The sequence below is a fragment of the Mesorhizobium sp. M1A.F.Ca.ET.072.01.1.1 genome, from assembly GCF_004023325.1.
Classification (GTDB): Bacteria; Pseudomonadota; Alphaproteobacteria; order Rhizobiales; family Rhizobiaceae; genus Mesorhizobium.
This window is the reverse complement of the sequence record NZ_RZSF01000002.1, coordinates 1-56,541: the sequence shown is the minus strand read 5'-3', so window position 1 is coordinate 56,541 and position 56,541 is coordinate 1. Positions and strand designations below refer to the sequence as shown.

Here is a 56,541-nt window from a genome sequence, read left to right as displayed (position 1 = left end):
AGCACAATGAGGCCGAGCAGCCATTTGATGAACTTCACAACAGCCCGCATCTTTCCGCCCTTGGATTTTCCGGTTCGCTTTATGTCATCGATTTGCCGCCATTGCTTCTCCAAAATCATGGTCGATGTCGAGCGCCGTCAATGGATTATCAACCATGTTCGGCGATGAACGGAGAGACTGGGCGGTCCTGTGGGGCGATCGTCCGGAGGGGCGCGCGGAAGCGACCACCATCAGTGAAGAACCCATCAGCGGCCGGCTGATCCCGGCTCGGGGGATACTATGCGCCGTCTTGCGGCCATCCTGATGCTTACGCTGTTGAGCGCCTGCTCGACCGTGGACGATCTATCGCCGCTGGCGCCGTCATCGCAGACGATCGCCCTGCGCGCGCCCCGTTTCGAAGATTCCAAGCCGCATGAATGGGACAGCGGCGCGCCGTGGAATTATGCGGTCCACGGCACCGACGTCTCAAAATACCAGACCTCTGTCGACTGGCCGACGGCCAAGGCCAGCGGCATCTCCTTCGCCTTCATCAAGGCGACCGAGGGCGGCGATCGCTTCGACGATTATTTCAACGAGCACTGGGCACGCACCAAGGCCGTCGGGATCCCGCGCGCGGCCTATCATTTCTTCTATTTCTGCACCCCGGCCGCCACCCAGGCGCGCTGGTTCATCGCCAATGTTCCGAAAGATCCGTCGGCGATGCCGCCGGTGCTCGACATGGAATGGAACCCGAAGTCCCCGACCTGCCGACTGCGCCCTGATCCCGCGACGGTGCGCAGCGAGATGACCACCTTTCTCGAGATCGTCGAGCGCCATTATGGCAAGAAGCCGATCATCTATACGTCGCTCGACTTCTTCGATGACAATAACCTGGCGACGTTCCGCGGCTATCCTTACTGGCTGCGCTCGGTCGCCGGCCATCCGCGCCAGAAGTATGGCAGCCATCCTTTCACCTTTTGGCAGTACACCGGAACCGGCATCGTGCCCGGCATGACCGGCAAGTCCGACATCAATGTTTTCAACGGCTCGGAAGCCGCCTGGAACAAGTGGCTGCGGCAGAACACCCGTTGACATCGGCCCCCTTGCCTGCTTTCGACATGGCGGGCGGTGATAGTTGCAACCGATGGCGATGCGGAGCGGCGCACCCCACCGGGGTGCCGCACGGCGCTCCTGAATTTTGAAATCTACGCATGATGCGTCCGGACCCGGCCGTGATCATGCCCCGGTCTCGTAAGGGAAGCGATGCGATTGCGCGTTGAAATCCTGGCGGCGCTGCTGGTCGGCGCTTTCGCTTGGCCTGCGGCGGCGCAGGAATGCGGCGGCGATTTCGAAGCGTGGAAACAGGGCGTGGCCGCGGAAGCCAAGGCAGCCGGCGTCGGCGCCGTTGGCCTGGAGGCGCTGGAAAATGCCGCGATCGATGAAAAGGTGCTGGCGCGCGACCGCGCTCAAGGGGTGTTCGCCCAGACCTTCACCCAATTCTCGAACCGCATGATCTCGGCCTATCGCCTGAAGCAGGGCGCGGCCAACCTCAAGAAATATGCCGACGTCTTCGCGCGCGCCGACAAGGAATTCGGCGTGCAGCCGGCCGTCATCACAGCATTCTGGGGACTGGAGACGGATTTCGGCGCCGTGCAGGGCGATTTCCACACGCTGGACGCGCTGGTCACCCTCGCGCATGACTGCCGCCGCCCTCAGTTATTCCGGCCGCAGTTGGTGCCGTTGCTGACCTTGATCGACCGCGGCGTGCTGCCGGCCGATGTCAAGGGCGCCTGGGCCGGCGAGATCGGCCAGACGCAGATTCTACCGACCGACTATCTCGCCCGCGGCGTCGACGGCGACGGCGATGGCAAGGTCGATCTCCGGAACAGCGTGGCGGACGTGATCATGACCACGGCCGACAAAATCCTGTCGCGCGGCTGGAAGCGCGACCAGCCCTGGGTCGAGGAGGTGCGTGTTCCCGACGACATGCCTTGGGACCAGACCGGCCGCACCAACAAGCTGCCGCTGTCGCAATGGGCCCAATGGGGCGTGACCAATCCGGACGGCACGCCGCTCGTCGACAACGGCCTGAAGGCCGGGCTCGCCTTGCCCATGGGTCGCAAGGGTCCAGCCTTCCTGACCTACGATAATTTCGACGTTTATCTGGAATGGAACCAGTCCTTCACTTACGCGCTCACCGCTGCGGTGCTGGCGACCCGTCTGGCCGGGGCGCCGCAATTCGACCCGCGCACGCCCGAGCCCGGCCTCAACGGTGACCAGATGAAGGCCCTGCAGACCAAGCTTGAGGCCAAGGGCTACGATGTCGGCACGGTCGACGGCATTCTTGGCACCAACACCCGCGAAGCGATCCGCAAGGAGCAGATGCGCCTGGGCATGGCCGTGGACGGTTGGCCGACGCCGGAGTTGCTGGCGAAATTGTAGCGCCCTGTCCTTCTCCCACAAGGGGAGAAGGGGGAGCTCAATCCGCCATCGTTTCCAAGCTCGCGAAACCTTGCGGCGCGTCGCCCTCGTCGAACGGCGTCGTCACCTCCACGAACGTGTCGGGATAGAACCCGTTGAATCGCGTCCTCAGCGACAGCGAGTAGGCGCCGATATGGCCGATCTCGATCCAGTCGCCGGTGTCGACCGTTTCCGGCAGCCAGAACGGCCTCGACAATATGTCGACGGAATCGCACGTTGCGCCGCAGACCTTGAACGGCACGACCGTCTTGTCGCTGCCATTGCGCGTGCGGATCGCCGGATCGGGAATGAAGCGCGCCGGCAGCGTGATCTTGCCGGTCCATGAATCCGAGAGCGACGCCCAGATGCCGTCATTGATGTAGAGCCTTTTGCCCTTGCGCAAGAGCACGCGCACGATCAGCGACAGGCAGCGCGCCACGATCACGCGGCCGGGTTCGGCGACCAGCGGCATCTCGTCGAACTGGTATTCCTTGAGGTCGCCGGCCAGCCGCGACATGAGCTGGCCGAGCGACGGCATCTCGATGTGCTTGCGGTTGGGATCGTGGCCGTACTCGGCCGGAAAGCCGCCGCCCACGTCAAGCCCGGCAATGTCGAAGGTCAGCCGGTTGCGCACCCAGTCGGCAGAGGCCAGCGCGCGCTCGTAGGTGTCGGGGTCCTCGATCTGGCCGCCGACATGGAAGCAAAGCCCGACCTTGTAGCCGGTACGGTTGAGCCGCTCGGCAAGCTCCACCGCATTGGCGGGACCGGCGCCGAATTTCTTCGACAGCTCATAGGCTGCGTGGCCCTTGGTCTGGATGCGCACGAAGACGGTGAGAGCGCCGGGATCGATGTCGAGCGCACGCACCACGCGCGTCAGCTTGGTGATCTCGTCCTCATGATCGAGCGAAATCACGCGGATGCCGTATTTCTCCAACGCCAGCTTGATGTCCGACTGCGCCTTGATCGGATGCATGTAGAGCATTTCGGCCTCGGGCGAGACCGCCCGCACAGCGGCGAACTCGCCGGGCGAGGCGACGTCGAAGGCGCTCACGCCGGCCTCGACCAGCGTCTTCAGCACGATCTGTTCGCCATTGGTCTTGACCGCATAGGCGGTCTTGCCCGGGAACATGCCCATGAACTGCAAAGCATCGGCCTTAAGCACCTGCGGGCGGAAGCAATAGACCGGATCGTCCGGACGAAGCGCCAGTGCCGCCTCGCGGGCATTTTCGAATCGCTGCATGGACGAATCCTTGATCTCGGCGCGCACAATTAATCCTAGCTAGCCGCCAAAGAAAACAGTTCTGTGTCTCGCCTTCGCCTGCGAGCGTCCGCACCCTTTTGCGCCACGCTAAACACAGGTTTCGGGTGGCCCTTGCCACCGAACCGTATATCGGTTGGAGGTGGTTCGGCGGATTGAGGGAGCGATCGGCATGGGAGGGGTGACGACATGACGATGGCGGCTGGCGCCGCGCCGACACGCGGACCGATGACGCTCAGGGATTGGGCGCAGCTCCTGCTGCTCGGCGCGATCTGGGGCGGCTCCTTCTTCTTTGCCCGCATTGCCGTGGCGGAGATCCATCCTTTGGCGCTGGTGCTGTTTCGCGTCGCCATCGCGACGGCCGCGCTTCAGCTCTATCTGGCGATCCGCGGCCCGTCCTTCCGTCTCGCCTTTCCCCACGCCGGCCTGTTCTTCCTGCTGGCGTTGGCCAACAATGTCATTCCGTTTTCGCTGATCTTCGCCGGCCAGACCGAGCTCGGCGCCGGTATTGCCTCTGTGCTCAATGCCACGACGCCATTTTGGACGCTGCTCCTCGCCAATGCGCTCACCGCGGACGAAAAACTGTCCTGGAACAAGCTGGCCGGTATCTCGCTCGGCGTTGCAGGAACAGCTGTGATGATCGGTCCTGGTTTGGCTGTCGGTCTCGGCGAGCCGGTCTGGGCCAAGCTCGCGCTGATCGGCGCCTCGGTGTCCTACGCGATTGCCCTGATGATCGCGCGCCGCTTCAAGGGGGTGCCTGCGCCGGTCATCGCCACCGGGCAACTGACCGCATCGACCATCATCATGATCCCCGTCGTGCTGATTGCCTACGGCCCGGCCGGGCTGTTTTCGGTCTCGCCGCCGGTCTGGGCCGCGGTGCTCGGGCTGGCCCTGCTCTCCACAGCCTTTGCCTACATCCTCTATTTCAACCTCGTTGCCTCGGCCGGCGCCACCAACGCCTCGCTGGTCACTTTGATCGTACCGGTGAGTGCCGTGCTGCTCGGATTCCTGTTTCTGGGCGAGCGGCTGCAGCTCTTCGAAATGGGCGGCATGGCGCTGATCGGAGTCGGTCTGATCACCATTGACGGGCGCCTGTTCGGCCGATGGTAGCGGTGCCATGCCACGGCTTCGCCATAATTTATTCACAAACCCTTGGATCGATTTTTGCCGAAGAGTTTCAATGGCTAACGGCAAATTCGAGGTCGCAAATTCCACAATCGCGTCGCAATGCAGCACATTTTCCGCTTGCCTGTGACCCAAATGACTCTAGATTCCGGCCATAGCTCTTAAGAGGAGGCTATGGCATGGGACTGACGAGGCCAATCAACGCATTGATGATTTGTGCTGCGTTTGCATTCATCGGCGCCCTTATCATGGGCGTTCTTCCCTGACCCGCCGAAGCCGGGAAGACCAGCACCGAGGATGAGTCCAACCGATTCGAAAAGGCCGGGTTCCGCCCGGCCTTTTCCGTTTCAATCATTGTTTGGGATGCATGTCGTTTCGCAAAACCGCTGCACACTTCATCAGGCCGCGGCCGAGCCGGCCGCCTCCGCCTCATGCGAGCGGATGCCGATCATGTGGCAGACGGCGAAGACCAGATCGGCACGGTTCATCGTGTAGAAATGGAAATCGCCGACGCCGCGCTCGACCAGATCATGGACCTGCTCTGCCGCGACCGCTGAGGCCACCAGTGCATGCGTTTGCGGATCGTTCTCCAGCCCTTCGAAGCGCTCGGCCAGCCAGGCCGGCACCAGCGCGCCGCAGCGGGAGGAAAAATTGGCGACCTGGGTGAAGTTGTGCACCGGCAGGATGCCCGGCACGATCGGGATGTAGATGCCGGCGCGGCGCGCGCGCTCGACATAGCGCTCGTAGAGGTCGTTGTCGAAGAAGAACTGGGTGATCGCCCGCGTCGCGCCATTGTCGACCTTGCGCTTCAGCATGTCGATGTCGGTGGCGAAGTCCGGGCTTTCCGGATGCTTTTCCGGATAGGCCGAGACCGAGATGTCGAAATCGCCGACGCTCTTCAGCGCCCCGACCAGTTCGGCGCCGTTTGCATAACCATCGGGATGCGGACGATAGGCGGTCCCCACGCCTGCGGCCGGATCGCCGCGCAAGGCGACGAAACGGGTGACGCCAAAGTCGGCGAATTCCCGGATGACGGCGTCGACCTGATGCCGCGCCGCGTCGACGCAGGTCATATGCGCCGCCGGCGTCAGCGTCGTCTCGTTGAGAATGCGCTTCACGGTGCGCGCCGTGCGCTCTCGGGTCGAGCCGCCGGCACCGTAGGTCACCGAGACGAAGCGCGGCTTGAGCGGCTCGAGCCTTGTGACGGTGTCCCAGAGCCTTGCTTCCATCTCATCCGTTTTGGGCGGGAAGAACTCGAACGAAACCCGGACCTTGTCGCCAATATCGGGGCGGCGGGAAAAGCGGAACTGGTTCATCAGGCTGTTTCCCTTGCTGGAAGTGTGTCGTTGGACGGATCGGCGATCAGCAGGCGGCGATCGCGACCCAACCAGAGCTTGACGGTGAGTCTCGCCTCGGCCTGGCCGCGCGGCTCGAACTCCTGGCTCTCTTCGAGGTCAAGTCCTGCCTCCTCGAACCAGTCGGCGATCTGCCGGTCGGAAAAGCCGAGCCGCATATGCGCGTGCTGGTCGCGCAGGAACTCCAGATTGTGAGGCGCGAAATCGACGATCACCAGCCTGCCGGACGGACGCAACAGCCTCGCCGCCTCGCCGATGGCGCGGGCCGGATCGTCGAGATAGTGCAGAACCTGGTGGATGGTGACGAGATCGAAGGCGTTGCGCTCGACGGGCGGCGAAAAGATGTCGCCCTGGCGCACCTGCGCATTGGCGACGCCGGCCTTGTCGAGATTGGCGCGCGCCACGGTCAGCATCTCGCGCGACATGTCGATGCCGACGCCGCGCCGGTAGAGCGGCGCGAAGATCTCCAGCAGCCTGCCCGTTCCGGTTCCGAGGTCGAGCATCGACTGGAACGGCCGTTTGCCGACAAGCTTGAGCAATGCCGCTTCCACCGCGCGATCCGGCACATGCAGCGAGCGGATGCGATCCCAACTGGCGGCGTTCTCCGAAAAATACTCCGCGGCCCGGTCCTGCCGCTTGCGCTTGACAGCGGCCAGCCGCTCCAGGTCGCGCACCACCTGCGGATCGGCCTCGCGCACGCCCGAGACCAGCCGCTGAACGAAATCGCGCGAGCTGTCTGTGTCCGACAGCCTGAAAAAGGCCCAGGACCCTTCCTGGTAGCGGCCGATCAGCCCGGCATCGAGCAGCAACTTCAGATGCCGTGAGACGCGCGGCTGCGACTGGCCAAGGATTTCGGTAAGGTCGGAGACCGTGAGATCCCCGCGCGACAGCAGCACCAGAATGCGCAGGCGGCTGGATTCGGCAGCCGCCTTCAATGTATCTACCATCGTGTCGAGCGTGACATGCATGAAAGGCTCTCGCTGAAAGATATAAAGATATGTTTATGTCGAATTTGAAAGCCTGGCAAGCGCTATGTCGCTCCCGGACAAGAAAATGGCGCAGCCATGGTCCGCGCATTGCAGGCCATGCGTCCGCGGATTGATTGAACGATGTTCGAGAGACGCGAGGACGAGACGCTCTTGGAAAACGACCCGGCCGATCTGCCGCCGGACGGCCATGTCGTCTTCATCGGCCGGATCGCTTCGCCTTGGACGAGCCGCGAGGATTGTCCCAAGAACATGCGCGCCGCCCGCGAGACCGGCCGGACTGCGGCCATCCTGATCGACAAGCCCTACCGCCGGGGGCTGCAGAACCTCGATCGCGCCAGCCACATCGTCATCCTGTCCTGGCTCGGTCATGCGCCACGGAATCTGATTGTGCAGAAACCGCGCCATGCGGCTGAACCGAAAGGCGTTTTCTCGCTGCGCTCCCCTGCCCGGCCGAACCCTGTCGGCCTGCACATCGCGAAGCTCGTCGCGCTCGATATCGAGGAAGGCCGGATCGAGATCGACGCCATCGACGTGCTCGACGGCACGCCGGTCGTCGACATCAAGCCCTACTATGCGTCGACCGATGCCTTCCCTGAGGCGGCCATTGCCGGAAGCGAGGAGAAATGAGCGCGCCGACCGGCCGCCGCCGCGCGATTGCCAAGGCGCTCACCGCGCTCTTGCCGCTCGCCCCCTATTCCGACATGGAAAAAATCCGCGCCGATGCCGGAGCCGTGCATATGAAGAGCTTGCCGCCGACGATCGCGGTGTGGCTGGCAACCATCGCGCATGTCCGCCACACCCATACCGACTATGACAAACTGCTGGCCGAAGGCTATGACCGCGACTCGGCACGCTTCTTTGTCATCGACGAGACCAATGAGGTGCTGACCCGCTGGCGCGCGACGCGGCTGCTGGAAGAGGATGACGAGGACGAGTAAAGCACAGGCTAGGCTAGACAGCGCCGTTGGCCTGGCTCTTACTTCATTCGAAGCGGGACGCTAGCCTGCCTTTCCACAACGACGAAGAAGGAGCGAAATGAGCCAAGCCGCCCCCGCGCCTGCCGCGCCACTACCCGTTCTGTCAGAGCGTCATCTCGATCCGCATGCCTATCCCAACGGCGTCGCTTACCTCGATGGACAATATCTGCCGATGTCGCAGGCAAAGGTGTCGGTGCTGGACTGGGGCTTTCTGCATTCCGACGCCACTTACGACACGGTCCATGTCTGGGACGGCCGCTTTTTCCGTCTCGATCTGCATCTCGACCGTTTCTTCGGCGGGCTGGAAAAGCTTCGCATGACCATCCCGTTCGACCGCGACGGCGTTGCCGAAATCCTGCACAATTGCGTCGCGCTGTCCGGCCATCGCGCCGCCTATGTCGAGATGCTGTGCACGCGCGGCGCCTCGCCGACCTTCAGCCGCGATCCGCGTCAGGCGATCAACCGGTTCATGGCTTTCGCCGTCCCCTTCGGCTCGGTCGCCGATGCCGAACAATTGCGAAGCGGCCTCCACGTCGCGATCAGCGACAAGGTCCGTATCCCACCTGCCTCGATCGATCCCTCGATCAAGAACTACCATTGGCTGGACCTGGTGCGCGGGCTCTACGACGCTTATGACCGCGGCGCCGACACCGCGCTGGTCCTCGACTTCAACGGCAACCTCGCCGAAGGTCCAGGCTTCAACGTGTTCTGTGTCAGGGCAGGCAAATTGACCACGCCCGCCGTCGGCGTGCTGCCCGGCATAACGCGCCGCACCGTGTTTGACCTGTGCGCCGAGGCGCGACTGTCCGCGGTTGCCGCGGATGTCAGCGTGGCCGCGCTCAAGTCAGCCGACGAAGTCTTCATCACCTCGACGGCCGGCGGCATCATGCCCGTCACGATGATCGACGGTGCTCCGGTTGCCGATGGCAAGGTCGGGGCGATCACTGAGCGTCTGATGCGCCTCTACTGGCAAAAGCACGAGGATCCGGCCTGGTCGAGCGCAGTGCGCTACGGATGACGACCAAAGCCACTGCAACAGTTCACTCAGAGCGAGACTTGAACCGGCGATATCCAAAGCCGAAGCCCGATCACGCGCGATAGATCCACTGCTCCGGCACCCGCACCGAAATCTCTTCGCCGGTCCTGATGATGCCGGGTTTTTCGACCCAGGCGACCAGACCGCGCAGCCTCTTCGCCGTCTTCGGAAACAGCAAGGCAGTCGCGTCGCGATCCGCCGCGTTGACATGTTCGGCGATCGATTGCCCGGCGACCCGGCAGGGCTTGTTCTGGCCGTCGATCTTGATCGTCACGCCGCCCTTGAAGAACAACAGCGACCCCGCCGGCAGCATCGAAAGATGCGGCAGGCCTTCGATCCTCAGGTTGGCGCCGATCCATTCCGCCTTGATCTCCTCGAGGCCCATGCGGTGGGCGACGATGGCGAGCTCATCCGCGGCGACGAGCGACAATTGCCGCTCGTTGCGCATTTCGGTGCCGCGCGGGTACCAGGGCTCGCGCCCGCCGGAGCGCCGCGTCGCGCCGGCATGGAAGTCACCCTCGATCCCGTCGAAGCCAAGGCGCAATTCGTCCACGGGCCTTGTCTCGAAATGATCGGACGGCGCGGCATAGAGTGCCGCTGCTAATGCTATCAGCTTGCGGCCGGCGACGATGTCGGCCGTCGGCTCCGCCGACGGAAAAAGCTCTAGGTTCGTTTCCTGCATAGCGTTGGTCTAGAGACGCTCGGCTACTCGGTCCAGTCGAAAGCGCTGATGATCCGATCACAGCGCTTGATGGCGATCACGACTTTCTTACCTGAAGATGCCGCACGCTTTCACGTTCCGCCGCATTGCCGCCGCTCCGGCGGCGTAAATGGCGGCGCGAACTTGGGAGGGTTCAGATCATGCAGGTTCAACATGCGATCGCCGCGCTCTGGTTGGCCTGGGTGGTGTCTTGGGTGCTGGCCGCCGCGTGGGCCGATCCAGCGCAAAAGCGCGCGGACTTCAAGGCTGAGGCCCGTTACCGGGTTCTCTGGCTGGCCGGCACCTTTCTGCTGTTCGCGCCGGCGCACGGCTATGTCGGCCGATTGCGGCTGTGGACGCCGACGCTTGCCGAGGCCTGGATCTGCGTCGCCCTGATCGCGATCGGCATCGCTTTCGCCTGGTGGGCGCGCTTGCATCTCGGTCGGCTGTGGTCGGGCACCGTCACCGCCAAAGCCGATCACCGCGTGGTCGACACCGGTCCCTATCGGCTGGTCCGCCACCCGATCTACACCGGCCTGCTGGTGTCGATCCTCGCTACCATGGCAGCCAAGGGCACTGTCTGGGGTGTTGCCGGCACTGCCCTGCTGCTCGTCGGCATCGTCGTCAAGGCCAGGCTGGAAGAGAGCTTCCTGCGCGGCGAGCTCGGCCCCGCCTATGACGACTATGCCAGACGCGTGCCGATGCTGGTGCCGTTCGTCCCCGCCTGAGCCGGTTTACAACATCCTCAGCAGCGCGCCGCCGATCGAATAGCCGGCGCCGAAGGCGCAGAGCAGGCCGAAATCGCCGGCCTTCATGTCCGCATGATTTTCGGACAGTGCCACGATGGCGCCGGCGCCCGCCGTGTTGCCGAGGCGTTCCAGCACCATCGGCGCGCGGTCGTGGTCGACATCGTGGCCGAAGGCGAGTTTCAGGATCATCGCATTCATGCGCGCATTGGCCTGATGCAGCCAGAAGCGGCGGATGCCTTGCGGCGTCAGACCATGCTCGGCCAGGAACTCGACGATGAATTTGTGGCCCGCGACCGTGACTTCCTTGAACACCTTGTTGCCGACCTGCTTGATCAGATTGCCCTCGAGTTTGATCTGGTAGGGATCGTCCTGGGCAGTGCGGGTGTGGTAGCCGAGATTGGTGCGGATGTTGTTCGACATTTGCGTCCAAGTGCGCGTGTCGAGCACCTCGAAGCGTCCCGGCCGCTTCTCGCCCTGGTCGAGCCCTTCGATGACCATCGCGACTGACGCGTCGCCGAAGATGAAATGCGTCTGCCGGTCGCGGAAGTTCAGATGGCCGGTGATGATTTCGGGCGTCGACACCAGGATGCGCTTGTGCGCCCCTGCCCTGACAAGGTTGACCGCGATGTGCAGCGCCGCCGCGGCGGAAGAGCAGCCGAGCCCCATGTCGAAGCCGGCGCCCTTGCTGCCCAGCGCTTGCTGCATCTCGATGGCGATCGCCGGATAAGGCCGCTGATGATGCGAGGCCGAGCAGATCACCAGATCGATATCCGAGCCTTCCACGCCGGCATGGGCGATGGCCTTTTTGGCCGAAGCGATGCCGAACTCCGCCTGCAGCGACAGCGCGTCGTCCGGCCGGGCCGGAATGCGCGGCGCCATGCGGGTCGGATCGAGGATGCCTTCGCGTTCGATCACATGGCGGGTCTGCACGCCCGAGGCATGGACGATGAAGTCGCTGTCCGACTTCTGCAGCAGCGTCTCGCCAGTGACGGCGCGGCGCGCATTCTCGGTGTCGACCCAGCTATTGAAGCTTTCGACCAGCTCTTCATTGGTGATGACAGGCTCGGGGATTTCGGCGCCGATGCCGCTGATGATGACGCGATGCATGTCCAATCCGTCCGAGGCACGGCCTTTGTGCCGGAGCGCGCTACCCTTGTCGCATTTGGCCGGTTTATGCCAGCCTAAATCGCAGTTCCGGCTATCGCGATGAGTTGACCGGAAACGGTCAGGCCCGCTTGGCAATGATGAAGATGCGCGGGAAGCGCAGCAGCACCTTGCCGTTCGCCGTATTCGGATAGGCCTTTGCGATCTTTGCGGTGTAGCTTTCGAGGAATGTCTTTCTCTCGTCCGCGCCGAGCGGATCGAGGAACGGCTTCAGGCCCGTCGCCTTGACCCATTCGACGATCGCTTCGGCATCGGCCAACGGATGATTGTAGATCGTGTGCCAGATATCCACGCGATCGGCGAGCGGCGACAGAAGATCGTAGTAGAAGGAAACCGCGGGCAGCGGCGCGCGGGCGGCGCTCCTGAGCTTGGCCGAGAACGGCATCTCGGCGGCGGTGTCGCGCATCAACCGATGCGAGGGTTCGCCAAGATTATCGGGCATCTGGATGGCCAAGGCGCCGCCCGGTGCGAGCAGCCCGATCAGTCGCTGGAACACCGCCGGATGCTCCGGCAGCCATTGAAAGACCGCGTTTGCGAAGATCACGTCGACGGGCTGTGCCGGCTGCCAGGCGGAAGCATCGGCTAGCGCGAAATTCACGTTGGGCAGCCGCGCCTTCGCCTTCGCGATCATGTCGGGTGAGGTGTCGAAACCGCTGACCTCCGCATCTGGCCATCGCTCGACCAGCAGCTCCGTCGAGTTGCCCGGACCGCAGCCAATATCGACGACGCGGCGCGGGAAGTCGACCGGGACTTGTGCTGCCAGGTCCCGCGCGGGCCGCGTGCGCTCATCCTCGAACTTCAGATATTGGGCGGCGGACCAGTCAGCCATTTCAGAACCTCATATTTGTTCGCCGCCCATGGACTTTGCTACCGCGTCAGCCGCTTGTGCGTCATGCGGTGCGGGGTTGCCGCTTCCGCGCCCAGGCGGCGCAGCTTGTCCTTCTCATATTCCTCGAAGTTGCCTTCGAACCATTCGACATGCGCGTCGCCCTCGAAGGCGAGCATGTGGGTCGCCATGCGGTCGAGGAACATGCGGTCGTGGCTGATGATCACCGCGCAACCGGCATAGGCTTCGAGCGCATCTTCCAGCGCGCCCAGCGTTTCGGTGTCGAGATCGTTGGTCGGTTCGTCGAGCAGCAGCACATTGCCGCCGCCCTTCAGCATCTTGGCCAGATGCACGCGGTTGCGCTGGCCGCCGGAAAGATTGCCGACCTTCTGCTGCTGGTCGCCGCCGCGGAAGTTGAAGGACGAGCAGTAAGCGCGGCTGTTGACCTCGTGCTTGCCGAGCTTGATGACCTCGGCGCCGCCCGAGATCTCTTCCCAAACCGTCTTGTTCGGGTCGAGCGCGTCGCGGCTCTGGTCGACATAGCCGAGCTTCACAGTCTCGCCCTTGCGGATCGAGCCGGCATCCGGTGTTTCCTGACCGGTGATCATCTTGAACAGGGTCGTCTTGCCGGCGCCGTTCGGGCCGATGACGCCGACGATGCCACCCGGCGGCAGTTTGAACGACAAATCCTCGATCAAAAGCTCGTCGGCAAAGCCCTTGTTGAGGCCCTCGACCTCGATGACGACATTGCCGAGGCGCTCGCTCGACGGGATGACGATCTGCGTGTCGGTCGGCTTGCGGTTCTGCGACTGCTCGACCAATTCCTCATAGGCCTTGATGCGCGCCTTGGACTTGGTCTGGCGCGCCTTCGGCGAGGATTGGATCCATTCGCGCTCGCGCCAGATCGCCTTCTGGCGGGCGTCGTCCTCGCGCCCTTCCTGGATCAGGCGCTTGGCCTTGGCGTCGAGATATCTGGTGTAGTTGCCCTCGTAGGGAATGCCGCGGCCGCGGTCGAGCTCGAGAATCCAGCCGGTGACGTTGTCGAGGAAGTAGCGATCGTGGGTGATGATCAGCACCGAGCCCGGATAGTCGCGCAGGTGCTTTTCCAGCCACTGCGTGGTCTCGGCGTCGAGATGGTTGGTCGGCTCGTCGAGCAGCAACAGCTCGGGCTGCTCGAGCAGCAGCCGGCAGAGCGCCACGCGGCGCCGCTCGCCGCCCGACAGGTTGGTCACTTCTGAATCGGCCGGCGGGCACTGCAGGGCGTCCATCGCCATCTCGACCTGCTGCTCGAGATCCCACAGGTTCAGCCGGTCCATCTCGTCCTGCAGCTTGGCCGACTCGTCCGCCGTCTCGTCGGAATAGTTCATCATCAGCTCGTTATAGCGCTCGATGATGGCGGTCTTCCTGGCGACGCCGTCCATGACGTTTTCACGCACGGTCTTGCTGTTGTCGAGCTGCGGCTCCTGCGCGAGGTAGCCCACGGTCGCGCCTTCGGCCAGCCAAGCCTCGCCCTGAAACTCCTTGTCGAGCCCGGCCATGATGCGCAGGATGGTCGACTTGCCCGAACCGTTGGGGCCGAGGATGCCGATCTTGGCGTCCGGATAGAAGGACAGGTGGATGTTGTCGAGCACCTTCTTGGTGCCGTAGGCCTTCGACAGGCCTGACATGTGATAGATGAACTGGCGAGCCACGCGCGCTTTCCCTGAAACTGAACTGTCGAATTGGGTGGAGTTGCGCGCTATGTAGGCGATGAAGCGCCGAACGGCAATCGCTTTCGGCACGCCGCGATCTTCACCAGCCGGCGATCATGCTCGGTTCGGCGGCCAGATCCGGTCCTGGCACGCGCCCTATTGGAACCCTATCGCGTCGACCGTGCCCTTCGGGCAGCCCGCCTTGCTCGTCGGCGCCGAGGCGATCAGCAGGCTGGCGAGCTTGCTGTCGGGGGCGATCGGACCGGAGAGACCGAGCGTCAGCTCGCCAATCAACCGCCTTCCGCTCGACGGATCGACAAGGCAGGAGACGCGCACGCGGTCGCCGGCACCCTTGCCGAAGGCCTGGTCGAAGGCATTGCGGATCTGCTCCGATGTCAGCTGCTTGCCGATGTTTTTGACAAAGAGATCGCGCACCGGCGAGGCGTTCACCGCGCGCATCAGATTGAGCGCGTCGGAAAAATACTCCTGCTGGCTCTTGCCGTAGCAGGTGCCGTGCTTGATCCATTCATGGCGCTCCAGCTTGGACGCCGTGCCCGGCATCATCTGGTCGAGCTCGGCGCGCGTGTTGGCGTCGAGTTCGACGGGCGGCAAATCCCCCCAATGCGCGGGATTGTCGTTGGCCTTGTCGCCCGCCGACACCTGGCAATAGAAATTGCCGTTCGGCTGCGGCCACAGCCCATGCAGCGTGAAGTGCGAAGCGTCGAATTCGTTGGGATTCTGCGCCTTGCATTCGGGTTTGTTGGCCTTGGTCTCACAGAATGCGGGCTGCCAGCTCATCGCGAACACATAGTCAGGCTTGCCGGAACCAGGTTGCGACGGCTTCATCGGATCGGCCGGCGACGGCGTGGCGGACGCCCTGCCGCCGGTGACATGGCCGCAGTTGATCTTCACCCAGCGTCGCTCCGGATCGGCGTCAGGAACCTGGATGAGATAATGGGTGGGCTCGTCCTTGTTGCCTGCCAGAAGCTGATAGGTCTGTCCCGCTTCGGTAGACGCGTTGCCGGAGTTCTTGCCGCTCCTGATGGCTTGCGTGGCCGGACAGGCGCTGTCGGCCACGAAGGTGCCGCTCATCTTCACATCGGCCTGAGCCGCGCCGGCGCCAACCAGGGCCATAACAACCGAACCCCATACTGCCCAAACCCGCATTCCCGCTCTCCCGGCGATCATCGAACCGTATCGGATTCTCCACATTAGAACAGGCGACGTGTCAGAATTGCGATCTTCGTCGTCGCGCGAAAATAATCCCCAGGAGAGCGATAAGCGCACTCCACAGGCTCGAAAGGATCGCGCACTCTTGACGCAGCCGAAGCCCTCGCCCATCAGTCGGCAAGGGAGCGAGACATGCCATTCGACAAGCAGACCAGGCTGGCCTCACCGGCCGGGGCCGACCTCAACCTCTATGTGAGACATGCGCAGGTATCCCCGCGCGCCGTCATCCAGATCAATCACGGATTGGCCGAGCATGCGGCGCGTTACGCCCGCTTTGCCGACTTCCTCGGCGCGCGCGGCTTCCATGTCTACGCCCATGACCATCGCGGCCATGGCGCGACAAAGGCGCCCGATGCGCCGCTCGGCCGGTTCGCCGATACCGACGGCATCGCCAAGGTGATTGCCGATGTCGGCGCGGTGCATGATCTGATCGCCGTTGAACATCCGGGATTGCCGGTCATCGCTTTTGGACATTCGCTCGGCGCCTCGATCGCGCTGAATTTCGTCCTCCGCCACTCCGGTCGTGTCCATGCCGCCGTGATCTGGAACGGCAATTTCTCGCAAGGCCTGCTCGGCCAGCTGGCCCTGGCCATCCTGGGCTGGGAAAGGATGCGGCTGGGCTCCGACGTGCCATCTCGGCTGCTGCCCAAGCTGACCTTCCAGGCCTGGGGCAAGGCCGTGCCCAATCACCGGACCTTGTTCGACTGGCTGTCGCGCGATCCGGTCGAGGTCGACAAATACATCGCCGACCCGCTCTGCGGCTGGGACGCCTCCATCTCCATGTGGCGCGATGTGGTCAACCTGGCGCTCTACGCCGGTAGGGATTCGAGCTTCGCCGGCGTGCGCCGCGACCTCTTCGTCAATCTGATCGGCGGCGGGAAGGATCCGGCATCGGACTACGGCAAAGCGGTTCACCACCTTGCCCGGCGTATGGACAGAATGGGCTTTTCGAATCTGGTTTCAAAGGTTTACGCCGACACCCGCCACGAAAGCCTGAACGAGGTCAACCGCGACATCATCATGAATGATTTCGCCGCCTGGGCGGATCATGCGCTGAAACCCTAGCCATTGGCCCATTGCATGGGTCGTGACAGGGGCGACCTCTGTTGGTAGACGCTGCGCTTCGATTACTCACGGTGATCCATGGCTGAACCCCCGCTGAAAGGCATCCGCGTCATCGAACTCGCCCGCATCCTGGCAGGCCCCTGGGCCGGGCAGCTGCTCGCCGATCTCGGCGCCGATGTCATCAAGGTCGAGAGCCCGGACGGCGGCGACGACACCCGCAAATGGGGCCCACCCTTCGTCATGAGCCATGACGGCGAGAACCTTTCGGCGGCCTATTATCATTCCTGCAATCGCGGCAAGCGCTCGATCGCCATCGATTTCTCCAAGCCCGAAGGCGCCGACACGCTCCGCCGCCTCGTCGCCACGGCCGACGTGCTGATCGAGAACTTCAAGCTCGGCGGTCTCAAGAAATACGGGCTCGACTATGAGAGCCTGAAGAGGATCAACCCGCGCCTCGTCTATTGCTCGATCACCGGCTTTGGCCAGGACGGGCCGTACGCACCCCGCGCGGGTTACGATTTCATCATCCAGGCGATGGCCGGCATGATGTCGATCACCGGCGAGGCCGGCCGCGAGCCGCAAAAGGCAGGCGTCGCCATCTCCGACCTGTTCACTGGGCTTTATTCGGTGATCGCCATCCAGGCGGCGCTCCGCCACGCAGAAAGGACCGGTGAAGGCCAGCATATCGACATGGCGCTCTTCGACAGCCAGATCTCGGCGCTCGGCAACCAGAACCTCAACTATCTGGTCTCCGGCAAGTCGCCCGCACAGATGGGCAATGCGCATATGAACATCGCGCCTTACGAGGTGCTGCCGGTCAAGGACGGCCATATCATCCTGGCGGTCGGCAATGACGGACAATTCACCAAGTTCTGCGCAGCGGTCGGCCTCACCGATCTGCCAGCCAATCCGGATTTCGCCACCAATCCGGCGCGCGTCGCCAATCGCGCAAAGCTGCGCGAACAGATCATCGAGTCGCTGAGCACGTGGGATCGCGATCCGCTGCTGGCAAAGCTCGAGGCGGCCGGCGTGCCGGCAAGCCCGATCAACACGATCGGCCAGATGTTCGCCGATCCGCAGACGATCGCGCGCGGCATGCGGCTCGACCTGGAGGACGGTCATGGCAATTTGCTGCCTTCGGTACGTGCGCCGATGGTGATGTCCGGCACGCCGCTCGTCTATGAGCGGCCCTCGCCGCGTCTCGGCGAGCACACTGAGGAAATCCTTGCCGAACTGGAGAGAGCAGCAAAATGAAAACGGGCGGACAATTGATCGTCGAGACGCTCGAAGCGAACGGCACCGACCGCATCTTCTGCGTTCCTGGCGAATCCTATCTGGCGGTGCTCGACGCGCTGCATGACTCGCCGATCCGCACCATCGTCTGCCGTCAGGAAGGCGGAGCGGCGATGATGGCCGACTGCCAGGGGCGCCTGACCGGAAAGCCCGGCATATGCTTTGTCACCCGCGGCCCCGGCGCCACCAACGCTTCGGCCGGCATTCATATCGCCATGCAGGATTCGGTGCCGCTGATCCTGTTCATCGGCCAGGTCGCCAGTCACGCCAAGGAGCGCGAGGCTTTTCAGGAGGTCGACTACAAGCGCTTCTTCGGCGACATCGCCAAATGGGTGGTTGAGATCGACGATGCCTCACGCATCCCGGAATTCGTCACCCGCGCCTTCGCGGTGGCGACGTCAGGCCGCCCTGGCCCAGTTGTCATCTCGCTGCCCGAGGACATGCTGACCAGCGAGGTCGAGGCCCCAACGGCGCTGGCTCATACGCTGGTCGAAACAAGCCCTGGTGAAGCCGAAATCGACCGGCTTGAGGCCCTGCTCAATGCCGCCAAACGGCCAATTGCCATCCTGGGCGGCACGCGCTGGGATATTCAAGCGGTTCAGGACGTCACCCGTATCGCAGAGGCCTGGTCACTGCCGGTCGGCTGCTCCTTCCGCCGCCAGATGCTGTTCGACCACTTGCATCCGAACTATGCCGGCGATGTCGGCATCGGCATCAATCCGAAGCTGGCGGCAGCGGTCAAGCAGGCAGACCTGGTGCTGCTCATCGGCGGCCGCATGGGCGAGATGCCGTCCTCGGACTACACGCTGTTGAAAAGCCCTTACCCGGACCAGATGCTGGTGCATGTCCACGCCGACGCCGGCGAGCTTGGCCGCGTCTATCGGCCGACCCTGGCGATCAACGCCTCCCCCGCCGCCTTCGTGCGAGCCTTCGCCAGACGCAAAGGTCCGGCCGCGCCCGGTTGGGCGGCGGAGACGGCAAAGCTGCATGCCGCCTATCTCGAATGGTCGACGCCGCCTCAGACCGGCCCCGGCGCCGTGCAGATGGGGCCGATCATGACCTATCTGGAAAAGGCGCTGCCGGAAGACGCCATCCTCACCAACGGCGCCGGCAACTACGCCACCTGGGTACATCGCTTCCACCGCTTCCGCCGCTTCGCCACGCAGGCGGCGCCGACTTCCGGCTCGATGGGCTACGGCACGCCGGCCGCGGTCGCGGCCAAGGCCCTGTACCCGGATCGCGCGGTCATCGCGTTTGCCGGCGACGGCTGCTTTCTGATGAACGGGCAGGAGTTCGCGACCGCCGTGCAATACGACCTGCCGATCATCGTGGTCGTCGTCAACAACGGCATTTACGGCACGATCCGCATGCATCAGGAGCGGGAATATCCGAGCCGCGTCGTGGCGACCGACCTCAAGAACCCGGATTTCGCCGCCCTCGCCCGCGCCTATGGCGGCCATGGCGAGACCGTCGAAAGGACCGAAGACTTCGCTCCGGCCTTCGAACGTGCACGCGCCAGCGGCAAACCGGCGATCGTCGAGATCAGGCTCGATCCCGAAGCCATTACGCCGACCCGCACGCTGACACAGATACGCGACAAGTCCTGATCAGGCAGAACGAGGCGGTCGCCCCCTCGTTGCTGCCTGAGGAACTCCGCTACATCGATCCGCCGGCTTTCTCGATCTGGCCGCGGATCTCGCCGTCCGGATTCGCCTTGGTGTGGACGTTGACGTAGTACTTGCCGGCCTCGAGGTCGGCCGCCTGCGCGTCGGTCAGCGTCGCCGATCCCTTGATCGGGCTTTTGAGCTTCTTGAATGGGATTACCGGAGGTGCGTTTTCACCCGACGCGGCCGGCCCGTGAATGTGAGCAGCCGTCGCAGGTCCGCTGAGGCCGGAATATTTGACGTTCCAGCTGAGCTTCTTCTTGGCGGTGTCGAAGGTGAATGTGGCGGTTCCCTTGCCTTTGGTGGTGACGGGCGGGCTCTGCTGGCTACCGTCGAGCGTCGCATTGTACTTCACAGTTTCGGCCAAGGCCGGAGACGCGAGCAGCAAAGCAGTCGAGACAGCAAAGGCCGAAAGCATCGGCCATGATTGGATGCGCATTGGAGAACCTCCTTGGCTGGCGCGCATCCGCCCCGCCGCGGCTCCCCCGGCGCGCGGATGCCCCACTGCAACGGTTGGCAGGCCGCTTGTATCCCTGCACACGGATATTTTACCACAGCCAAGCAAAAGGGGCGGTCACCCGCCCCCGTTAAGTCTCGACTGGCGAGGTCGACCTTACTTGATCGCCTTGTCGGTGATCGCGGTCGTGTAGGCGCCCGACGGCTCCTTGGCGATGATCTTCTGGTCGAGCAGCGCCTTGGCGGTGCGCTCATATGTGGCCGGATCGAGCTTGCCGTCGGCATTGTCGATCAGCTTGGCGACTTCGCCCATCATGCGCTTCTGATGGTTCTCGTCCTGGCCGCCATTATCCATGACGATCTCGGCCGCCTCATCCGAATTGTCGACCGCGTATTTCCAGCCCTTCATCGAGGCGCGCACGAAGCGCACCATCTTGTCCTCGAAGGCCGGATCCTTCAGCTTGTTCTCCAGCGCGTAGAGGCCGTCCTCAAGCAGGTCGTTGCCCATGGCCGAATAGTTGAAGACGGTGAGCTGCTCCGGCTTGTAGCCGGCGTCGATCAGCTGCCAGTACTCGTTATAGGTCATGACCGAGATGCAGTCCGCCTGCTTCTGGATCAGCGGCTGCACGTCAAAGCTTTGCTTCAGCACGGTGACGCCGTCCTTGCCGCCGTCGGTCTTGAGGCCGAGCTTGTTCATCCAGGCATAGAACGGGTACTCGTTGCCGAAGAACCAGACGCCGAGGGTGTGGCCCTTGAAGTCGGCTTCGGTCTTGATCGGGCCGTCCTTCGGGCAGACCAGCTCCATGCCGGCTTTCTTGAACGGCTGGGCAATGTTGACCAGCGGCACGCCTTTTTCACGGGCGGCCAACGCGCCGCCCATCCAGTCGACGATCACATCGGCGCCGCCGCCGGCGATCACCTGCTCGGGCGCGATATCCGGCCCGCCCGGCTTGATGTCGACGTCGAGCCCTTCGGCCTCGTAGAAGCCCTTGGCCTTGGCGACGTAGTAGCCGGCGAACTGGGCCTGCGTGACCCATTTCAGCTGCAGCGTCACCTTGTCGGCCGCCATCGCTTGGAAAGCGGCCAGCGACATCGCCCCGGCCAGAGCAGAAATTATCAGTCTTTTCATGTTTTTACCCTCTGAAGTTAGCACCCAAACCCACCGCCCCTATCCACCACGGACAGAGGGATGCCAAAACGTGACGGCTCTCTCGACAAGAGCGACCACGCCATAAAAGACCGAACCCGCCAGTGCTGCAACTGCGATTTCGGCCCAGACCATGTCGATGTTCATCCGCCCGACTTCCGTCGAAATGCGGAATCCCATGCCGACCACGGGCGTGCCGAAGAACTCCGCGACGATGGCGCCGATCAGCGCCAGCGTCGAGTTGATCTTCAGCGCATTGAAGATGAACGGCATTGCCGCCGGCAGCCGCAGCTTCAGCAAGGTCGGCCAGTAGCCCGACGCATAAGTGCGCATCAAATCGCGCTCCATGTGGCCGGAGGCGGCAAGCCCCGCGACGGTGTTCACCAGCATCGGGAAGAAGGTCATGATGATCACGACCGCCGCCTTGGACGGCCAGTCGAAGCCGAACCACATCACCATGATCGGCGCGACGCCGATGATCGGCAGCGCCGATACCATGTTGCCGATCGGCAGCAGCCCGCGCCTGAGGAACGGCACACGGTCGGCAAGGATGGCGACGACGAAGCCGGCGAGGTTGCCGACGATGTAGCCGATCAGCACCGCCTTGAAGATCGTCTGCCGCACGTCCGATCCCAGGATCGGCAGCGAGTTGGCGATGCGCGCGCCGATGGCGCTCGGCGGCGGCAAAAGGATGAAGGGAATGCCGGCGCCGCGCGTCACCGCTTCCCAGATGATCAGGATCCAGGCGCCGAAGATCGCCGGAATGATCAGCCGCAGCGCCGTTTTGGCCCCGCTGGCTGCAGGCCGTAACGAGGACAACAGGGCGACGCAGCGCCAGGCAAGCAACCAGGCGGCCGCGAGAACCAGAAAGTACGGCGCCAGTGCCGTGCCCTCGAAGCCTCCGATGCCCTTGACCAGAAGCCACGCTGCGACATGAGCGCCGATGAACAGGGCAATCGCTTCGACAAGTGGCGCGAGTCTCACCGTCGAAACCAGCGCCGCGATCAGCAGCAATCCGAGGATGAGACCTTTGGTGCCCATATACGGGTAGGCAACCGTCGCGGCAGGCTCGGCCAGCGCAGCCGCTTCCGGTGTCGACATCGTGCCGAGCGCGAAGGCGACGACGCAAAGAAGGATCGCCAGCACCGCTTGCCAGGATGGTTTCAGCCAGGTCATGCCGGCCTCCCGCCCATGGCGCGGTCGACCAGGCGGCCGGCGATGCCGACCACCATGACCAGAAGCGCGGCAACCACCGAGCCCGCAACCAGCGCCGACCAGATGTCGATCGTCTGGCTGTAATAGGCGCCCGAGAGCAGCTTGGCGCCGATGCCGGCGACAGCACCCGTCGGCAATTCGCCGACGATGGCGCCGACCAGGCTCGCCGCCACCGCCACCTTCATAGACGTGAACAGGAACGGCACCGAGGCCGGCACGCGCAGCTTCCAGAAGGTCTGCGAGGCGCTGGCATTATAGGTGTGCATCAGGTCGAGATGCATGAGCTCGGGCGAGCGCAATCCCTTCACCATGCCGACCGCAACCGGGAAGAACGACAGATAGGTCGAGATCAGCGCCTTCGGGATCAGCCCGGTGATGCCGATGGCCGCCAGCACCACTATGATCATCGGCGCCACCGCCAGGATCGGAATGGTCTGCGAGGCGATGATCCATGGCATCAGGCTGCGGTCGAGCGTCGTCACATGCACGATGCCGACGGCGATCACGATGCCGAGCGCCGTGCCGAAAGCAAAGCCGAGCAGCGTCGAGGACAGCGTCACCCAGGCATTGTAGACAAGGCTGCGGTTCGAGGTGATGCCGCGCAGGAAGGTGTTCTCGAAGAAGTTCACCGCCACCTGATGTGGCGCCGGCAGCGTCGGCTTCGGCTGCGACAATGTCTTGCCGATGAATTCGACCGTGCTGGGGGTTTCGTTGGCTCTGGCGTCGAGATCGCGCTGGAACGGCGCATTGAGGATGACGGCGAAGACATACCAGAGCACCACCACGCCGGCGAGGATTGAGGTGACCGGGATGATCTTGGAACGGAAGGAGTCCATTTAGCAGGCCTTCCCCCGGCGCAACGGCAGCACGCGGCGCTGCGCGTTTCTCGTCATGCTAGAGCAGAGCAAGGAGCGAAGCGACGCGGCGCAGACCCTAGGATCCATGCCGTTATCTCGACGCTCCGCTGTGGCGCAGAATGCGGCTCCCAGCGCTGCGCTCAGCTCGTCGGGTATTCTGAGCCGCTTACGGCCTTCGGTCGACGTCACGGCATGGATCCTAGGGTCTGCGCTCCGCTTCGCGTCGCTCCACCCTAGGATGACGAAATCACGGCGGTCGGCTCCCGCCACGCGCGCGGCTTCGCGCTTGCTCCGCCCCAGGATGTCGAAGCAGCGGGTGTCCGTCCGCTGGCAAGCACCCTCAATCATCATAGCTGTGCCCCGCCCTCAACCCGTCGCGCACGCGCGCGGCGATCGCCAGGAATTCCGGCGTCTCGCGGATGTCGAGCGGCCGCTTCCTGGGCAAGGTAGATTCGATCACGTCGGTGACGCGGCCCGGCCGCGGCGACATCACCACGATGCGGGTTGAGAGATAGACCGCCTCGGGGATCGAATGGGTGACGAAGCAGATCGTCTTGTTGGTCGAATCCCAGAGTTCAAGAAGCTGTTCGTTCAGATGGTCGCGCACGATCTCGTCGAGCGCGCCGAACGGCTCGTCCATCAAAAGCAAATCGGCGTCGAAGGCGAGCGCGCGCGCGATCGAGGCGCGCTGCTGCATGCCGCCGGACAGCTGCCAGGGATACTTCTTCTCGAAGCCGGAGAGGTTGACGAGTTCGAGGGTGCGCTTGATGCGTTCCGCCTGCTCGGCCTGGCTGAGGCCAATGATTTCCAGCGGCAGCGCCACATTGCGCTCGATCGTGCGCCAAGGAAACAGCGCCGCCGCCTGGAAGACATAGCCGTAAGCCCGCTTCTCGCGCGCCTGCTCCGGCGAAATCCCATTGACGGAGATCGTTCCCGAGGTCGGCTTCTCCAGATCGGCGATAACGCGCAGCAAGGTTGTCTTGCCGCAGCCGGAGGGGCCGATGAAGGAGACGAACTCACCCTTGCCGATGGTGAGATCGACATTGGACAGCGCCTGCACCGGACCGTCATTGGTCTGGAAGGTGAGGCCGAGCTTGCTTGCCGAAACGACGGCTGGCGACTGTCCGCTCATCGGCAGAAACCTGTCTTTCGCAGCCGCTGCCGCGCCGGCCGGAATCCGGTTGATTTTACGATTGCCTTGCTTTCCACTCGTCCAGTCCCACTTGATCGACGCCCGGAGCCTTGCCGATGTCGCCTAAACCCACATGCCATCTTATTCGCCCTGAAAGCACTTATGAAGGCAAGCAAGGCTTGAGCTATTTCGCCGGTATTGCCGCCGAAACCGTCGGCTCCTCCGGCATTTGTATGCATCTTCTCACCATGCCGCCCGGCGCCCGCGCCAAGGCGCATATGCATGAGAACCACGAGACCGCGATCTATGTGCTCTCCGGCGAGGTCCATACCTGGTATGGTGACCGGCTCGAGCATCACAAAGTCGTCCAGGCCGGCGACCTGTTCTACATTCCGGCGGGAGTTCCGCATCTGCCCGCCAATCTGAGCGGTGCGCCCTCTTCGGCGGTCATCGCCCGCACCGATCCCAACGAGCAGGAAAGCGTGGTCCTGATGCCGGAACTGGATGCGTTGGTTGCCTGAAGTCGACGGGACCGCCGTCATTTGCACCGGGAGACTTCTCCCATCGCCTTGCCGTCCTTGTCGGCGATCACCAACCTCTTGGCGTTCTTGGCGCTGCGCTTGATGATGAACTGGGCCGGCGACTGCCCCTCCTCGCCTTCCGCCTCGCACTGCGCCGTCACCACAAGGGAGCCATCCGCCTGGGGTTTCTTCTCGGTGAAGGTGCAGGCGCTGGCGACCGTGACGAACGCCTCGCTGGTCAACAGCAGCATGTCCTCGGCATAGACCTCCTGGCCGTTCTTGTTGATGCAGCCGGATTTGTTGCCCCAGGGCTTGGAGAGATCGATGCCGGCGGCGAAAGCTTGGCCGGCGGCCAGCAGCACGGCTGCCCCGACGAGAAGGTGAGTTGCGCGCACGCTCAAACTCCGGTCGCCGGAATGCCCGTGCGCTCCACCTTGCGCGGTGCGCTGATCTCCTTCCAGGTCGAAAGCGCGCGGTTGACAGCGGCGTTCGGTTCGCGCGCCACGAACTCCCCGTGCCCGACCTTGGCCTTGACGTCCGCTTCTTCGATCGACAGTTCGCCGCGCGAAAAGACGAATCGCGGCAGCCCCGTCACCTCGAAACCCTCAAAGACGTTGTAGTCGATCACCGACTGCTGGTTCTTGGCCGTGATCGTCTTGATGCGCTTCGGGTCCCAGACCACGATGTCGGCATCGGCGCCTTCGACGATCGCGCCCTTCTTCGGATACATGTTGAGGATCTTGGCGATGTTGGTCGAGGTCACCGCGACGAACTCGTTCATCGTCAGCCGACCGGTGTTGACGCCGGTCGTCCAAAGCACGGGCAAACGATCCTCGAGGCCGCCGGTGCCGTTCGGGATCTTGGTGAAGTCGCCGACGCCGTTGCGCTTCTGCTTGGTGGTGAAGGAGCAGTGGTCTGTCGCCACCACCTGCAGCGATCCGGCCTGCAGGCCCGCCCACAGCGAATCCTGGTGCCACTTGCTGCGGAAAGGCGGGCTCATTACGCGCCGCGCCGCATGGTCCCAGTCCTTGTTGAAATATTCGCTCTCGTCGAGCGTCAGGTGCTGGATCAGCGGCTCGCCATAGACGCGCATGCCCTTCTGGCGTGCCCGGCGGATGGCTTCATGGCTCTGCTCGCAGGAGACGTGCACGACATAGAGCGGCACGCCTGCCATGTCGGCGATCATGATGGCGCGGTTTGTCGCCTCGCCTTCCACTTCGGGCGGACGCGAATAGGCATGCCCCTCGGGGCCGTTATTGCCGGCGGCAAGCAGCTTCTGCGAGAGTGCCGCGACCACGTCGCCATTTTCGGCATGGACCAGCGGCAGCGCGCCGAGATCGGCGCAGCGCTGGAACGAGGAATACATCTCGTCGTCGTCGACCATCAGCGCGCCCTTATAGGCCATGAAATGCTTGAACGAGGTGATGCCCCTGTCGACGACGGTCGCCATCTCGTCGAAGACCTGCTTGCCCCACCAGGTGATCGCCATGTGGAAGGAATAGTCGCAGGCAGCCTTCGAGGTCTTGTTGTCCCACATCTGCAGCGCCTCCAGCAGCGACTGCTGCGGCGCCGGCAGGCAGAAATCGACGACCATGGTCGTGCCGCCCGAAAGCGCCGCGCGCGTGCCGGATTCGAAATCGTCGGCCGAATAGGTGCCCATGAAGGGCATTTCGAGATGGGTGTGCGGATCGATGCCGCCCGGCATGACATAGCAGCCGGTGGCGTCGAACTCGTGATCGCCATGCAGGTTCGAGCCGATGGCGATGATCTTGCCGTGCTGCATCAGCACGTCGGCTTTCCACGTGCGGTCGGCGGTGACGATGGTGCCGTTCTTGATGACTTTGGTCATATCCGTTCCCCTGATCTTTTCACGCTTCTTTGCGAGCGGCTTTTTCGAGGTGATTTCTATTCGGTCATTCGACGATTCCTGCCGTCTCGACCACCGCGTGGAACAGCACGTCGGCGCCCGCCGCCGCCCATTCCTTGGAGATGTCCTCGGCCTCGTTGTGGCTGAGCCCGCCGACACAGGGACACATGACCATGGTCGCCGGCGCGACCTTGGCCGCCCAGCAGGCGTCGTGGCCGGCGCCGGAGATGATGTTCATGTGGCTGTAGCCCAGCTTCTCGGCGGCGGTGCGGACACGGCCGACCAGCGTCGGATCGAAGGTCACCGGATCGAAATGGCCGACCGCCTCGACGGCGCATTTCACGCCGAGCGGCTCGCAGATCTTCGGCGCCTCCTTCTTGATGCGCGCGCGCATGCCGTCGAGCTTGGCCTTATCGGGCGAGCGGATATCGACAGTGAAGATCACCGTGCCCGGCAAAACGTTGCGGGAGTTGGGCGAGAACTTCACCTGGCCCACACCGCCGACGGCGCCCGGCTGGTTCTCCATCGCGACCGTCTGCACCATCTCCAGGATGCGGGCCATGGCCAACCCCGCATTGACGCGCATGTTCATCGGGGTCGAGCCGGTATGCGCCTCCCTGCCGGTCAGCGTGAATTCCAGCCACCACAGGCCCTGGCAGTGGGTCACCACGCCGATCTGCTTGTTCTCGGCCTCGAGGATGGGCCCCTGCTCGATATGGTACTCGAAATAGGCGTGCATCTTGCGCGCGCCGACCGCCTCGTCCCCGACCCAACCGATCCGCTTCAGCTCGTCGCCGAAGCTCAGGCCGTCGAGATCCTTGCGGGCATAGGCATAGTCCTGCGTGTGGACGCCTGCGAACACGCCGGAGGCGAGCATGGCCGGCGCGAAACGGGCTCCCTCCTCGTTCGTCCAGTTGGTGACGACGATCGGATGTTTGGTTTTGATGCCGAGATCGTTGAGCGAGCGCACGACCTCGAGGCCAGAGAGCACGCCGAGCACGCCGTCATATTTGCCGCCGGTGGGCTGGGTATCGAGATGGGAGCCGACATAGATCGGCAGCGCGTCCGGATCGGTGCCGGCGCGCGTCATGAACATGGTGCCCATCTGGTCCACGCCCATCGTGAGCCCGGCCTCGTCGCACCAGGACTTGAACAATTCGCGGCCTTGCTTGTCGGAATCGGTCAGCGTCTGGCGATTGTTGCCCCCGGCGATGCCGGGGCCGATCTTCGCCATCTCCATGATGGAATCCCACAAACGGTCTGAATTGATTCGCAGATTCTCGCCGGGGGCGGCCATTCAAAGTCCTCTCATTTCAGGTCTCCGGTCGGGCGGCGGTTCCCGTCGCCGCCCGAGCGGTTTGACCACTTAGTCTATCGAGCGCAGAACATCGCGAACATGGTGGATCAGTTCGTTGATCTGGCCCTTGGTGATGATCAGCGGCGGCGACAGCGCGATGATGTCGCCGGTTGTGCGGATCAGCGCGCCGCGTTCGAACGCTTTGACAAAGGCCGAGAAGGCCCGCTTGGTCGGGCTACCGGCGATCGGCGCCAGCTCGATCGCGCCGATCAGGCCGATATTGCGGATGTCGATGACATGCGGCTCGCCCTTCAACGAATGCAGCGCGTCTTCCCAGTAAGGCGCCAGCTCCTCGCCGCGGGTTAGCAGGCCTTCTTCCTTGTAGGTGTCCAAAGTGCCAAGAGCCGCGGCGCAGGCGATCGGATTGCCCGAATAGGTGTAGCCGTGGAAGAACTCGATCATGTGCTCCGGGCCGTTCATGAAGGCGTCGTGGATTTCCTTCTTCACGAAAACCGCGCCCATCGGGATGACGCCGTTGGAGACGCCCTTGGCCGTCGTCATGATATCCGGCGTGACGCCGAAATAATCGGCGGCGAATGGCGCGCCAAGACGGCCGAAGCCGGTGATCACTTCATCGAAGATCAACAATATGCCGTGCTTGGTGCAGATTTCTCGAAGCTTCTGCAGGTAGCCTTTCGGCGGCAGGATGACGCCAGTCGAGCCTGCGACCGGCTCGACGATGACCGCAGCGATGGTCGAGGCGTCATGCAGGGTGACGAGACGCTCCAGCTCGTTCGCCAGTTCGGCGCCGTGCTCAGGCACGCCCTTCGAGAAGGCGTTCTTCTCCGGCAGGTGGGTGTGCGGCAGATGGTCGACGCCGCCGAGCAGCGTGCCGAACATCTTGCGGTTGGCGACGATGCCCCCGACCGAAATGCCGCCGAAATTGACGCCGTGATAGCCGCGCTCGCGGCCGATCAGCCGGGTGCGCGAGCCCTCGCCGCGGACACGGTGATAGGCGATCGCCATCTTCAACGCGGTCTCGACCGATTCCGAACCGGAATTGGTGAAGAACACATGGTCCATGCCCTTCGGCGCGATATCGACCAGGCGGTTCGCCAGTTCGAAGACGATCGGGTGGCCCATCTGGAAGGCCGGCGCATAGTCGAGTTCGGCGGCCTGCTGCTGAATGGCCTCGGTGATCTTCGGCCGGCAATGGCCGGCGTTGACGCACCAGAGGCCTGCAGTGCCGTCGAGCACCTTGCGGCCATCGCTCGTCGTGTAGTGCATGTCCTTGGCGGACACGAACATGCGCGGCGCCTGCTTGAACTGCCGGTTTGCCGTGAACGGCATCCAGAATGCGCTGAGATCGTTCGGCGTGACTTTCAGCCGGTTGGACATGACCAAGATTTCCCCTTGTAACCTGTTTCTGTGCGCTAACGCTTGGTCTTCCCAAGGCTTGGTCTTCGTTGCGTTTTCGTGCTACGCAAAATTTTGACCGGTTGGACAAACGTTAGCACCGCCCTGTCGGCGGTCAAGGGACTACTAACGGAAATGCGGCATCGAAAGCGCGCTCCACGGCTCGGAGAAAAACTGGTCCAGAGAATTGGTCCAGAGTGCCCACACGGCAGCAGCCGGCAAGGATGACGGACACGATGGAAGGCTCAGTTCCACGCCGCACCCGCATCCAGCAGGAAAAGCGCGAGCTCATCCTGGAGGCCGCGCTCGAAGTCTTCTCCGCCAACGGTTTTCGCGGCTCGACCATCGACCAGATCGCCGAAGCCGCCGGCATGTCGAAGCCGAACCTCCTCTATTACTTCCGCCGCAAGGAGGACATTCACGAGACATTGATGCAGCGGCTCCTGGACACCTGGCTGGCGCCGCTCCGCGAGCTTGACGATATCGGCGATCCGATGACCGAGCTCAGAAGCTACATCCGCCGCAAGCTCGAAATGGCGCGCGATTTTCCGCGTGAAAGCCGGCTCTTCGCCAACGAGATCCTGCAGGGCGCGCCGCGCATCATGCCGATGCTCGAGGGCGAGCTGAAAACGCTGGTCGAGGAGAAGGCCGCCGTCATCAAGGGCTGGATGCGCGCCGGCAAGATCGCCCGCACCGACCCCTGGCATCTGATCTTCTCGATCTGGGCGACGACGCAGCATTACGCCGATTTCGACGTCCAGGTGCGCGCCGTGCTCGGCCCCGACCGCGGCGGCGACGGCCGCTTCGAGGATGCTGCCCGGTTCCTGGAGCAACTGTTCCTCGATGGGCTGAAGCCGAAAGCTTAGGTCGGGCGAAGATCAGGCGCTGCGCCGCTCGGCGGGCTTCTCTTCCAGCAGCTTCTTGAGCTTGGCGATCGTATTCTGCTCGGGCAACGGCGTGTAGACGATCAGCCGCATGTCCGAGCCGTCGTCGATCGACAGGCTCATATGCTCGAAAGCCATCGGGCCGGCTGTGGGATGGCGGACGTGTTTCACGCCCGTCAGCCTTCTCGCCACGTCCCGCCGCGGCCACCAATCACGGAACTCCGGGCTTGAGCGCATCATCAGCGCGATCAGCCGCTCGAAATCCGGATCGCCGACATATTTGGCGCTCTCCGCGCGAAACGAAGCGAGCACCACGCGGGCAAGCTCTTCCCAATCGACCAGCAGCCGGCGGTGATGCGGGCTTGTGAACACCAGATGGACGATGTTGCGGGCATCGCCCTCCAGCAGGCCATAGTCGCCGAACACGGCGACCGCCGCCGGATTCCAGGCGAGCACGTCCCAACGCCGGCCAACCACATAAGCCGGCTGCAAGACGAGGCTCCTCAGCATGTGCAGCAGTGTGGCGTCGACCTTTTCAGAGGTCGCCGCGCGCTGCTCCGGCTGCTGGCGGCCGGCAAGGATGAACAGATGCCGCTTCTCGACGGTGTCCAGGCGCAGCGCCTCGCAGAGCGCGGTCAGCACTTCGACCGAGGGCCGCACGTCCCGCCCTTGCTCCAGCCAGGTGTACCAGGTGGTGCCGACGCCGGCGATCATTGCCACTTCCTCGCGCCTCAGCCCGGGCGTACGCCGCCTGGCGCCGCTCGCAATCCCAATGTCGGCAGGCGAGAGCCGCTCCCGGCGCGAGCGCAGGAAAGCGCCGAGCTCGCGGCGGCGGCTGTCCTCAGGGGAATGGGGCACGGCATCCATGCAGCTATTATAGCAGTATCGATACCAGGATAAAATTTGAACTGTTTGGCCTGCGCGCCACGCCCCATCTTGCGTTCAGAGCAGCATAAGGAGGCTCTGAACATGGAACTTAAGAATAAGACCGTTCTCGTCACCGGCTCGACCGACGGGGTTGGCCGCATGGTCGCTGAAAGGCTCGGCGCTGCCGGCGCCCGCGTGCTGGTGCATGGCCGCGACCAAACTCGCGCCAAGGCGACAGTCGCTGCCATCGAAGCCGAGGGCGGCAACGCCGAATTTCTGCTTGCGGATCTTTCGTCGCTCGCCGAAGTGCGCCGCCTTGCCGGCGCCGTGCGGGCAGGAACCGACCGGCTCGACATATTGATCAGTAATGCCGGCGTCGGCACGGGCGGCGAAGGCGCAAAAAGGCAAGTGAGCGCCGACGGCTACGAAATGCGCTTCGCCGTCAACTATCTCGCAGGCTTCCTGCTGTCGTCGGAGCTTTTGCCCTTGCTGAAGGCAAGTGCGCCGGCGCGCATCGTCAATGTCGCCTCCGCCGGCCAGCAGGCGATCGATTTCGACGATGTCAATCTGGCCCGCGGCTACAGCGGCGTGCGCGCCTATTGCCAGAGCAAGCTGGCGCAGATCTTGTTCACCATCGATCTGGCCGAGCAGCTCGAAGGCAGCGGCGTCACCGTCAATGCACTCCATCCGGCAAGCTACATGGATACCACCATGGTCCGGCAGGCCGGCATCACACCGTGGAGCTCGGTCGAGACCGGCGCCGACGCGATCCTCAACTTGGCAATATCTCCGGCGCTCGAAGGGCGCAGCGGCCTCTATTTCGATGGCCAGCGGGAAGCGCGCGCCGATGCCCAGGCCTATGACGAAAAAGCCCGCAGCCGGTTGCGGGCGCTCAGCCTCGAACTGACCGGACAATCTTCCGCGACATCCAGGGAACAGCATTCATGAGCATCGAACATTGCGTCATCATCGGCGGCTCGTCTGGCATTGGCCTTGCCACAGCCAAACGGCTGCTCAGCCCCACGATGAAGGTGACGATCACCGGCCGCAGCGAGGACAAGCTGAACAACGCCTGGAAGAGCCTCGGCGGCACCGTCGGCAAGGCCGCTTTCGACGCGACCAAGCCGGACGCGGTCCGGCACTTCTTCGATGGTCTCGGCCTATTCGATCATCTCGTTCTCGCCGCAAGCGGCGGCAAGGGCCTTGGGCCGTTCGCGACCCTCGACCTTGCCGACATCGGCAGCGGCGTCGACGAGAAGATCAAGCCGCAGCTAGGCTGCTTGCAAGCGGCCCTGCCGACCTTGAACAAAGCCGGATCGGTCACTTTCATTTCGGCCGTCTCGGCGCAGATCGCAGCACCCGGCATTGCCGGCATCGGCGCCATCAACGGCATGCTTTTAACCGTAGTCCCGATCCTGGCCGTCGAACTGAAGCCGCTGCGCGTCAACGTCGTGGCCCCCGGCGTCATCGATACGCCCTGGTGGGATTTTCTATCGGGCGAAGAGCGGCAGGCGGTCTTTGCCGAGTACGCCGGAAAGACGCCGGTCGGCCGCATCGGCCGCGCCGAGGACGTCGCCGACGCGATCGCCTTCCTGGTGTCCAACGGTTTCATGACCGGCCAGGTGCTGACCTGCGACGGCGGCCTGCGCTTCGCCGCCTGAATGGATCAATTGGAAAAGAGGCCGGGCAAGAAGGCCAGCACCATCAGCCCGGCGACGACCGCATACCAGACAGCCAGGTGGACGGCCTTCATCAGCGGGCGGCCGACTTCCCGCGCCCGCTTCGGGTGGAGAGGGTCATAAATCACTTCGACCACTGCGCCGACGTTCCCGGTCGTTCCGTTGACCGGCAGATGCGATCCGAAACGCCAGGTCTTGCCCAGTCGGTCGGCGAATTCGATGATCGGCGTGTCCGGCCCGTCGCTCGACTTGTCGATGCCGATCACCTTGCCGGTGGCAAAGGCGCCGCGTCGCCTGAGCATGATGTCGCCATAGGTCTGTATGGCGACGACCGCCAGGAAGAAGACGCCGCACAGAAAGCACCATATCTGAATGTCGCTCGGATGCTGGCCGAAGGCTCCCGCGACTGCACGGAACGGCAACAGCGTCTGGTGGAAGGCATCCGAAACGCGTGCCCAGAATGCAGTCCAGCTCTGCTCCATGAACGCTCCGACGGCGAACCTGTTTTTTGCCAATACAGGACAATCGCGACAAACCGATTAACGCGGCGCCACTCAATTGTGCGGAATCCGAGTGCGGTTGTCAGGCATAGTGCGTGGTCAGTGCCAGAATGCCGCTGGGTAAGGCGACATTGCCGACGAATCCGTTGATGCGTGAGGTGCGATCCGGACCCTGATGATTCCAGAAATTGTGAAACATCGGCGTCGCGACGATCAGGAACAGGGTCAGGCTTGCCGCCGCCAGCGCGGTCCATAAGCCGCCAATCACCAGCCGTCCGGCGCGACCTGCAGGACATGCCCAGCCACAATGCCGGCCCTGCCTAAGGCACGCCGCCTACCGCCATCATCGGGATGAGCAGATCTTGTGCTGGACGTTGCGCAGGCCGGGCAATGACGAAGGCGCCGCCGAGCAGCAGGCGCGCGGCAAACAGAATCTCGCTTTGAAGATTCTCAAACATGTCATTGATCTCGCAAATGAAAGCCGCGCGGAACCGTCTTCGGATCCGCGCGGCTTTGGATGATCAGGCAGCCTTGGCGGCCGGCATCGGATGGATGGCGTGGAACGACACGCAGAGCCGGTTCCAGGTGTTGATCATGCCGATCACCACTGTCAGCTTGACCAGCTCTTCCTCGGAGAACTGCTCCAGCGTCCTGGCGTAGAGATCGTCCGGAACGCCATTGTCGGAGATGTTCGTCACCTTCTCGGTCCAGGCGAGCGCGGCGCGCTCGCGCTCGGAAAACAGCGGCGACTCCTTCCAGGCGGCGACCAGATAAAGCCGCTGCTCCGTTTCGCCATCCCGCCTTGCCTCGCGGCTGTGCATCTCGACACAATAGGAACAGCCATTGATCTGAGAAGCCCTGAGCTTGACCAGGTGCATCAGGCTTTCTTCCAGCCCGCACTCCTCGACGGCCTTGTTGAGCGCCATCACCGCCTTCATGATTTCAGGCGCCTTGGCGAAGAACTGCAGCCTCTGTTTCATTCTCTTACCTTTCACGCTTTGCTTGGCTGTTGAACTTTTGCAGCCGCTGATGGCGTTCGACGAAGACGCAGCTTGCGGCGACGGTGCGGGGATCGGCGTCTTTCATAAAATCGGCGACGATGTCGGAGAGCTTTGCCTCGGCAAGGGCGGCACGATAGGCGCGCTCGGCCCTCAGCATCGCGGCATTGATGCCGCACGGTTTGACATAGGCCGACGCGTCGAGCTTGACCGGGCCGCGCTGGCGGATCTCGCCGCAGCGGAAGGCAGGCTCCCTGCCCTCGACCGCAAGCACGATGTTGAGCAGCGTGATCCGCTCGGCCGGCCGCGCCAGCCTGTAGCCGCCTGCCGGCCCCGGCACCGATTCCAGGATGCGCGCCGTTGTCAGCTGATTGAGATGCTTCAAGAGATAGCTCGGCGACAGCCCGAACGCCTCGGCCATGGCCGCGCCCGACATGGTGCTGTTGCCATCGACGCCGGCAAGCATGGCGGCGCAGTGGATCGCCGCTTCGACGCCCTCTCCCAGCTTCACGATCTTTGGCTCCAATTCATGGATAGTACCTATCATGGATAATTCTTATCTGCAATATAGGTAACGAAAAACGGCACCCGAAGGCGCCGCATTTCTTTCAAAAGTGTTCCCTACTCCGCGGCCACCTTGGCCATCGGATTGTTCGGATGCGTCGTCCAGTTGGCGTAGACCGGCGACACCGGTATGCCCGTGCGCTGATCCAGCACGCCGGCGGCCAGCGGTTCCATGGTGATGCAGCCCTCGACCGGGCAGACATTGACGCAAAGATTGCACCCGACGCATTCGGCCTCGATCACCTCGAAATGCCTGACGCCGTCGACCATGCTGGTGATCGCCTGGTGCGAGGTGTCCTCGCAGGCGATGTGGCAGCGCCCGCATTTGATGCACGCGTCCTGGTCGATATGCGCCTTGGCGACATAGTTGAGGTTGAGATACTGCCAGTCCGTGACATTGGGTGTGGCGCGGCCGATGATGTCGGAGAGCGAGGCGTGGCCCTTCTCGTCCATCCAGTTCTCCAGCCCCGCGATCATCTCCTGCACGATCTTGAAACCATAGGTCATTGCCGCCGTGCAGACCTGCACGTTGCCGGCGCCGAGTGCCATGAATTCGGCAGCATCCCGCCAGGTTGTGATGCCGCCGATGCCCGAGATTGGCAGGCCGTGCGTTTCCGGATCGCGCGCGATCTCGGCCACCATGTTCATCGCGATCGGCTTCACCGCCGGGCCGCAATAGCCGCCATGCGAGCCCTTGCCGTCGATGGTCGGCTGCGGCGCAAAACTGTCGAGGTCAACCCCGGTGATCGAGTTGATGGTGTTGATCAGCGACACCGCGTCGGTGCCGCCGGCTTTGGCGGCCCGCGCCGGCTTGCGGATGTCGGTGATGTTCGGCGTCAGCTTGGTGATGACCGGCATGCGCGTGTACTGCTTGCACCAGCGCACCACCATCTCGATATATTCCGGCACCTGGCCCACCGCCGAGCCCATGCCGCGTTCGCTCATGCCGTGCGGGCAGCCGAAATTGAGCTCGATGCCGTCGGCGCCGGTCTCCTCGACCAGCGGCAGGATCGCCTTCCAGCTTTCCTCCTCGCAAGGCACCATGATCGATGCGACCAGCGCCCGATCCGGCCAGTTCATCTTCACCTGCTTCATCTCGCGCAGATTGGTCTGCAGGTCGCGGTCGGTGATCAGCTCGATGTTGTTCAGGCCGAGCAGCCGGCGGTCGGCGCCCCAGATCGCGCCGTAGCGCGGGCCGTTGACGTTGACGACCGGCGGGCCCTCTTCGCCAAGCGTCTTCCAGACCACGCCGCCCCAGCCGGCTTTGAAGGCGCGTTCGACATTATAGGCCTTGTCGGTCGGCGGCGCCGAAGCCAGCCAGAACGGATTTGGCGACTTGATGCCGACGAAGGTGTTACGGATGTCTGCCATGCTCATGCCCTCCCGTTAGAGGTCAGTGCCCGGTGGATGGATTCGGCGGCGTCGCGGCCTTGCGCCACGGCCGAGACCGTCAGGTCGTCGCCTCCGAAGATGCAGTCGCCGCCCGCCCAGACTTTCGCCAGCGAGGTGCGACCCTCGGCGTCGATCCTGATGCGGCCGCCATCGAGCTCGATGGAAGCAACGCTGCCGTTGAGATGAGCCGGCACAAAGCTCTGGCCAATCGCCTTGAACACCTGGTCGGCGTTGAGCCTCAGCATTTCGCCGGTACCGGCGAGCTTGTCGCCATTCATGGCTGTGTATTCGAGCTCGATCGCCGACACTTTGCCGTTCTCGGCGATGACGCGCTTCGGCTGCAGCCAGTGGCGGATCGTGACGCCGTTCGCGGCGGCCAGATCCTGCTCGAAGCCGGAGGCATTCATATGCTCCTGGCCGCGCCGGTAGCAGATCGTCACCTCCTCGGCGCCGAGCAGCTTCGACTGCACCGCGGCGTCGATCGCCGTCATGCCGCCGCCGATGACGACGACGCGGCGGCCGACCGGCAGGCTGGAAAGGTCGCTTGCCTGCCTGAGTTCGGCGATGAACTCGACTGCGTTGGCGACGCCATCCGTATCCTCGCCTTCGGCGCGCAGCGCATTGACGCCGCCGAGCCCGAGGCCAAGGAACACCGCATCGTAGTTGCGGATCAGGTCGGAAAGCTGGAAGTCCCGTCCGAGCGCTTTGCCGTTCTGGATGTCGATGCCGCCGATCGCGGTGACGTAGTCGACCTCGGCCTGAGCGAAATCGTCGACGCTCTTGTAAGCCGCGATGCCGTATTCATTGAGGCCGCCGGCCTTCGGCCGCGCTTCGAGGATCGTCACATCGTGGCCGTGGCGGGCCAAGCGATGCGCCGCCGCCAGGCCCGCTGGCCCGGCGCCGACCACGGCGACCGTTTTTCCGGTCGGTTCGGCGCGCTTGTAGAACTGCTTGCCCTCATCCATCGCGACATCGGTCGCATAGCGCTGCAGCCGGCCGATCTGCACCGGCTTGCCCTCCGCGACCTCGCGCACGCAGACCTCTTCGCACAGCGTCTCCGTCGGGCAGACGCGGGCGCACATGCCGCCAAGAATGTTCTGGTCGAAAATGGTCTTGGCCGAGCCCAGCGGATTGCCGGTCGCGATCTGCCGGATGAACAACGGGATATCGATCGAGGTCGGGCATGCATTCATGCACGGCGCATCGTAGCAGAAATAGCAGCGATCGGCCTCAACCAGCGCCTCGTGGTGATCGAGCGGCGGGTGCAGGTCGGAAAAATTATCGGCGTATTGCTCCGCAGACAGCCGGCCGCCGGCTATGCCTTCGATGAAATGACCAGTCGCCATTCCAGTTCCCCTTGTTTGTTTTGAGGAAGGCTAGCACGTTTTATTTTTTTATCAATTGGTCAATTTTCGGCCAAGCTGCTGTATTGCTTGGACAAAAACATGATAGTCGTACTCATATTATCGCGACGCCGATGTCTGTCGGTTCAGCGCTTTCAATCCTGGAGGGATGGATCGACCTGATCTCGTCTGCCACGAGTTCCTGCAGGCGCCACAGATTGCGGTCATGGATGCCGAATGTTTCGAGGTGGCTGACGGTGTTGTAAAGATATTCGGCGCCGGAACCGACATGGCCGCATGCGCGTGCCAGTGTCTTTGCCACCCCTTTCGAGCGGCTGCCTGAGCGACGTGCCCCTACCCGTCACCCCGATCCAGAAGCTCAGCGCTCGCAGCGATCCTTGCGCCGTGCGTACCGGAACCCAGCGGACCGAGCTGACGCTTTCATGATCGTCGATTTCTCGCCGCAGCAATCTCTCGATCTGGGCGGGCTTCTCGCCATCCGGCAGACGAAAGATGACGCCGTCACAACGGCCGCCGCGCTCGAGCGCCATCATCAACCCCGGCTGCGCGGCGCTGCCTCGCCAGCGCACCATGTCGAGGCAGAAGGAGCGATGCCAGCCATAGGCGGAGGCGCGGCGTTGCTCGATGGATTCAAACGCCGGCTTCCAGATCAGCGAGCCATAGGCGAACACCCAGAGCGGCCCCTCGTCGCCCTCGTCTGACAGGCGCGAGGCGAGCGCGCGGAAATCGTCGTCGTTGAGCTGCGTCCAGTCCCCGCTCGGACCAGGGTCGAGCTCCTCGCGATGGCACAAAGCCACAAGCTCGGGCGTAAGCGACATTCGACGCATGGAGAGACAGCCCCTCGTTGCCTGCAGCAAAGTCCAAAACCCCGGGCCATGCAAGATCGCGGGCCTGAAGCACTTCGCGCAGAAACGGATTGGGGCGACGCGCTTTAAGCTCCGATTTTGATGCGTGTCGGTCGCCCAAAACCGCTGCGCATTTTTGAGTGACATGCATGAGCGCCTTGCCGTTCTCGATTTCTAGTCCAGATGTCGGATTTCTGTCGCCGAGATCGTCCTATGATGGATCGGACCGCGATCGCTGCCTGAACCGGTGAGGAGACCGACCATGCCCAATGCCGCAAAACCCTTCTTCTGGTACGAACTGATGACCACCGACCTCGACGCCGCCGAGGCTTTCTATACTGCTGTCGTCGGCTGGCGGGCCGAGCCCTTCGACAAGGCGCCGGGCATGCCGCGCTATATCGTGGTGAATTCCAGCCTGCGCGGCGTCGGCGGATTGATGACGATGCCGGACGATGCCGCCAAGATGGGCATGCCGCCGGCCTGGCTTGGTTACATCTACACCAAGGACATCGATGCCTCGACGAAGGCGCTCAAGGAGGCCGGCGGTGCCGTTCATCGCGCGCCGGATGATATTCCCGGCGTCGGTCGCTTCGCCGTCGTCGCCGACCCGCAGGGCGCGACCTTCATGTTCCTGCAGCCCAACCAGCCCGAGCAGCCGCCGGTACCCGCTACCACGCGCGGCCATGTTGGCTGGCACGAGCTCTACACCTCGGACTGGAAAGCCGCTTTCGACTTCTATTCCAGCCAGTTCGGCTGGGAGAGCGCCGGTCAGTTCGACATGGGCGAGATGGGCATCTACCAGACCTTCGGCGCCGGCCCCGAATCCGGCGGCGGCATGATGAACAAGCCGCCGCAGATCCCGGTCCCGGTCTGGCAGTTCTATTTCAACGTCGACGCGATCGACGCCGCCGCCAAGCGCGTCACCGACAATGGCGGCAAGGTATTGATGGGACCGATGGAGGTGCCGAGCGCGCAGTGGATCATCCAATGCCAGGACCCGCAGGGCGCGCATTTCGCGCTGCTGGCGCCTGGGCGATAGAAACTGCCGCCCCTGTTGTGCGGCAGATGTCCGGTCCACCCTCCGCAGCCGCAACGCAGCTGCTGCGGAGGTCGGGCTGGGCAGAGGGGGCGCTGGCCCGGCGCCGGCGTCGCCCTCTTGGGCGTCACTCCGGCGTCAGCACCGCCACTTTGAGATCGGCCTTCTTGGCGCCGCTGAGCTGCACGGTGGCCGGACCGGCGGACAGCTTGAAGCGCACGCTCTTGCGAATGCCCGGGCAAGTCTTTGCGCGGCTGAAGCCCGCCGACTTCACGGCATGGCCGTCTTGGACGACATCGATCCAGACCTCATCGGACAGGCTGAACTGGAGCTCGCCTTCAGCCGGTACGGTCACGCTTGCCATCGCGCCGAACGTGCCGGCTGCCGGTGCACGTCCCGGCGGAACTTCAAACCCGATCGTGTCGACCGCTGCAAGTGAGAAATCCGCCGCTTGCCCGACTGTCAGGGCCGCGCCGGACTGGGCGGCGGACGCTGACGGAAACAGGGCCTGCTCGCGTGTCACCGGCCATTTGAAGGCATCACAACCGGCATCGGCAGCTATGGCGAAGCTGGTGCCTGCAAGGAATGCGAAGAGGCTGATGGCGAATTTTTTCATGGCGAATGGATTCCCCGGATGGTTTGGTGTATCCGCGCATCAATACAACTTATAGGAGACAATTGCAACCACGGCGAGAATGAACCGGAAGAGGTGAACTCATGCCCACTCACCGATTGTTGATGGCAGGGCATGGGAAGTGAATGGTCCGCGTCCGAGCGATAATTTATGGCGGGTCGAGAAGGGCAGATGGAGTTTAGATGAAGCTTTTTGAAGGTCTCTCCCGCTATCAGCCGCAGGCGCTGGGCGTGCTTCGCATCATGACGGCGCTGCAGTTCACCGAGCACGGCACCCAGAAGCTGTTCAATTTCCCCGCCGGCGCCCATGCCGGGGCGCTGACGGGGCTCGCGCTGACGTCCGCAATCCTTGAATTCGCCGGCGGCATCCTGCTGGCGCTGGGGCTGTTGACCCGCCCCGTGGCGTTCCTGCTCTGCGGCGAAATGGCCATCGCCTATTTCATGGCGCATTTCCCGCGCGACTTCTTCCCCGTCAACAATGGCGGCGACGCGGCGATCTCGTTCTGCTTCATTTTCCTCTATCTGGTCTTCGCCGGTCCCGGCGCTTTCGCGCTCGACAACCGCCGCAGCGCCTGATGCCCTGTGGGAAGCGCGCCTGTTTTTCAGGCGCGCATCCGCTCGAAATTGGCATCGAACAGCGGAGTTGCCTGAATGCGCGCGGCGTGGCGCTTGCCGAGGATCTCGATCTCGAAGCCGTCCGGCCTGTCGGCGATCTCCTTCGGCACATAGCCCATGGCGATCGACTTCTTTGCATTGTGCGCATAGCCGCCGGACGTGACCCAGCCGCGCACGACGCCGTCGTGCCAGATCGCCTCGTCGCCGATGACATCGGCATCAGTGGCCTCGACGATGAAGGCGCGCAGCCGGAGCTTGCCGCCTTGCTTGCGCTCGGCAAGTGCTGCTTCCTTGCCGATGAACCCGGCCTCCTTGCCGTAGGCGACGAAACGGTCGAGCCCGGCCTCGACCGGTCCGTAGATCGGCCGGTATTCGCGCGCCCATGAGCCGTAGTTCTTTTCGAGCCTGAGCGCATTGAGCGCGCGCGACCCGAACAGGCCGATGCCGAATTCCTCGCCGGCCGTGATCAGCGCCTGGTAGGCGGCGCGCTGATACTCCGGCGCCATCCAAATCTCATAGCCGAGATCGCCGGTGTAGCTGACGCGGCCGACAAGACACGGCGCCATGCCGATATCCATCCTGCCGACGGCCATGAATGGGAACGCCGGGTTTGAGACGTCGGCGCGGGTGACTTTGGCCAGCACCGCCCTCGCCTTCGGCCCGGCAATGGCAAGGCCGGTGAGCTTCTGCCCCAGCGGCTCGATACGCACCGAGCCGTCCTTCGGCAGATGCGCCTCGAACCAGCGCATATGGTACTGCTCGGCGACGCCGGAGCCGGCGACGAACCAGTCGCCCTCGCCGACATTGGCGAGCGTGAAATCGCCGATCAGCTTGCCGTCTTCCTTCAGCATCGGCGCCAGCGTCATGCGGCCGGGCTTGGGCAGCCTGCAGGCAAGCAGACGGTCGAGCCAGGCTGCCGCCCCCTCGCCCGTCACCTTGTACTTGGCAAAGCTCGAGATCTCCGAGAGGCCGACGCCGTTGCGAACGGCGGCCACTTCGCTGCCGACATGGTCGAAATCGGTCGACCGCCGCCAGGAGAACTCGTCCTTGACGCCTTCGGGCGCATACCAGAGCGGCACTTCCAGCCCAAAGGCGACGCCCCATTGCGCGCCGTTGGCCGACAATGTGTCGTAAAGGGGCGTTGTCTTCAGCGGACGCCCGGCCGGCAGTTCCTCGTTCGGGAAGCGGATCGAGAAGCGGCGCGAGTAATTCTCGCGCACCTTGGCATTGGTGTAGGCCATCGTCGCCCAGTCGCCGTAGCGCGCCACGTCCATCGCCCAGATATCGGCGCCGGGATCACCCTCGATCATCCAGTTTGAGAGCGCCAGGCCAACACCGCCGCCTTGAGAAAAACCCGCCATGACGCCGCAGGCGACCCAGAAGCCCGGCAGGCCGCGCACCGGACCGACCAGCGGATTGCCATCCGGCGCAAAGGTGAAGGGGCCATTGATGATCTGCTTGATCCCGGTTTTCTGAAAGGCCGGGAAGTGACGGAAGCCGACTTCGAGCGAGGGCGCGATACGGTCGATATCCGGCTCCAACAGCTCGTGGCCGAAATTCCATGGTGTGGAGAATTCGGACCAGACCTTGTTGGCTTTCTCGTAGGTGCCCATCAGCATGCCGCCGCGCTCCTGGCGCAGATAGAGCTCGCCGTCGAAGTCGACCGCATGGATGATTTCCGTGCCGGTCTTCTTGTTCCAGTCGGCGACCTCCGGCATGTCCTCGGTGATCAGATACATGTGCTCCATGGCGAGCACCGGCAGTTCGAGCCCGACCATGCGGCCGACCTCGCGCGCCCAAAGCCCGCCGGCGTTGACGACATGCTCGGTGATCACATCGCCCTTGTTGGTGATGACCCGCCACAGCCCGTCGGGCCGGCGCACGATGTCCTCGACCTTGGTGAAGCGCTCCACTTCCGCGCCCAGCTTCCGCGCCGCCTTGGCGTAAGCGTGGGTGACGCCGGAGGGATCGAGATGGCCGTCCTCCTTGTTGCGCACGGCGCCGACGAATTGCTTCGGATCGATGAGCGGCATCAACTCGGCCGCTTCCTTCGCCGAGATCACCTCGAGGTCGATGCCGAGATAGCGGCCCTTGGAGACGACGCCGCGCAGCCAGTCGAGCCGCGCCTCGGTTGCTGCCAAGAGCACGCCGCCGGTCAGATGCACCCCCGTCGCCTGGCCGGAAAGCTCCTCGATCTCCTTGTAGAGCGAGATCGTGTATTTCTGCAGCTTGGCGACGTTGGGATCGCCGTTGATGGTGTGCATGCCGCCGGCCGCGTGCCAGGTCGAGCCCGAGGTCAGCTCATCGCGCTCCAGAAGCACCACGTCCGTCCAGCCGTGGCGGGCAAGATGGAACAGCACGGAACATCCTACAACACCGCCGCCGATGACCACGACCTTTGCATGCGACTTCATGGGTTCTTCTCGTTGTTTCAGTGAGTTGGATGACTGAGTGGATTCAGGATGAGAGGCATGTCTCTCCTCAAACGTCGGCGCTGCCCCTCACCTTGCCCTCTCCCCGTGAAAAACGGGGAGAGGGGTCGCCAGCGCTGTAGCGCTTCCCTTCTCCCCGTCCTTCACGGGGAGAAGGTGCCGGAAGGCGGATGAGGGGCGGCGCCAGCGTTCCAAAACCGTCACGGCTCGCCCTGCCCGATCGCTTCCTTGCGGCGCGCCATATAGACTTCAAGTGCCTCGCGCACGGCTGGGTCCATTGTCGGCTGAACGTACTCTCCCAGCGCCTTCTTCCAGAGCCGGGTCGCGCGCGCCGTCGTGTCAAGCGCGCCGGCCTCCTGCCAAGCCTCGTAGTTCTGCCAGTTGGAGAGCATCGGCTGATAGAAGGCGGTGGCATAGCGTTCAAGCGTATGCGGCTCGCCGAAGAAGTGGCCGCCGGTGGGCACGGCGCCCAATACGTCGACCGCCAATTCGCCTTCGTCGACCACGATCGGTCGCAGGAATTCCATCATGTGCTGCATCATCTCGACATCGATGATAAGTTTTTCGAATGAGGCCGTCAGTCCGCCCTCCTGCCAGCCGGCGGCATGATAGACGAGGTTGCCGTGGCCAAGCATGGCACCCCACAGCGCCATCAGCGTCTCATAGGCGCCTTGCGCATCGGCGGCATTGGACGCCGAGCCCGGCGTCGTGCGGTACGGCAGATTGTAGCGCCGCGCCAATTGCCCGGAGGCGATGTTGGCCTTGGTGTTCTCCGGCGTGCCGAAGGCCGGCGCGCCGGACTTCATGTCGACATTGGAAGTGAAGGCGCCATACATCACCGGCGCGCCGGGCCGCACCAATTGGGTCAGCACGATGCCGAACAGTGCCTCGGCATTTTGCTGCGCCAGCGCGCCGGCAAGCGTCACCGGGCTCATCGCGCCCATCAGCGTGAACGGCGTCACCGCCACCGACTGGCCGAACTCGGCCATGGTCATCAGCCCTTCGGCCATCATCTCGTCGAAGCGGCGCGGCGAGTTGACGGAAATGATGGTGGTGACGCCGGGATCCCGGCCGATCTGGTCGAGAGTCAAGCCACGCGCGATCGCCATCATCTCGATGCCGTCCAGCGCCCTGCCCCGGCCGATCGCCGAGACATGGAAGCATTTGTCGGTCAGCGTCAGATTGGCGAAGTAGGTGTCGAGGTGCCGCGAATTCGCCGGTAGCTCGATCGGCGCGCAGACCTGGTTCCCCAGCATATGGATGCAGTTGAAATGCTGCGCCAGCCGGACGAGATCGCAATAGTCGGCGAGATTGCCGGCGCGGCGGCCGCGCTCCATGTCGTGCACATTGGGCGGCCCGGCAACCAGCGTGAAGTTGATCGTGTTGCCGCCGAGATAAACGGCGTGAGCCGGGTTGCGTGGCGTAAGTGTGTAGCCGGCCTGTGTCGTCTTCAGCGCTTCGTCGACCATGCCCCGATCGAGGCGCACATTCATCGAGCTGTGATCGACCTTCGCGCCGGCGCGTTCGAACAGCGCGAGCGCTCGCGGGCTCATCACCTCGATGCCGAAATTTTCGAGAATATGCATCGAGGCCTGATGAATGGCCTCGATCTGGTCGGCCGAAAGCACCGCCATCGGCGGGTAAGGGTTGACCACGCGCCGTGGCGGCAGCTGCGGAATGGCGGCGGGCCCGCGGTTGCTGGTCCGTTCGGCGCCGCGTTTTCGTCTTGGTTCGGTCATGCGTCTATCAGAGCGCCGACGTCAGGCGCGAGCTGTCAGGAATTCGCCATTTGCCGGCGTGATTTTAGCCAAGGCGGCATTTTTTCATTCTGATGAAGACAAATGCGACGAGCGAAGTCGAAATATCGATAGAGCCACGCGGCGCCTCGGCCGGCGTTAAGGAAGCTCGAAAGATTCCTTTTATGATTTCGGCCTATTCGTCTGCCGATGCTTAGGTCGAGTTTTAGTAAAATTGTCGTTGTCTCTGTGCTGCTGGCGCTTTCGGCCTGCGCGACGGCGCCCAGCCACATCAACAATGTCTGCGACGTCTTCGACCAGAATGACGGCTGGTTCGACAACTGGCAGTCCGCCGCCGAGCGCACCGAACAAAAATACGGCATTCCCGTTCCGGTGCTGATGGCGACGGTGCGCAAGGAATCCGGCTTCAAGAGCAACGCCCGGCCACCGCGCACCAAGCTGCTCGGCTTCATTCCCTGGAAACATGTCTCCACCGCCGCGGGCTATTCGCAGGCGCTGGACGGCACCTGGTCGCAATATCAGATGGAGACCGGCAACTGGGCAGCGCGCCGCAGCCGTTTCGCCGACGCCATCGACTTCGTCGGCTGGTATCATTCCAAGACCGTCGACACTTTCGGCGTCGCCCGCAACGATACCTACAGTCTCTATCTCGCCTACTATCTCGGCTGGTCGGCCTACGGCCGCGGCAATCGCGGCGATGCCGGCGTGCAGAACTACGCGCACGCCACCGATCAGATGGCCCGCGACTACGCCGCCCAGTTGCGGCAATGTGGGAGCTGACCCCGGGACCGGGCGAAGTCTTAGTTCGGCTTCGGCCTCTTGCCCCTCGGGCGCTTGGGCGGGGTGCCGGCAAAGCCCGGCCCCGTGCCGTGCGGCGCGTCGTCCGGCACGCCTTCATGTGCCGCATGCTCCTTGTCGAACTTGATGACCGGCTCCATCTTCGCCAAGACATCGTCCGACAGCCAGCACAGGCTCATATGGCCGTTGCCGAGATTCTTCACCGGCGGCACCGTCGTCTCGCACAGATTGTCCGGCACCAGCTTCTTGTAGCCGCAGCGCGTCTGGAAGGGGCAGCCGGTCGGCGGGTTCATCGCCGATGGGATATCGCCTTCGAGCACGATGTGCTTCTTGACCACGCTGGTGTCGGCGATCGGGATCGCCGAGAGCAGCGCCTCGGTGTAGGGATGGTAGGGCGGCGAGAAGATCTGGTCCGTCGTCCCCTGCTCGACGATATAGCCGAGATACATGACGACGACACGGTCGGCGATGTAGCGCACCACGGACAGGTCGTGGCTGATGAACAGCATCGTCGTCTTGTTCTTGCGCTGGATGTCCATCAAGAGCTCGGTCACCGCCGCCTGCACCGAGACGTCGAGCGCCGAGACCGGCTCGTCGGCCACCACCACCTTGGCGTCGCCAGCGAAGGCGCGGGCCACGCCGATGCGCTGCTTCTGGCCGCCTGAGAGCTGGCGCGGCTTGCGGGTCTCGAAGGCCCGCGGCAGCTTCACCAGGTCGAGCAGCTCCAGCATGCGCTTGCGCCGCTCGGCGACGGTCTTGCCGACATTGAACTTCTCCAGCGTGCGGATGATCTGCGAGCCGACCGTATGGCTGGGGTTCAGCGTGTCGAACGGGTTCTGGAAAACCATCTGGATCGACGACACCGTCTCGACATTGCGGCTCTCGATGCCGGTAGACTGGATCTCCTTGTTGCCCAGCGTCACGGTGCCCGAGCTTGCGGTCTCAAGCCCCAGAAGCACCTTGGCGAGCGTCGATTTCCCGCAGCCGGACTCGCCCACGATCGCGACCGTTTCGGACTCGCGCGCGGTGAACGAAATCGTCTCGTTGGCCTTGACGACGCGGCCTTCGCTCGAGCCGAACACCTCGCTGCCGCCGACCTTGTAGTACTTCTTGAGATTGTCGATCTTGAGCACCGGCGCGCCGGGCTCGACCTTTTCGTTGACCTTCTTGGCGCCGGGCGGCAGCGCTTCCCAGTCGATCTCGTTGAAGCGCACGCAGCGCGAAAAATGGCCCTCATGCCCCTCGACGGCAACCATCGGAATTTCGGCGGCATTGCAGACGCCCTCGACGAAATGGTGACAGCGGGGTCCGAAATTGCATCCCTTCGGCCGCTCATGCGGCAGCGGCAATTGGCCGGGAATGGAGATCAGCGGCCGCGAATTCTTGTCGGCGCCGGGCAGCGGAATCGAGCGGAACAGCCCTTGCGTATAGGGGTGGCGCATCCGGTCGAACACGTCCTCGATCTTGCCGGTCTCGACGGCCTCGCCGGAATACATCACCGTGATCTTGTCGCAGGTCTCGAGAATGAGGCCGAGATTGTGCGACACGAAGATCATCGAGGTGCCGAACTTCTGGCCCAGCCCCTTGACCAGTTCGACGATGCCGGCCTCGACGGTGACGTCGAGCGCCGTCGTCGGCTCGTCGAGGAGCAGCAGCGCCGGTTTCGACAGCAGCGCCATGGCGATGACGATGCGCTGCTGCTGGCCGCCCGAAAGCTGGTGGGGATAGGAGCGCATCATGCGCTCCGGATCGGGCAGCTTGACCGCGCGCACCATCTCCAGTGCACGGTTATGGGCCTCTTCCTTCGAGACCTTGTCGTGGATCAGCGGCACTTCCATCAATTGCTGGCCGACCTTCATCGCCGGATTGAGGCTCGCCATCGGCTCCTGATAGATCATGGCGATCTTGTTGCCGCGGATCGCCCGAAGCTCCTCGTCGGACATCTCGCCCATGTCCCTGCCCTGGAACTTGATGCGGCCGCCGACGATCTTTCCGATGTTTGAGAGGTCTCGCATGATGCCGAGCGACACGGTCGACTTGCCGCAGCCGGATTCGCCGACGATGCCCATCGCCTCGCCGGGCATGACCGTGCAGGAAAAGTCCATCACCGCCGGGATCTCGCCCTTGCGGGTGAAGAAGGAGATCGAGAGGTTCTCGATCTCGATGATCGGCCCATTGGTCGTCTTGGCTGGATCTCGAACTGCCTCGTTCATGGGTCGCTCCAATCCTTGCTTCTTGGAAGATGGGGCCCGAAGCCCCGCCATCAATCCTTCATCGACTGTTCGCGCAGCGAATCCGCCAAAAGGTTCAGGCCCAGCACGAACGACATCAGCGCGATCGTCGGCGGCAGCGCCGGGTGGATGAAAGAGCGCAAGAGCCGGCTGGCATCCTTGATCGCGGTGCCCCAGTCGGGACTCTCCGGCGCCAGCCCCAGGCCGAAATAACCGAGCGTGCCGAGCAGGATCGTCGTATAGCCGATGCGCAGGCAGGCATCGACGATCAGCGGTCCGCGTGCATTGGGCAGGATTTCCCACAGCATGATGTACCAGGGCGATTCACCGCGCGTCTGCGCCGCCGCCACGTAGTCGCGCGTCTTGATATCCATGGTCAGCCCGCGCACGATGCGGAACACGCCGGGGCTGGAAGCGAACACCACCGCCACGAAAATGTTGAGCTGGTTGGGATCGATGTGGACGATCCTCAGCGGATCCTTGTCGAAGACGAGGCCCGTATAGATCCAGCCCCCGATGACGAGCGTCAGGCCGAGCAGGATATAGAGCCGGTCCGGTCGGTTCTTGTAGCGGGTCCAGAACAGCACGCAAAAGAAGATGATCGGGAACAGGAAGAACAGCCCCGCCAGGGCGTACGGGATAGGCGTATCCATGATGCCTGGCGTCACCAGCAGGTAGAACAAAAGGATCACCGGGAAGGCCAGCACCAGATTGGCGAGGAAGGACAGCACCGTGTCGATCTTGCCGCCGTAGTAACCGGCCGGCAGGCCGAGCGTGATGCCGACCATCAGCGCAAAACCGGTCGCCGCCGGCGCGATGATCAGCACGATCTGGCTGCCATAGACCATGCGCGAGAACACGTCGCGGGCGAGCTTGTCGCCGCCGAAATAGTAGACGAGCTTCGAAGTCGGCTCGATCGCGCCGGGCAGCGTATCCTTCATGATCGACACCTGCGCCAGCGGATCGAAAGGCGAGATGGTCGAGGCGAAGATCGCCGTGAACAGCCAGAACAGGCAGATGCCGACGCCGGCAATGCCGACGCCGCTGTCAAAGAGCTGGCCGTAGAGCCCGAGCTTCTTCTTGTAGGTAAAGCTAACGCCCATCACCAGGACAAGCGCGACCCATACCGGCCAGAAGCGCCAAAGCACGCCGAGCACGACATCGAAGGCACCGATATATTCGATCTGCATCCGCCCTGCCCCCCCTATTGAACTCTGATGCGCGGATTGAGAAACGCGTAGCCGACATCCGAGATGAGTTGGGTGATCAGCACGATGAACACCGAGACCAGCGAGCAGCCGAGCAGAAGGTCGATGTCGTTGTTGCCGGCGGCCTCGACCAGCGTGTAGCCGAAACCCTGGTAGCGGAACATCACCTCGACGATGACGACGCCGGTGAGCAGCCACGGGAACTGCAGCATGATGACGGTGAAAGGCGCGATCAGCGCGTTACGTAGCGCATGCTTGATCACCACACTGCCGAAGGAGAGCCCCTTGAGGCGGGCCGTGCGGATATACTGCTGCGTCATCACCTCGACCATCGAGGCCCGCGTCATGCGTGCGATATAGCCGGTGCCGTAGATCGCCAGCGTGATCACCGGCAGGGTGAAATTGTAGAAGGTGATGCCCTGGCTGGCGGATGCCGCCGAGCCGTTCAGCCAGCCAAGCCACGAGGCGAAGATGACGGTGAAGATGACGCCCGACACATATTCGGGCGTCGCCGTCGAGGCGATCGAGGCCACCGACAGGGTCCGGTCCGTTCGCGAGCCTTCGCGCATGCCGGCAAGGATGCCGATGAGCAAAGAGATCGGCACCATCACCGCCAGCACCCAGAACATCAATATGCCGGTGGCGCCGAGTGCCGGAAACAGCTTGGCCGCGACCGTCGTCTTGAACTTGGTCGAACAGCCGAAATCGCCCTGCAGCACGCCGGAGAATTTCGGCTCGACCGGGTCGTTGCAGAAGGAGAAGCGCTGCGTCACCTTGCCGGTGGCAGGATCGGTGATCGGCTGCTTGGGCAGGACGCCCAGCCATTGGCCGTAGCGCGCAAAGAAGTTCTGCCGGTAACCGTGATTGGCCAGCCAGCTTTCGAGCTGTTCGGCCGACGTGTGCATCTCGGTCTGGCTGATCGCCAGCTTCTTCAAGTTGGGCTCGAGATTGACGAGAAAGAAGACGACCAGCGTCAGGCATAGCATCGTGAGCAGAATCGTGCCGATGCGTCTGGCAATGAATGAGAACATGCGCGCTCCCCTGCCGGCCGGGTTGGGGTCAGATAGGTTCAACCCTGTGTCGGATACCTTGTGAGGCTCCGCCACCGTTGCACAATACGCAACGGCGACGAAGCTGCAAATACGAGGGGCTGACGCCCCTCATATTTATCGCAAAAGGATCACGCCTGTTCGAGCCAGACCTTGCCGAAGTCGTGCTCATAGGTCGGGTGCATCGAGTGGTTCTTCACCTCGGGCTTGATGTTGATGTAGAGCTTGCGCCAGTAAGGCTGGATGATGATGCCGGAATCCTGCAGGGTTTGCTCGATGTCCTTCATCACAACCTTGCGCTTCTCCGCATCGGCGATGCCGAGCGCCTCGTTGACCTTCTTGTCGAAATCGGGATTGGCGTAGGCCGTCTCGTTCCACGCTTCGCCGGAGCGATAGGCGATGGAGATGACCTGGATGCCCAGCGGGCGCATGTTCCAGTTGGTTTGCGAGAAGGGATACTTCGTCCAGTCGTTCCAGAAGGTCGAGCTCGGCAGCACGGTGCGCTTCACCTTGATGCCCGCTTCGCGCAGCTGGGCCGCGATCGCGTCCGTGGTGTTCTTGTGATAGTCTTCGTCGTTGCTGATCAGTTCGTGCTCGAAATCGATCACGCCGGCTTCCGTCAGCATCTGCTTGGCCTTGGCGATGTCGCGCTTGACCTCGGGCAGCTTGACATATTCCGGATGGATCGGCGCGACATGGTGGTTTTCAGCCGGGGTGCCGGCATTGCCGTAGCCGAGCTGCAGCACCGTGGCGTTGTCGACCGCAAGCAACATCGCCTGACGAACCTTCTGGTTGTCATAGGGCTTGTGGGTGATGTTGAAGCGCGACACCACGGTAGCCGCCGTGACGACCTCCGAAACCGGCGCGCCGACATCAGCGATGATCTTGATGTAGTCGGCGGTCGTTTCGTGGTTGGTCTGGACTTCGCCGGATTCGAAAGCCGAAACCGTCGCCGCCGGATCGGTGCCGTAATCGATGAACTCGACACCATCGAGGAAAGCTTCGCCCTGCCACCACTTGCCGGTCTCGCGGCGCTTGTAGACCACCTTCTGGCCGACATCGTAGGAGACAAGCTCGAACGGGCCGGTGCCGATCGGGCAATTCTTGAAGTTGGCGCCCTTCTCATCGAAGGTCTTGTGCACGACCAGTGCCGGGTAATCGCACATGTTCGGGATGATCGCGATGTCGGGCTTGCTCAGCTTGAGCTTGACCGTCATGTCGTCGACCTTGACCACGGAGCCTTCGCGCAGCTTCTTGGTGCCGTCGTCGACCAGGCTGCCGAGGCGGCCAGGCATCGAGTTGCCTTCCGCTGCCTTGTCGGCCCAGCGGGTGAAATTGTAGATCACGTCGTCGGCGGTGAACTTGTCGCCGTTATTCCATTCGACGCCTGGCCGCACATGCAGCGTGTATTCAGTGGCGTCGTCGTTGATGTCCCAGCTTGCCAGCAGGTAAGGCGCGAAGGTGTATTCCTTCGTGTACTTCACCAGCGGCTCGAGCGCCTGGCGCTCGGCATTCGCAATCTCCGACCAGTCGGCGGTGCGTGGATCCTTGGGATCCTTGATCGACATGGCGACCTTCAGCACGCCGCCCTTCTTGCCCTGCACGTCCTCGGCCTTGGCCGGCGTCGGCGCGGCGAGACCGAGCATGCCGTAAGCCATTGCCGTCGATGCACCGAAAACGCTGGCCAAAGCCAGGAATTCACGGCGGTCCACCGTGCCCGACTTGGCCGCTTCGGCCATCGCCAGGATGTGGTCCGGAACGCGGTCACCGTTACTTTTGTAGATTGCCATGACTGACTCCCATTGTTTGGCTTTCTGCCTTTTAACATTCCGCATCCAGGCCGTGATGTCAAAAGCCGGTTTGGAATTGGAACATGGTGGGGAATGTGCAACTTTGGAATGGGCCCGGTTGGCGTGATAGCGACAGCCTTGACGCAAATTTGTTAGTCCAAAGCACATTTCCAAAAATTAACAGGGCAATCAAATCAAGACATTGTCGGCGGACAGGGCCTCGCGGGCGCGCCAAAAGTCCGCTTCAGCCCGCCGGGGCGGGCAACACCGTCAATATTCGCGTTCGTAGAAGACGCCGCCCTTGGCTTCGCCCGCGTCGTTGGCCTCGCCGCGCAGCTTCACGCCCCTCCCGACGTTGAGATCGATCGTCGCCTTGCCGGAGCCCGGTTTGTCGCCCTTCTGGATTGTCACATAGGTACGGTCGTTGAGGTACTTGCCGGCCGAAACCGCGGTGCCGCCCTTCTCGTCGGTCGTCACGTCGAGATCGTCGATGCCGATCGCGCTGCGTAGATTGTCCAGCAGCGAGGTCGTGCCGCCGGCGCCGGCCAATTGCGCGGCCGCGTCGGCAAGCTGGGCGATCTGCAGCGGCGAGAGATTGGACATCGAGCGGCCGAAGATCAGTTGCGCCAGAACCTCGTCCTCTGGCAGCGCCGGTGCGGAGGAGAAGTTGAACTTCGGGTTGGTCGCCTCGCCCGAAACGACGATGGTGACGGTGGCGCTGCTGGTCGTCGTGGTCGCGGTCAGGTTGAGGTAAGGCACAAGCGAACCCTGGAACCCGACCGTGCCCTCGGTGAAGGTCAGCCGCTTGGCAAGGATCGTCAGCCGGCCGCGCTGCAAGGTGAAGGTTCCGACGGCCTGCGGCGAGGATGCCGGGCCGGTCAGCTTCAGCGAGCCGCCTAGCTCGGCGTCGACGCCCCTGCCCTGGATGAAGATCTGATTCGGTGCGTTGACCGTCACGTCGAGGACAAGGCCACTGCCGCTGCTGCCGCCGCTGCTGGATGTCGGCGGGTTCAGCGCCCTGTCCTGCGCGCGCACCGCGCGCGGCGGGTTCTTATGCTTCACATCCAACTCCGAGAGCGAACCGGGCAGTTTGTCCGGCACGGTGATGACCGTCCTCGCCAGATTGATGGTGCCGGCGATCACCGGCGCCGACACGAGCGGGCCTTTGATGGTCAGGTCGCCGCCGAGATTGGCGGTCACCACCCTGCCGTCGGTGTAGCGAGCGTCGGTGAGTTTTATCGACAGGTCGGCCGGAAAACCTTGCGCCGGCGTGATGCCGACGGTGCCGCTCGCCGAAAGGTTGCCGCGCGTCGACAACGTGCCCGTCAGGCGATTGATCCTGGCGACGCCGCCGCCGATCGACACGTCGGCCCCGACGTCGTTGACCGCCAGCCCGGAGCGCGCGTCGATGAGACGGGCGCCCGACGTCGTGACTTTGCCGCTGATCACCGGCGCGGATACAGGACCGCGCACCTGCACGTCGACATTGGCGGTTCCGTTGAGCGCCAGGCCTTGCACGGCGAGTTTCGAGGCAAGGAAGGAAAACGGCACCTTGCCTTTGAAATCGAGCGCCAGGGTCGGCCCGCCTGCCGTCGTCACCGTGCCGCCGCCCTTGAGACCAAGGCCGGCGCCGTCGCTGATGTTGGCGTCGAAGGCGAGCTTATTGCCGGCAAAGGTTCCCGACGAGGATACGTTCATGCCGCCGAGGCCTGCGCCCCGCGTCTGCGAAGTCTGCACGCCCGAGGCATCGACATTGAAGACGACCGTCGGAGTGGCCGGCGCGCCGGAGACCTTGACCGTGCCCGAGATCGAGCCCGCCGCATCGAGGCCAGGCGAGAAACTGTTCGCGAGCGAGACCGGCACCCTGGCCAGATTGGCGTTGATGTCGAGCGTCTGCGTAACCTTGCCCGTCACCGTCGCCGTGCCGCCGCCGAGATTGAGCACCAGCCGGTCGAGCGTCGTCGCGCCGTTGGCGATGGTCACGGTCGAGGCTTGCGCGATCGCCGCCTTGATGCCTTGCACCGTCGCTTGGCCCGACGCGAGCTCGACGGTCGTCGTGCCGTTCGCCACTTTCACCCGGCCGGCCGCTTTCGCCGGAATGGTCTTCACGGTGGCGCCGCCGGAAAAGCCGGTCCAGTCGCCGTCGCGCTTCAGCTCGACATCGATGCCGGTAACGGCAGTGCCGCCGGAGGTCACGCTGTCGGCGCGGATCTTGCCGGAGATGACAGGTGCCGCAAGGTAATTGGCGATCTGGGCGTCGATGGCGACTTTTTTGGCCGAGAGGTCGCCGCGCCTAATCGCCGCCGTCGTTGCCTTGACGGCGACGTTCGGTCCGTTGCCGGCCTTCGAGAAGGCGATCGTGCCGCGGACGTCGCCTTCCGCCTTCTCGAGCGCAAGCGCCGCCAGCGGCCCGATGTCAGGAAGATCGAGCGACACGGTGCCCACCGGCACGAACGCTTCGTCAAGCGCGAGGTCGCCGGAGATCTTGTTCGGTCCCAGCGACAGCAGAAGCCCGTTGATCGCGCTCTTGCCATTGGCGGTGGCAAGCACCGCATTGCCCTGCAGCGGCTGTCCGGCGACATTGCCGGTCAGTTGCACATCGGCCGCCGGATTGGCGGCATCCGCCTTGCCTGTCGCGGTGAGTTTCAATCCGGTGATCTCGCGCGCTGCCACGGACAGCCTGTCGCTGTTCACCGTCAGCGCAAGGTCGGGCGCCATGATCGGACCTTGCGCATTCAGGCCAAAAGCGATGGCGCCCTTGGCGTCTTTCGACAGCAGCGAAACGTCGCTCAACGCCCCCCTGATGTCGGCGGCAAGCTTGTTGTCGGCAAGGCTCGCCTGCCCGTCGGCGCTCAGTGCGCCCGAGTTGAGCTTCAAGCCGGAGACATTGACGTTGCCGTTGGCGTCGCGTTTCAGCGCGGCGCTCAATTTCGCGCTCTCGCCCAACATGCCGCGCACCGCCGCCGGCAAGGCGGAAGAAGCGACATTGGCGTTCACATTGAGGTCGACGGCGCCGTCGCGCAGCGACATGCGGCCGGCGACCTGGCTGTTGAGCGCATCGCTCTTGAGCGAGCCGCTGTTGACGGCAACGGCGTCGCTCGTCAAACGGCCGTTGACCTCGGCCGTGACCTTGCCGGCAACCAACGGCGCGATCATCGGATTGTCCAGGCCGATCCTGTCAATCGACACCGCCCCGGAGACCGGGCCTGCCCGCCCCTTGAGATCGAACGCATCCGAATGCAGCGCAACGGCAAGGCCGTCCACATTCACCTGGCTGGCGGCAACCGAAGGCAGGATGGCGGAAGCCTCGAGGCGGGCTTGCGTGCTTTGGCCGGCTATCTTTGCCGACAATGACTGGACCTCGATCTTGACCGGGCTTTCGGCGCTGCCGATCGTCAACGGCAGGCTGGGTCCGGATGACGTCAGATCGAGCGAAAAATCGCTGACGCCGTTCGGATTTAAGGTGCCGGCGGCGTTGCCGGAAATCTTGTCGCCCGCAAGCGTTGCATGGTCCAGGGCCAGGCCGCTCGCCAGACCGTAGCTGCCGACGGCATCCAGATTGAGCGGCCCAAGTCCGGCCTGGCGGGTCTGGCTGGTCTCGGCGCCGGCAAGCTTGGCGTCGAACTCGATATCGGGATTGGCCGACGGCCCCGTGACGTGTGCCGTGCCTTCCAGCGTTCCGGCAGCATCCAGGCCCGGCACGAAATCATTGGCGAGCGCCGCAGGCAGGCCGGCGAAATTGGCCGTCAGGTCGAGGAGCTGGCCGGCGCTGCCGGAAATGGTCGCCGAGCCGCCCCCGAGATTGAGCGCAAGCTTCTCGACGCTAGCGACGCCGTTGGCGATTGCAAGGCGCGACGGCTCGGCGATCGCCGCCTTGATGCCGCGCAGGGTCGCTTCGCCGGACGCAATCTCGACGCTGGTCTTGCCGTCGGCGATCTTCACGCGCCCGGTCGCGGTGGCCGGAATTCCGGATGCCGTCGCGCCGCCGGAAAAGGCGGTCCAGTCGTCGTCGCGCTTCAGGTCGATGCCGATACCGCTGACCACCGTCTTGCCGGAAGTGACGCTGTCGGCCTTGATCGTGCCCGATATTGCCGGTCCCTTGAGATAATTGGCGATCAGCGCGTTGACGGTGATCGCCTTCGCGGCCAGTTCGCCGCGGGCGATCGATGTGCTGGCCACATTGATGGTGAGGTTCGGAGCCGCGCCATCCTTGGCGAAAGCGATCGTGCCGTTGATATCGCCGGTCGCCGTCTGGCCGCCAAGCGCCGCCAGCGGACCGACATCGGGAACGGTGAGCGTCAGAGTGCCCACCGGCACGAACGCTTCGTCAAGCGCGAGGTCGCCGGAGATCTTGTTCGGTCCCAGCGACAGCAGAAGCCCGTTGATCGCGCTCTTGCCATTGGCGGTGGCAAGCACCGCATTGCCCTGCA

General features: G+C 63.5%; 51 protein-coding genes and 1 pseudogene (1 of these 52 only partly in view). 17 read left to right on the top strand and 35 right to left on the bottom strand.

Annotated elements, in window-relative coordinates; translation table 11 throughout:
- Positions 1-50, bottom strand: partial view of a serine hydrolase gene (locus tag EOA32_RS00650; RefSeq protein ID WP_128370525.1) — the 5' portion only. Its footprint begins 1,336 nt before the window's first position; 50 of the gene's 1,386 nt are visible here — the first part of the coding sequence; the start codon lies at positions 48-50; the stop codon falls past the left edge of the window.
- A 229-nt stretch (positions 51-279) separates the two neighbouring features.
- Here EOA32_RS00650 and EOA32_RS00645 point away from each other — a divergent pair, with 229 nt between their 5' ends.
- Together EOA32_RS00645 and EOA32_RS00640 are read left to right on the top strand one after the other, a co-directional pair.
- A complete protein-coding gene (locus EOA32_RS00645; RefSeq protein ID WP_095832068.1) occupies positions 280-1,071 on the top strand; it encodes a GH25 family lysozyme in 792 nt (263 codons plus the stop codon).
- A 171-nt stretch (positions 1,072-1,242) separates the two neighbouring features.
- Positions 1,243-2,421 (top strand): lytic murein transglycosylase, encoded by a 1,179-nt coding sequence (locus EOA32_RS00640; protein WP_128370524.1) that lies wholly within the window; start codon positions 1,243-1,245, stop codon positions 2,419-2,421.
- A 37-nt stretch (positions 2,422-2,458) separates the two neighbouring features.
- Here EOA32_RS00640 and EOA32_RS00635 read toward each other — a convergent pair whose 3' ends face one another.
- Positions 2,459-3,679 carry an alanine racemase gene (locus EOA32_RS00635; RefSeq protein ID WP_128370523.1) on the bottom strand — a complete coding sequence of 407 codons (1,221 nt, stop codon included), beginning with the start codon at positions 3,677-3,679 and terminating at the stop codon, positions 2,459-2,461.
- A 207-nt stretch (positions 3,680-3,886) separates the two neighbouring features.
- Between EOA32_RS00635 and EOA32_RS00630 the strand changes: the two genes are divergently transcribed.
- On the top strand, positions 3,887-4,807 hold the full coding sequence (locus tag EOA32_RS00630) for a DMT family transporter (protein ID WP_095783831.1): 921 nt from the start codon (positions 3,887-3,889) through the stop codon (positions 4,805-4,807).
- A gap of 413 nt (positions 4,808-5,220) precedes the next feature.
- On the opposite strand, the gene metF is transcribed toward EOA32_RS00630, so the two are convergent.
- Together metF and EOA32_RS00620 are read right to left on the bottom strand one after the other, a co-directional pair.
- On the bottom strand, positions 5,221-6,138 hold the full coding sequence (gene metF, locus EOA32_RS00625) for a methylenetetrahydrofolate reductase [NAD(P)H] (RefSeq protein WP_128370522.1): 918 nt from the start codon (positions 6,136-6,138) through the stop codon (positions 5,221-5,223).
- Entirely contained in the window at positions 6,138-7,145 is a 1,008-nt protein-coding gene (locus EOA32_RS00620; RefSeq protein ID WP_067328997.1) for a metalloregulator ArsR/SmtB family transcription factor, read from the bottom strand. The genes metF and EOA32_RS00620 overlap by 1 nt, the downstream gene beginning before the upstream one ends.
- Before the next feature lie 141 nt (positions 7,146-7,286).
- On the opposite strand from EOA32_RS00620, the gene tsaA reads away from it, so the two are divergent.
- The 3 genes from tsaA (at position 7,287) to EOA32_RS00605 (ending at position 9,161) form a co-directional block, all read left to right on the top strand.
- Positions 7,287-7,793, top strand: a complete 507-nt coding sequence (tsaA, locus tag EOA32_RS00615; protein ID WP_128370521.1) for a tRNA (N6-threonylcarbamoyladenosine(37)-N6)-methyltransferase TrmO — start codon at positions 7,287-7,289, stop codon at positions 7,791-7,793.
- Positions 7,790-8,104, top strand: a complete 315-nt coding sequence (locus EOA32_RS00610; protein WP_066990672.1) for a DUF2293 domain-containing protein — start codon at positions 7,790-7,792, stop codon at positions 8,102-8,104. Before tsaA ends, EOA32_RS00610 begins: the two co-directional genes overlap by 4 nt.
- A 97-nt stretch (positions 8,105-8,201) precedes the next feature.
- Positions 8,202-9,161: an aminotransferase class IV gene (locus EOA32_RS00605; protein ID WP_128370520.1), complete on the top strand. Its 960-nt coding sequence runs from the start codon at positions 8,202-8,204 to the stop codon at positions 9,159-9,161.
- Between the two features lie 70 nt (positions 9,162-9,231).
- On the opposite strand, the gene EOA32_RS00600 is transcribed toward EOA32_RS00605, so the two are convergent.
- Positions 9,232-9,861 carry an MOSC domain-containing protein gene (locus EOA32_RS00600; protein ID WP_128370519.1) on the bottom strand — a complete coding sequence of 210 codons (630 nt, stop codon included), beginning with the start codon at positions 9,859-9,861 and terminating at the stop codon, positions 9,232-9,234.
- A gap of 179 nt (positions 9,862-10,040) precedes the next feature.
- Here EOA32_RS00600 and EOA32_RS00595 point away from each other — a divergent pair, with 179 nt between their 5' ends.
- The gene (locus EOA32_RS00595) at positions 10,041-10,607 is read left to right on the top strand and encodes an isoprenylcysteine carboxylmethyltransferase family protein (protein ID WP_095828946.1); all 567 of its coding nucleotides are present in this window, start codon (positions 10,041-10,043) and stop codon (positions 10,605-10,607) included.
- Between the two features lie 6 nt (positions 10,608-10,613).
- On the opposite strand, the gene EOA32_RS00590 is transcribed toward EOA32_RS00595, so the two are convergent.
- From EOA32_RS00590 to EOA32_RS00575, 4 genes are all read right to left on the bottom strand, one after another.
- Positions 10,614-11,735, bottom strand: a complete 1,122-nt coding sequence (locus EOA32_RS00590; RefSeq protein ID WP_128370518.1) for a beta-ketoacyl-ACP synthase III — start codon at positions 11,733-11,735, stop codon at positions 10,614-10,616.
- Positions 11,736-11,853: 118 nt separating this feature from the next.
- Positions 11,854-12,621, bottom strand: a complete 768-nt coding sequence (gene tam, locus EOA32_RS00585; protein ID WP_128370517.1) for a trans-aconitate 2-methyltransferase — start codon at positions 12,619-12,621, stop codon at positions 11,854-11,856.
- A gap of 38 nt (positions 12,622-12,659) precedes the next feature.
- Complete coding sequence (ettA, locus tag EOA32_RS00580; RefSeq protein ID WP_128370516.1) at positions 12,660-14,309, bottom strand: energy-dependent translational throttle protein EttA; 1,650 nt, start codon at positions 14,307-14,309, stop codon at positions 12,660-12,662.
- Between the two features lie 156 nt (positions 14,310-14,465).
- Entirely contained in the window at positions 14,466-15,476 is a 1,011-nt protein-coding gene (locus EOA32_RS00575) for a ribonuclease (RefSeq protein ID WP_128370515.1), read from the bottom strand.
- A gap of 195 nt (positions 15,477-15,671) precedes the next feature.
- Here EOA32_RS00575 and EOA32_RS00570 point away from each other — a divergent pair, with 195 nt between their 5' ends.
- From EOA32_RS00570 to EOA32_RS00560, 3 genes are all read left to right on the top strand, one after another.
- Positions 15,672-16,604, top strand: coding sequence for an alpha/beta hydrolase (locus EOA32_RS00570; protein WP_128370514.1), 933 nt, complete (start codon positions 15,672-15,674; stop codon positions 16,602-16,604).
- A 78-nt stretch (positions 16,605-16,682) separates the two neighbouring features.
- Positions 16,683-17,858 (top strand): CaiB/BaiF CoA-transferase family protein, encoded by a 1,176-nt coding sequence (locus tag EOA32_RS00565; protein WP_128370513.1) that lies wholly within the window; start codon positions 16,683-16,685, stop codon positions 17,856-17,858.
- The gene (locus EOA32_RS00560; protein ID WP_128370512.1) at positions 17,855-19,504 is read left to right on the top strand and encodes a thiamine pyrophosphate-binding protein; all 1,650 of its coding nucleotides are present in this window, start codon (positions 17,855-17,857) and stop codon (positions 19,502-19,504) included. Before EOA32_RS00565 ends, EOA32_RS00560 begins: the two co-directional genes overlap by 4 nt.
- Before the next feature lie 49 nt (positions 19,505-19,553).
- On the opposite strand, the gene EOA32_RS00555 is transcribed toward EOA32_RS00560, so the two are convergent.
- The 5 genes from EOA32_RS00555 to EOA32_RS00535 all read right to left on the bottom strand — a co-directional run bounded on the left by EOA32_RS00555 (position 19,554) and on the right by EOA32_RS00535 (position 24,368).
- Positions 19,554-20,000, bottom strand: coding sequence for a CHRD domain-containing protein (locus EOA32_RS00555; protein WP_066990644.1), 447 nt, complete (start codon positions 19,998-20,000; stop codon positions 19,554-19,556).
- 174 nt (positions 20,001-20,174) lie between these two features.
- On the bottom strand, positions 20,175-21,146 hold the full coding sequence (locus EOA32_RS00550; protein ID WP_128370511.1) for an ABC transporter substrate-binding protein: 972 nt from the start codon (positions 21,144-21,146) through the stop codon (positions 20,175-20,177).
- Between the two features lie 39 nt (positions 21,147-21,185).
- Complete coding sequence (locus EOA32_RS00545; protein WP_128370510.1) at positions 21,186-22,340, bottom strand: ABC transporter permease; 1,155 nt, start codon at positions 22,338-22,340, stop codon at positions 21,186-21,188.
- Positions 22,337-23,215: an ABC transporter permease gene (locus tag EOA32_RS00540; protein WP_128370509.1), complete on the bottom strand. Its 879-nt coding sequence runs from the start codon at positions 23,213-23,215 to the stop codon at positions 22,337-22,339. Before EOA32_RS00540 ends, EOA32_RS00545 begins: the two co-directional genes overlap by 4 nt.
- 361 nt (positions 23,216-23,576) lie before the next feature.
- Entirely contained in the window at positions 23,577-24,368 is a 792-nt protein-coding gene (locus EOA32_RS00535) for an ABC transporter ATP-binding protein (protein WP_066990627.1), read from the bottom strand.
- 110 nt (positions 24,369-24,478) lie between these two features.
- On the opposite strand from EOA32_RS00535, the gene EOA32_RS00530 reads away from it, so the two are divergent.
- Complete coding sequence (locus tag EOA32_RS00530) at positions 24,479-24,889, top strand: cupin domain-containing protein (protein WP_176478031.1); 411 nt, start codon at positions 24,479-24,481, stop codon at positions 24,887-24,889.
- Positions 24,890-24,906: 17 nt separating this feature from the next.
- Here EOA32_RS00530 and EOA32_RS00525 read toward each other — a convergent pair whose 3' ends face one another.
- The 4 genes from EOA32_RS00525 to EOA32_RS00510 all read right to left on the bottom strand — a co-directional run bounded on the left by EOA32_RS00525 (position 24,907) and on the right by EOA32_RS00510 (position 29,451).
- Positions 24,907-25,284 carry a hypothetical protein gene (locus EOA32_RS00525; protein ID WP_189406774.1) on the bottom strand — a complete coding sequence of 126 codons (378 nt, stop codon included), beginning with the start codon at positions 25,282-25,284 and terminating at the stop codon, positions 24,907-24,909.
- 2 nt (positions 25,285-25,286) lie between these two features.
- Positions 25,287-26,738 (bottom strand): dihydropyrimidinase, encoded by a 1,452-nt coding sequence (hydA, locus tag EOA32_RS00520; RefSeq protein ID WP_128370508.1) that lies wholly within the window; start codon positions 26,736-26,738, stop codon positions 25,287-25,289.
- Positions 26,739-26,802: 64 nt separating this feature from the next.
- Complete coding sequence (locus tag EOA32_RS00515; protein ID WP_128370507.1) at positions 26,803-28,053, bottom strand: Zn-dependent hydrolase; 1,251 nt, start codon at positions 28,051-28,053, stop codon at positions 26,803-26,805.
- A 69-nt stretch (positions 28,054-28,122) separates the two neighbouring features.
- The gene (locus EOA32_RS00510; protein ID WP_128370506.1) at positions 28,123-29,451 is read right to left on the bottom strand and encodes an aspartate aminotransferase family protein; all 1,329 of its coding nucleotides are present in this window, start codon (positions 29,449-29,451) and stop codon (positions 28,123-28,125) included.
- Between the two features lie 254 nt (positions 29,452-29,705).
- Between EOA32_RS00510 and EOA32_RS00505 the strand changes: the two genes are divergently transcribed.
- A complete protein-coding gene (locus tag EOA32_RS00505; RefSeq protein ID WP_095779098.1) occupies positions 29,706-30,335 on the top strand; it encodes a TetR family transcriptional regulator C-terminal domain-containing protein in 630 nt (209 codons plus the stop codon).
- Between the two features lie 12 nt (positions 30,336-30,347).
- Here EOA32_RS00505 and EOA32_RS00500 read toward each other — a convergent pair whose 3' ends face one another.
- Positions 30,348-31,220, bottom strand: a complete 873-nt coding sequence (locus EOA32_RS00500; RefSeq protein WP_066990608.1) for a helix-turn-helix transcriptional regulator — start codon at positions 31,218-31,220, stop codon at positions 30,348-30,350.
- A gap of 102 nt (positions 31,221-31,322) precedes the next feature.
- On the opposite strand from EOA32_RS00500, the gene EOA32_RS00495 reads away from it, so the two are divergent.
- Positions 31,323-32,168, top strand: a complete 846-nt coding sequence (locus EOA32_RS00495; protein ID WP_128370505.1) for an SDR family NAD(P)-dependent oxidoreductase — start codon at positions 31,323-31,325, stop codon at positions 32,166-32,168.
- Positions 32,165-32,881, top strand: coding sequence for an SDR family oxidoreductase (locus tag EOA32_RS00490; protein WP_128370504.1), 717 nt, complete (start codon positions 32,165-32,167; stop codon positions 32,879-32,881). The genes EOA32_RS00495 and EOA32_RS00490 overlap by 4 nt, the downstream gene beginning before the upstream one ends.
- Positions 32,882-32,886: 5 nt before the next feature.
- On the opposite strand, the gene EOA32_RS00485 is transcribed toward EOA32_RS00490, so the two are convergent.
- From EOA32_RS00485 to EOA32_RS00455, 8 genes and pseudogenes are all read right to left on the bottom strand, one after another.
- Complete coding sequence (locus EOA32_RS00485; protein ID WP_095783848.1) at positions 32,887-33,381, bottom strand: DUF3592 domain-containing protein; 495 nt, start codon at positions 33,379-33,381, stop codon at positions 32,887-32,889.
- 100 nt (positions 33,382-33,481) lie between these two features.
- Positions 33,482-33,667 carry a hypothetical protein gene (locus tag EOA32_RS40720; RefSeq protein ID WP_245418755.1) on the bottom strand — a complete coding sequence of 62 codons (186 nt, stop codon included), beginning with the start codon at positions 33,665-33,667 and terminating at the stop codon, positions 33,482-33,484.
- A gap of 52 nt (positions 33,668-33,719) precedes the next feature.
- On the bottom strand, positions 33,720-33,857 hold the full coding sequence (locus EOA32_RS40715; protein WP_348632180.1) for a hypothetical protein: 138 nt from the start codon (positions 33,855-33,857) through the stop codon (positions 33,720-33,722).
- 63 nt (positions 33,858-33,920) lie between these two features.
- The gene (locus EOA32_RS00475) at positions 33,921-34,379 is read right to left on the bottom strand and encodes a carboxymuconolactone decarboxylase family protein (RefSeq protein WP_067328952.1); all 459 of its coding nucleotides are present in this window, start codon (positions 34,377-34,379) and stop codon (positions 33,921-33,923) included.
- A 4-nt stretch (positions 34,380-34,383) separates the two neighbouring features.
- A complete protein-coding gene (locus EOA32_RS00470; RefSeq protein WP_128370530.1) occupies positions 34,384-34,908 on the bottom strand; it encodes an Rrf2 family transcriptional regulator in 525 nt (174 codons plus the stop codon).
- Positions 34,909-35,018: 110 nt separating this feature from the next.
- On the bottom strand, positions 35,019-36,332 hold the full coding sequence (gene preA, locus EOA32_RS00465; protein ID WP_067329150.1) for an NAD-dependent dihydropyrimidine dehydrogenase subunit PreA: 1,314 nt from the start codon (positions 36,330-36,332) through the stop codon (positions 35,019-35,021).
- Between the two features lie 2 nt (positions 36,333-36,334).
- Positions 36,335-37,699, bottom strand: coding sequence for an NAD(P)-dependent oxidoreductase (locus EOA32_RS00460; RefSeq protein WP_095783850.1), 1,365 nt, complete (start codon positions 37,697-37,699; stop codon positions 36,335-36,337).
- A gap of 112 nt (positions 37,700-37,811) precedes the next feature.
- A pseudogene (locus EOA32_RS00455) lies at positions 37,812-38,544 on the bottom strand (gamma-glutamylcyclotransferase).
- A 280-nt stretch (positions 38,545-38,824) separates the two neighbouring features.
- Between EOA32_RS00455 and EOA32_RS00450 the strand changes: the two are divergent.
- Complete coding sequence (locus tag EOA32_RS00450; RefSeq protein ID WP_128370503.1) at positions 38,825-39,601, top strand: VOC family protein; 777 nt, start codon at positions 38,825-38,827, stop codon at positions 39,599-39,601.
- A gap of 124 nt (positions 39,602-39,725) precedes the next feature.
- On the opposite strand, the gene EOA32_RS00445 is transcribed toward EOA32_RS00450, so the two are convergent.
- Positions 39,726-40,214 (bottom strand): hypothetical protein, encoded by a 489-nt coding sequence (locus EOA32_RS00445; RefSeq protein ID WP_128370502.1) that lies wholly within the window; start codon positions 40,212-40,214, stop codon positions 39,726-39,728.
- 200 nt (positions 40,215-40,414) lie between these two features.
- Between EOA32_RS00445 and EOA32_RS00440 the strand changes: the two genes are divergently transcribed.
- The gene (locus EOA32_RS00440; protein ID WP_067328942.1) at positions 40,415-40,807 is read left to right on the top strand and encodes a DoxX family protein; all 393 of its coding nucleotides are present in this window, start codon (positions 40,415-40,417) and stop codon (positions 40,805-40,807) included.
- 26 nt (positions 40,808-40,833) lie between these two features.
- On the opposite strand, the gene EOA32_RS00435 is transcribed toward EOA32_RS00440, so the two are convergent.
- Both EOA32_RS00435 and EOA32_RS00430 read right to left on the bottom strand, forming a co-directional pair.
- The gene (locus EOA32_RS00435; protein ID WP_128370501.1) at positions 40,834-43,260 is read right to left on the bottom strand and encodes an FAD-dependent oxidoreductase; all 2,427 of its coding nucleotides are present in this window, start codon (positions 43,258-43,260) and stop codon (positions 40,834-40,836) included.
- A 218-nt stretch (positions 43,261-43,478) separates the two neighbouring features.
- Positions 43,479-45,017 carry a trimethylamine methyltransferase family protein gene (locus EOA32_RS00430; RefSeq protein ID WP_128370500.1) on the bottom strand — a complete coding sequence of 513 codons (1,539 nt, stop codon included), beginning with the start codon at positions 45,015-45,017 and terminating at the stop codon, positions 43,479-43,481.
- Between the two features lie 207 nt (positions 45,018-45,224).
- On the opposite strand from EOA32_RS00430, the gene EOA32_RS00425 reads away from it, so the two are divergent.
- Positions 45,225-45,815, top strand: a complete 591-nt coding sequence (locus tag EOA32_RS00425) for a transglycosylase SLT domain-containing protein (RefSeq protein ID WP_128370499.1) — start codon at positions 45,225-45,227, stop codon at positions 45,813-45,815.
- 20 nt (positions 45,816-45,835) lie between these two features.
- Here EOA32_RS00425 and EOA32_RS00420 read toward each other — a convergent pair whose 3' ends face one another.
- From EOA32_RS00420 to EOA32_RS00400, 5 genes are all read right to left on the bottom strand, one after another.
- On the bottom strand, positions 45,836-48,046 hold the full coding sequence (locus EOA32_RS00420) for an ABC transporter ATP-binding protein (RefSeq protein WP_066990565.1): 2,211 nt from the start codon (positions 48,044-48,046) through the stop codon (positions 45,836-45,838).
- Positions 48,047-48,096: 50 nt separating this feature from the next.
- Positions 48,097-49,254 (bottom strand): ABC transporter permease, encoded by a 1,158-nt coding sequence (locus EOA32_RS00415; RefSeq protein WP_066990564.1) that lies wholly within the window; start codon positions 49,252-49,254, stop codon positions 48,097-48,099.
- Between the two features lie 14 nt (positions 49,255-49,268).
- Positions 49,269-50,303, bottom strand: coding sequence for an ABC transporter permease (locus EOA32_RS00410; protein WP_066990563.1), 1,035 nt, complete (start codon positions 50,301-50,303; stop codon positions 49,269-49,271).
- 149 nt (positions 50,304-50,452) lie between these two features.
- Positions 50,453-52,111, bottom strand: a complete 1,659-nt coding sequence (locus EOA32_RS00405; RefSeq protein ID WP_095779087.1) for an ABC transporter substrate-binding protein — start codon at positions 52,109-52,111, stop codon at positions 50,453-50,455.
- 270 nt (positions 52,112-52,381) lie between these two features.
- Positions 52,382-56,541: translocation/assembly module TamB domain-containing protein (locus EOA32_RS00400; protein WP_128370498.1), on the bottom strand; the 4,160-nt coding region annotated here is incomplete at its 5' end.

What these genes read in the sequence shown, in the direction of transcription:
- EOA32_RS00645 (WP_095832068.1), top strand. Translation starts at nt 280, where the DNA reads ATGCGCCGTCTTGCGGCCATCCTGATGCTTACGCTGTTGAGCGCCTGC.
- EOA32_RS00640 (WP_128370524.1), top strand. Translation starts at nt 1,243, where the DNA reads ATGCGATTGCGCGTTGAAATCCTGGCGGCGCTGCTGGTCGGCGCTTTC.
- EOA32_RS00635 (WP_128370523.1), bottom strand. Translation starts at nt 3,679, where the DNA reads ATGCAGCGATTCGAAAATGCCCGCGAGGCGGCACTGGCGCTTCGTCCG.
- EOA32_RS00630 (WP_095783831.1), top strand. Translation starts at nt 3,887, where the DNA reads ATGACGATGGCGGCTGGCGCCGCGCCGACACGCGGACCGATGACGCTC.
- metF (WP_128370522.1), bottom strand. Translation starts at nt 6,138, where the DNA reads ATGAACCAGTTCCGCTTTTCCCGCCGCCCCGATATTGGCGACAAGGTC.
- EOA32_RS00620 (WP_067328997.1), bottom strand. Translation starts at nt 7,145, where the DNA reads ATGCATGTCACGCTCGACACGATGGTAGATACATTGAAGGCGGCTGCC.
- tsaA (WP_128370521.1), top strand. Translation starts at nt 7,287, where the DNA reads ATGTTCGAGAGACGCGAGGACGAGACGCTCTTGGAAAACGACCCGGCC.
- EOA32_RS00610 (WP_066990672.1), top strand. Translation starts at nt 7,790, where the DNA reads ATGAGCGCGCCGACCGGCCGCCGCCGCGCGATTGCCAAGGCGCTCACC.
- EOA32_RS00605 (WP_128370520.1), top strand. Translation starts at nt 8,202, where the DNA reads ATGAGCCAAGCCGCCCCCGCGCCTGCCGCGCCACTACCCGTTCTGTCA.
- EOA32_RS00600 (WP_128370519.1), bottom strand. Translation starts at nt 9,861, where the DNA reads ATGCAGGAAACGAACCTAGAGCTTTTTCCGTCGGCGGAGCCGACGGCC.
- EOA32_RS00595 (WP_095828946.1), top strand. Translation starts at nt 10,041, where the DNA reads ATGCAGGTTCAACATGCGATCGCCGCGCTCTGGTTGGCCTGGGTGGTG.
- EOA32_RS00590 (WP_128370518.1), bottom strand. Translation starts at nt 11,735, where the DNA reads ATGCATCGCGTCATCATCAGCGGCATCGGCGCCGAAATCCCCGAGCCT.
- tam (WP_128370517.1), bottom strand. Translation starts at nt 12,621, where the DNA reads ATGGCTGACTGGTCCGCCGCCCAATATCTGAAGTTCGAGGATGAGCGC.
- EOA32_RS00575 (WP_128370515.1), bottom strand. Translation starts at nt 15,476, where the DNA reads ATGCGGGTTTGGGCAGTATGGGGTTCGGTTGTTATGGCCCTGGTTGGC.
- EOA32_RS00570 (WP_128370514.1), top strand. Translation starts at nt 15,672, where the DNA reads ATGCCATTCGACAAGCAGACCAGGCTGGCCTCACCGGCCGGGGCCGAC.
- EOA32_RS00565 (WP_128370513.1), top strand. Translation starts at nt 16,683, where the DNA reads ATGGCTGAACCCCCGCTGAAAGGCATCCGCGTCATCGAACTCGCCCGC.
- EOA32_RS00560 (WP_128370512.1), top strand. Translation starts at nt 17,855, where the DNA reads ATGAAAACGGGCGGACAATTGATCGTCGAGACGCTCGAAGCGAACGGC.
- EOA32_RS00555 (WP_066990644.1), bottom strand. Translation starts at nt 20,000, where the DNA reads ATGCGCATCCAATCATGGCCGATGCTTTCGGCCTTTGCTGTCTCGACT.
- EOA32_RS00550 (WP_128370511.1), bottom strand. Translation starts at nt 21,146, where the DNA reads ATGAAAAGACTGATAATTTCTGCTCTGGCCGGGGCGATGTCGCTGGCC.
- EOA32_RS00545 (WP_128370510.1), bottom strand. Translation starts at nt 22,340, where the DNA reads ATGACCTGGCTGAAACCATCCTGGCAAGCGGTGCTGGCGATCCTTCTT.
- EOA32_RS00540 (WP_128370509.1), bottom strand. Translation starts at nt 23,215, where the DNA reads ATGGACTCCTTCCGTTCCAAGATCATCCCGGTCACCTCAATCCTCGCC.
- EOA32_RS00535 (WP_066990627.1), bottom strand. Translation starts at nt 24,368, where the DNA reads ATGAGCGGACAGTCGCCAGCCGTCGTTTCGGCAAGCAAGCTCGGCCTC.
- hydA (WP_128370508.1), bottom strand. Translation starts at nt 26,738, where the DNA reads ATGACCAAAGTCATCAAGAACGGCACCATCGTCACCGCCGACCGCACG.
- EOA32_RS00515 (WP_128370507.1), bottom strand. Translation starts at nt 28,053, where the DNA reads ATGGCCGCCCCCGGCGAGAATCTGCGAATCAATTCAGACCGTTTGTGG.
- EOA32_RS00510 (WP_128370506.1), bottom strand. Translation starts at nt 29,451, where the DNA reads ATGTCCAACCGGCTGAAAGTCACGCCGAACGATCTCAGCGCATTCTGG.
- EOA32_RS00505 (WP_095779098.1), top strand. Translation starts at nt 29,706, where the DNA reads ATGGAAGGCTCAGTTCCACGCCGCACCCGCATCCAGCAGGAAAAGCGC.
- EOA32_RS00500 (WP_066990608.1), bottom strand. Translation starts at nt 31,220, where the DNA reads ATGGATGCCGTGCCCCATTCCCCTGAGGACAGCCGCCGCCGCGAGCTC.
- EOA32_RS00495 (WP_128370505.1), top strand. Translation starts at nt 31,323, where the DNA reads ATGGAACTTAAGAATAAGACCGTTCTCGTCACCGGCTCGACCGACGGG.
- EOA32_RS00490 (WP_128370504.1), top strand. Translation starts at nt 32,165, where the DNA reads ATGAGCATCGAACATTGCGTCATCATCGGCGGCTCGTCTGGCATTGGC.
- EOA32_RS00485 (WP_095783848.1), bottom strand. Translation starts at nt 33,381, where the DNA reads ATGGAGCAGAGCTGGACTGCATTCTGGGCACGCGTTTCGGATGCCTTC.
- EOA32_RS40715 (WP_348632180.1), bottom strand. Translation starts at nt 33,857, where the DNA reads ATGTTTGAGAATCTTCAAAGCGAGATTCTGTTTGCCGCGCGCCTGCTG.
- EOA32_RS00475 (WP_067328952.1), bottom strand. Translation starts at nt 34,379, where the DNA reads ATGAAACAGAGGCTGCAGTTCTTCGCCAAGGCGCCTGAAATCATGAAG.
- preA (WP_067329150.1), bottom strand. Translation starts at nt 36,332, where the DNA reads ATGGCAGACATCCGTAACACCTTCGTCGGCATCAAGTCGCCAAATCCG.
- EOA32_RS00460 (WP_095783850.1), bottom strand. Translation starts at nt 37,699, where the DNA reads ATGGCGACTGGTCATTTCATCGAAGGCATAGCCGGCGGCCGGCTGTCT.
- EOA32_RS00450 (WP_128370503.1), top strand. Translation starts at nt 38,825, where the DNA reads ATGCCCAATGCCGCAAAACCCTTCTTCTGGTACGAACTGATGACCACC.
- EOA32_RS00445 (WP_128370502.1), bottom strand. Translation starts at nt 40,214, where the DNA reads ATGAAAAAATTCGCCATCAGCCTCTTCGCATTCCTTGCAGGCACCAGC.
- EOA32_RS00440 (WP_067328942.1), top strand. Translation starts at nt 40,415, where the DNA reads ATGAAGCTTTTTGAAGGTCTCTCCCGCTATCAGCCGCAGGCGCTGGGC.
- EOA32_RS00435 (WP_128370501.1), bottom strand. Translation starts at nt 43,260, where the DNA reads ATGAAGTCGCATGCAAAGGTCGTGGTCATCGGCGGCGGTGTTGTAGGA.
- EOA32_RS00430 (WP_128370500.1), bottom strand. Translation starts at nt 45,017, where the DNA reads ATGACCGAACCAAGACGAAAACGCGGCGCCGAACGGACCAGCAACCGC.
- EOA32_RS00425 (WP_128370499.1), top strand. Translation starts at nt 45,225, where the DNA reads ATGCTTAGGTCGAGTTTTAGTAAAATTGTCGTTGTCTCTGTGCTGCTG.
- EOA32_RS00420 (WP_066990565.1), bottom strand. Translation starts at nt 48,046, where the DNA reads ATGAACGAGGCAGTTCGAGATCCAGCCAAGACGACCAATGGGCCGATC.
- EOA32_RS00415 (WP_066990564.1), bottom strand. Translation starts at nt 49,254, where the DNA reads ATGCAGATCGAATATATCGGTGCCTTCGATGTCGTGCTCGGCGTGCTT.
- EOA32_RS00410 (WP_066990563.1), bottom strand. Translation starts at nt 50,303, where the DNA reads ATGTTCTCATTCATTGCCAGACGCATCGGCACGATTCTGCTCACGATG.
- EOA32_RS00405 (WP_095779087.1), bottom strand. Translation starts at nt 52,111, where the DNA reads ATGGCAATCTACAAAAGTAACGGTGACCGCGTTCCGGACCACATCCTG.